At 67.0% G+C, this 57,358-nt stretch carries 54 protein-coding genes and 1 riboswitch (1 of these 55 cut by a window edge); of the genes, 28 read left to right on the top strand and 26 right to left on the bottom strand.

What is annotated here, in order from left to right; all coding sequences use genetic code 11:
* Positions 1–883, bottom strand: partial view of a DesA family fatty acid desaturase gene (locus A0W70_RS11345; RefSeq protein WP_175443109.1) — the 5' portion only. Its footprint begins 314 nt before the window's first position; 883 of the gene's 1,197 nt are visible here — the first part of the coding sequence; it begins with the start codon at positions 881–883; the stop codon falls past the left edge of the window.
* Between the two features lie 209 nt (positions 884–1,092).
* Between A0W70_RS11345 and A0W70_RS11340 the strand changes: the two genes are divergently transcribed.
* From A0W70_RS11340 to mutM, 5 genes are read left to right on the top strand one after another with little or no spacing between them, the layout of a single operon-like run.
* A complete protein-coding gene (locus A0W70_RS11340) occupies positions 1,093–2,040 on the top strand; it encodes an ABC transporter ATP-binding protein (RefSeq protein ID WP_070989379.1) in 948 nt (315 codons plus the stop codon).
* Positions 2,037–2,795: an ABC transporter permease gene (locus tag A0W70_RS11335; RefSeq protein WP_070989260.1), complete on the top strand. Its 759-nt coding sequence runs from the start codon at positions 2,037–2,039 to the stop codon at positions 2,793–2,795. The genes A0W70_RS11340 and A0W70_RS11335 overlap by 4 nt, the downstream gene beginning before the upstream one ends.
* Positions 2,796–2,807: 12 nt before the next feature.
* The gene (locus tag A0W70_RS11330) at positions 2,808–4,175 is read left to right on the top strand and encodes a GldG family protein (protein ID WP_070989259.1); all 1,368 of its coding nucleotides are present in this window, start codon (positions 2,808–2,810) and stop codon (positions 4,173–4,175) included.
* 12 nt (positions 4,176–4,187) lie between these two features.
* Complete coding sequence (locus A0W70_RS11325; RefSeq protein ID WP_070989258.1) at positions 4,188–5,033, top strand: hypothetical protein; 846 nt, start codon at positions 4,188–4,190, stop codon at positions 5,031–5,033.
* Positions 5,034–5,082: 49 nt separating this feature from the next.
* Positions 5,083–5,898 (top strand): bifunctional DNA-formamidopyrimidine glycosylase/DNA-(apurinic or apyrimidinic site) lyase, encoded by an 816-nt coding sequence (gene mutM / locus A0W70_RS11320; protein WP_070989257.1) that lies wholly within the window; start codon positions 5,083–5,085, stop codon positions 5,896–5,898.
* Between the two features lie 373 nt (positions 5,899–6,271).
* Here mutM and A0W70_RS11315 read toward each other — a convergent pair whose 3' ends face one another.
* From A0W70_RS11315 to A0W70_RS11300, 4 genes are all read right to left on the bottom strand, one after another.
* Positions 6,272–6,943 (bottom strand): Lcl C-terminal domain-containing protein, encoded by a 672-nt coding sequence (locus A0W70_RS11315; protein ID WP_070989256.1) that lies wholly within the window; start codon positions 6,941–6,943, stop codon positions 6,272–6,274.
* An 88-nt stretch (positions 6,944–7,031) separates the two neighbouring features.
* Entirely contained in the window at positions 7,032–8,699 is a 1,668-nt protein-coding gene (gene ggt, locus A0W70_RS11310) for a gamma-glutamyltransferase (RefSeq protein ID WP_070989255.1), read from the bottom strand.
* 392 nt (positions 8,700–9,091) lie between these two features.
* Positions 9,092–9,589, bottom strand: a complete 498-nt coding sequence (gene coaD, locus A0W70_RS11305) for a pantetheine-phosphate adenylyltransferase (RefSeq protein ID WP_070989254.1) — start codon at positions 9,587–9,589, stop codon at positions 9,092–9,094.
* Between the two features lie 90 nt (positions 9,590–9,679).
* The gene (locus A0W70_RS11300) at positions 9,680–10,600 is read right to left on the bottom strand and encodes a LysR substrate-binding domain-containing protein (protein WP_083330965.1); all 921 of its coding nucleotides are present in this window, start codon (positions 10,598–10,600) and stop codon (positions 9,680–9,682) included.
* Between the two features lie 125 nt (positions 10,601–10,725).
* Here A0W70_RS11300 and A0W70_RS11295 point away from each other — a divergent pair, with 125 nt between their 5' ends.
* The 3 genes from A0W70_RS11295 to lhpI all read left to right on the top strand — a co-directional run bounded on the left by A0W70_RS11295 (position 10,726) and on the right by lhpI (position 14,462).
* Entirely contained in the window at positions 10,726–11,961 is a 1,236-nt protein-coding gene (locus tag A0W70_RS11295) for an aromatic ring-hydroxylating oxygenase subunit alpha (RefSeq protein ID WP_070989252.1), read from the top strand.
* Positions 11,958–13,409 (top strand): aldehyde dehydrogenase family protein, encoded by a 1,452-nt coding sequence (locus A0W70_RS11290; protein ID WP_139150842.1) that lies wholly within the window; start codon positions 11,958–11,960, stop codon positions 13,407–13,409. The genes A0W70_RS11295 and A0W70_RS11290 overlap by 4 nt, the downstream gene beginning before the upstream one ends.
* A gap of 102 nt (positions 13,410–13,511) precedes the next feature.
* A complete protein-coding gene (lhpI, locus tag A0W70_RS11285) occupies positions 13,512–14,462 on the top strand; it encodes a bifunctional Delta(1)-pyrroline-2-carboxylate/Delta(1)-piperideine-2-carboxylate reductase (RefSeq protein ID WP_070989251.1) in 951 nt (316 codons plus the stop codon).
* A 39-nt stretch (positions 14,463–14,501) separates the two neighbouring features.
* Here the strand turns inward: lhpI and A0W70_RS11280 are convergent, their stop codons facing one another.
* Positions 14,502–15,788 carry a cyclic di-GMP phosphodiesterase gene (locus A0W70_RS11280; protein ID WP_070989250.1) on the bottom strand — a complete coding sequence of 429 codons (1,287 nt, stop codon included), beginning with the start codon at positions 15,786–15,788 and terminating at the stop codon, positions 14,502–14,504.
* A gap of 177 nt (positions 15,789–15,965) precedes the next feature.
* Between A0W70_RS11280 and A0W70_RS11275 the strand changes: the two genes are divergently transcribed.
* On the top strand, positions 15,966–16,673 hold the full coding sequence (locus tag A0W70_RS11275; protein ID WP_070989249.1) for an SDR family NAD(P)-dependent oxidoreductase: 708 nt from the start codon (positions 15,966–15,968) through the stop codon (positions 16,671–16,673).
* A 12-nt stretch (positions 16,674–16,685) separates the two neighbouring features.
* Here A0W70_RS11275 and A0W70_RS11270 read toward each other — a convergent pair whose 3' ends face one another.
* The 7 genes from A0W70_RS11270 to A0W70_RS11240 form a co-directional block, all read right to left on the bottom strand.
* On the bottom strand, positions 16,686–18,035 hold the full coding sequence (locus A0W70_RS11270) for a cyclic di-GMP phosphodiesterase (RefSeq protein WP_070989248.1): 1,350 nt from the start codon (positions 18,033–18,035) through the stop codon (positions 16,686–16,688).
* Between the two features lie 248 nt (positions 18,036–18,283).
* Positions 18,284–20,323 (bottom strand): putative bifunctional diguanylate cyclase/phosphodiesterase, encoded by a 2,040-nt coding sequence (locus tag A0W70_RS11265; protein ID WP_070989247.1) that lies wholly within the window; start codon positions 20,321–20,323, stop codon positions 18,284–18,286.
* A 241-nt stretch (positions 20,324–20,564) separates the two neighbouring features.
* Positions 20,565–21,308 (bottom strand): RES family NAD+ phosphorylase, encoded by a 744-nt coding sequence (locus A0W70_RS11260; protein ID WP_070989246.1) that lies wholly within the window; start codon positions 21,306–21,308, stop codon positions 20,565–20,567.
* The gene (locus tag A0W70_RS11255) at positions 21,280–21,663 is read right to left on the bottom strand and encodes a helix-turn-helix domain-containing protein (RefSeq protein ID WP_070989245.1); all 384 of its coding nucleotides are present in this window, start codon (positions 21,661–21,663) and stop codon (positions 21,280–21,282) included. The genes A0W70_RS11260 and A0W70_RS11255 overlap by 29 nt, the downstream gene beginning before the upstream one ends.
* A gap of 58 nt (positions 21,664–21,721) precedes the next feature.
* Entirely contained in the window at positions 21,722–22,291 is a 570-nt protein-coding gene (gene rsmD / locus A0W70_RS11250) for a 16S rRNA (guanine(966)-N(2))-methyltransferase RsmD (protein ID WP_070989377.1), read from the bottom strand.
* Positions 22,272–23,609 carry a M16 family metallopeptidase gene (locus tag A0W70_RS11245; RefSeq protein WP_070989244.1) on the bottom strand — a complete coding sequence of 446 codons (1,338 nt, stop codon included), beginning with the start codon at positions 23,607–23,609 and terminating at the stop codon, positions 22,272–22,274. Before A0W70_RS11245 ends, rsmD begins: the two co-directional genes overlap by 20 nt.
* Before the next feature lie 10 nt (positions 23,610–23,619).
* Positions 23,620–25,026 carry a M16 family metallopeptidase gene (locus A0W70_RS11240; RefSeq protein ID WP_070989243.1) on the bottom strand — a complete coding sequence of 469 codons (1,407 nt, stop codon included), beginning with the start codon at positions 25,024–25,026 and terminating at the stop codon, positions 23,620–23,622.
* Positions 25,027–25,188: 162 nt separating this feature from the next.
* Between A0W70_RS11240 and ftsY the strand changes: the two genes are divergently transcribed.
* The 4 genes from ftsY to rpoH all read left to right on the top strand — a co-directional run bounded on the left by ftsY (position 25,189) and on the right by rpoH (position 29,293).
* Positions 25,189–26,235, top strand: coding sequence for a signal recognition particle-docking protein FtsY (ftsY, locus tag A0W70_RS11235; protein ID WP_070989376.1), 1,047 nt, complete (start codon positions 25,189–25,191; stop codon positions 26,233–26,235).
* A 312-nt stretch (positions 26,236–26,547) separates the two neighbouring features.
* A complete protein-coding gene (gene ftsE / locus A0W70_RS11230) occupies positions 26,548–27,231 on the top strand; it encodes a cell division ATP-binding protein FtsE (RefSeq protein ID WP_070989242.1) in 684 nt (227 codons plus the stop codon).
* A complete protein-coding gene (ftsX, locus tag A0W70_RS11225) occupies positions 27,221–28,255 on the top strand; it encodes a permease-like cell division protein FtsX (protein WP_075109871.1) in 1,035 nt (344 codons plus the stop codon). The genes ftsE and ftsX overlap by 11 nt, the downstream gene beginning before the upstream one ends.
* A gap of 174 nt (positions 28,256–28,429) precedes the next feature.
* Positions 28,430–29,293: an RNA polymerase sigma factor RpoH gene (gene rpoH / locus A0W70_RS11220; protein WP_070989240.1), complete on the top strand. Its 864-nt coding sequence runs from the start codon at positions 28,430–28,432 to the stop codon at positions 29,291–29,293.
* Between the two features lie 385 nt (positions 29,294–29,678).
* Here rpoH and A0W70_RS11215 read toward each other — a convergent pair whose 3' ends face one another.
* The 4 genes from A0W70_RS11215 to A0W70_RS11200 are packed head-to-tail and all read right to left on the bottom strand — an operon-like array spanning position 29,679 to position 32,918.
* Positions 29,679–30,593, bottom strand: a complete 915-nt coding sequence (locus A0W70_RS11215; protein WP_139150841.1) for a heme o synthase — start codon at positions 30,591–30,593, stop codon at positions 29,679–29,681.
* Positions 30,594–30,600: 7 nt separating this feature from the next.
* Positions 30,601–31,608, bottom strand: a complete 1,008-nt coding sequence (locus tag A0W70_RS11210) for a COX15/CtaA family protein (RefSeq protein ID WP_070989238.1) — start codon at positions 31,606–31,608, stop codon at positions 30,601–30,603.
* Positions 31,609–32,205 (bottom strand): SCO family protein, encoded by a 597-nt coding sequence (locus tag A0W70_RS11205; RefSeq protein ID WP_070989237.1) that lies wholly within the window; start codon positions 32,203–32,205, stop codon positions 31,609–31,611.
* Positions 32,202–32,918, bottom strand: a complete 717-nt coding sequence (locus tag A0W70_RS11200) for an SURF1 family protein (RefSeq protein WP_175443108.1) — start codon at positions 32,916–32,918, stop codon at positions 32,202–32,204. Before A0W70_RS11200 ends, A0W70_RS11205 begins: the two co-directional genes overlap by 4 nt.
* Positions 32,919–33,007: 89 nt before the next feature.
* On the opposite strand from A0W70_RS11200, the gene A0W70_RS11195 reads away from it, so the two are divergent.
* Positions 33,008–33,220 (top strand): twin transmembrane helix small protein, encoded by a 213-nt coding sequence (locus tag A0W70_RS11195; protein ID WP_070989235.1) that lies wholly within the window; start codon positions 33,008–33,010, stop codon positions 33,218–33,220.
* Positions 33,221–33,374: 154 nt separating this feature from the next.
* On the opposite strand, the gene A0W70_RS11190 is transcribed toward A0W70_RS11195, so the two are convergent.
* The 6 genes from A0W70_RS11190 to A0W70_RS11170 form a co-directional block, all read right to left on the bottom strand.
* Positions 33,375–34,250, bottom strand: coding sequence for a cytochrome c oxidase subunit 3 (locus A0W70_RS11190; protein WP_070989234.1), 876 nt, complete (start codon positions 34,248–34,250; stop codon positions 33,375–33,377).
* 45 nt (positions 34,251–34,295) lie between these two features.
* Positions 34,296–34,424 (bottom strand): hypothetical protein, encoded by a 129-nt coding sequence (locus tag A0W70_RS17255; RefSeq protein WP_281182043.1) that lies wholly within the window; start codon positions 34,422–34,424, stop codon positions 34,296–34,298.
* 55 nt (positions 34,425–34,479) lie between these two features.
* Positions 34,480–36,060 carry a cytochrome c oxidase subunit I gene (gene ctaD / locus A0W70_RS11185; RefSeq protein WP_070989233.1) on the bottom strand — a complete coding sequence of 527 codons (1,581 nt, stop codon included), beginning with the start codon at positions 36,058–36,060 and terminating at the stop codon, positions 34,480–34,482.
* A 40-nt stretch (positions 36,061–36,100) separates the two neighbouring features.
* On the bottom strand, positions 36,101–36,934 hold the full coding sequence (gene coxB / locus A0W70_RS11180) for a cytochrome c oxidase subunit II (protein WP_083330982.1): 834 nt from the start codon (positions 36,932–36,934) through the stop codon (positions 36,101–36,103).
* Positions 36,935–37,126: 192 nt separating this feature from the next.
* Entirely contained in the window at positions 37,127–38,032 is a 906-nt protein-coding gene (gene bioC, locus A0W70_RS11175; RefSeq protein WP_070989231.1) for a malonyl-ACP O-methyltransferase BioC, read from the bottom strand.
* Entirely contained in the window at positions 38,029–38,778 is a 750-nt protein-coding gene (locus A0W70_RS11170) for an alpha/beta fold hydrolase (RefSeq protein ID WP_070989230.1), read from the bottom strand. The genes bioC and A0W70_RS11170 overlap by 4 nt, the downstream gene beginning before the upstream one ends.
* 86 nt (positions 38,779–38,864) lie before the next feature.
* Here A0W70_RS11170 and plsY point away from each other — a divergent pair, with 86 nt between their 5' ends.
* Complete coding sequence (gene plsY / locus A0W70_RS11165; protein ID WP_245675871.1) at positions 38,865–39,446, top strand: glycerol-3-phosphate 1-O-acyltransferase PlsY; 582 nt, start codon at positions 38,865–38,867, stop codon at positions 39,444–39,446.
* A 5-nt stretch (positions 39,447–39,451) separates the two neighbouring features.
* Here plsY and tsaD read toward each other — a convergent pair whose 3' ends face one another.
* Complete coding sequence (tsaD, locus tag A0W70_RS11160; RefSeq protein ID WP_070989374.1) at positions 39,452–40,471, bottom strand: tRNA (adenosine(37)-N6)-threonylcarbamoyltransferase complex transferase subunit TsaD; 1,020 nt, start codon at positions 40,469–40,471, stop codon at positions 39,452–39,454.
* A 176-nt stretch (positions 40,472–40,647) separates the two neighbouring features.
* On the opposite strand from tsaD, the gene rpsU reads away from it, so the two are divergent.
* Genes rpsU through hemE form a run of 3 tightly spaced genes read left to right on the top strand, consistent with a single transcriptional unit; the run spans position 40,648 to position 42,447 of the window.
* A complete protein-coding gene (rpsU, locus tag A0W70_RS11155; RefSeq protein WP_070989229.1) occupies positions 40,648–40,863 on the top strand; it encodes a 30S ribosomal protein S21 in 216 nt (71 codons plus the stop codon).
* Positions 40,864–40,874: 11 nt separating this feature from the next.
* On the top strand, positions 40,875–41,327 hold the full coding sequence (locus A0W70_RS11150; protein ID WP_070989228.1) for a GatB/YqeY domain-containing protein: 453 nt from the start codon (positions 40,875–40,877) through the stop codon (positions 41,325–41,327).
* Positions 41,328–41,367: 40 nt separating this feature from the next.
* Positions 41,368–42,447 (top strand): uroporphyrinogen decarboxylase, encoded by a 1,080-nt coding sequence (gene hemE / locus A0W70_RS11145; RefSeq protein ID WP_070989227.1) that lies wholly within the window; start codon positions 41,368–41,370, stop codon positions 42,445–42,447.
* A gap of 288 nt (positions 42,448–42,735) precedes the next feature.
* On the opposite strand, the gene A0W70_RS11140 is transcribed toward hemE, so the two are convergent.
* Together A0W70_RS11140 and A0W70_RS11135 are read right to left on the bottom strand one after the other, a co-directional pair.
* On the bottom strand, positions 42,736–43,425 hold the full coding sequence (locus A0W70_RS11140) for a hypothetical protein (protein ID WP_070989226.1): 690 nt from the start codon (positions 43,423–43,425) through the stop codon (positions 42,736–42,738).
* A 25-nt stretch (positions 43,426–43,450) separates the two neighbouring features.
* A complete protein-coding gene (locus A0W70_RS11135; RefSeq protein ID WP_070989225.1) occupies positions 43,451–46,057 on the bottom strand; it encodes a penicillin-binding protein 1A in 2,607 nt (868 codons plus the stop codon).
* Positions 46,058–46,323: 266 nt separating this feature from the next.
* Here A0W70_RS11135 and A0W70_RS11130 point away from each other — a divergent pair, with 266 nt between their 5' ends.
* The 10 genes from A0W70_RS11130 to metK all read left to right on the top strand — a co-directional run bounded on the left by A0W70_RS11130 (position 46,324) and on the right by metK (position 57,096).
* Complete coding sequence (locus A0W70_RS11130; protein WP_070989224.1) at positions 46,324–47,385, top strand: pilus assembly protein PilM; 1,062 nt, start codon at positions 46,324–46,326, stop codon at positions 47,383–47,385.
* A 1-nt stretch (position 47,386) separates the two neighbouring features.
* Positions 47,387–47,959, top strand: a complete 573-nt coding sequence (locus A0W70_RS11125; protein ID WP_070989223.1) for a PilN domain-containing protein — start codon at positions 47,387–47,389, stop codon at positions 47,957–47,959.
* Positions 47,959–48,597, top strand: a complete 639-nt coding sequence (locus tag A0W70_RS11120; protein WP_070989222.1) for a type IV pilus inner membrane component PilO — start codon at positions 47,959–47,961, stop codon at positions 48,595–48,597. Before A0W70_RS11125 ends, A0W70_RS11120 begins: the two co-directional genes overlap by 1 nt.
* Entirely contained in the window at positions 48,594–49,142 is a 549-nt protein-coding gene (locus A0W70_RS11115) for a pilus assembly protein PilP (RefSeq protein WP_245675870.1), read from the top strand. The genes A0W70_RS11120 and A0W70_RS11115 overlap by 4 nt, the downstream gene beginning before the upstream one ends.
* 16 nt (positions 49,143–49,158) lie before the next feature.
* Complete coding sequence (locus A0W70_RS11110; protein ID WP_245675869.1) at positions 49,159–51,327, top strand: type IV pilus secretin PilQ; 2,169 nt, start codon at positions 49,159–49,161, stop codon at positions 51,325–51,327.
* Positions 51,328–51,334: 7 nt separating this feature from the next.
* The gene (gene aroK, locus A0W70_RS11105; protein WP_425402602.1) at positions 51,335–51,871 is read left to right on the top strand and encodes a shikimate kinase AroK; all 537 of its coding nucleotides are present in this window, start codon (positions 51,335–51,337) and stop codon (positions 51,869–51,871) included.
* 107 nt (positions 51,872–51,978) lie between these two features.
* Positions 51,979–53,079 (top strand): 3-dehydroquinate synthase, encoded by a 1,101-nt coding sequence (gene aroB / locus A0W70_RS11100; protein WP_083330980.1) that lies wholly within the window; start codon positions 51,979–51,981, stop codon positions 53,077–53,079.
* Entirely contained in the window at positions 53,076–53,942 is an 867-nt protein-coding gene (locus A0W70_RS11095; RefSeq protein WP_070989219.1) for an AAA family ATPase, read from the top strand. The genes aroB and A0W70_RS11095 overlap by 4 nt, the downstream gene beginning before the upstream one ends.
* 101 nt (positions 53,943–54,043) lie before the next feature.
* The gene (gene dnaG / locus A0W70_RS11090; RefSeq protein WP_070989218.1) at positions 54,044–55,801 is read left to right on the top strand and encodes a DNA primase; all 1,758 of its coding nucleotides are present in this window, start codon (positions 54,044–54,046) and stop codon (positions 55,799–55,801) included.
* A gap of 116 nt (positions 55,802–55,917) precedes the next feature.
* Positions 55,918–57,096 carry a methionine adenosyltransferase gene (gene metK / locus A0W70_RS11085; protein WP_070989217.1) on the top strand — a complete coding sequence of 393 codons (1,179 nt, stop codon included), beginning with the start codon at positions 55,918–55,920 and terminating at the stop codon, positions 57,094–57,096.
* Between the two features lie 84 nt (positions 57,097–57,180).
* Positions 57,181–57,267, top strand: a riboswitch (S-adenosyl-L-homocysteine riboswitch).
* The last annotated feature ends 91 nt before the right edge of the window (positions 57,268–57,358 follow it).

Below are 57,358 nucleotides of genomic sequence, written 5' to 3'. Positions count from 1 at the left end.
CCTTCAGGACCGGCAGCGTCACGCTCCGGGCGTACGTCCGCATGACGTGCATGCGCGCGATCACGACGGCTTTGACGGTCTCGAAATCGACCGTCGTCTTGGCGGGATCGACCGTGGGGCTGGGCGCGACCCGCTTGATCTTCGCCAAGCCGAGTGCGGACAGGATTCGCAGATAGAACCAGCCGACGTCGAACTCGTACCAGCGCTGCGAGAACTTCGCCGAACTCGGGAACGCGTGGTGGTTGTTGTGCATCTCCTCGCCGCCGATCAGGAGCCCGAGGGGCGAGAGGTTAGTGGAGCCGTCGGCCGATTCGAAGTTGCGGTAACCGAGGTAATGACCCAGCCCGTTGATGACGCCCGCCGCCCAGAGCGGAATCCACATCATCTGGATCGCCCAGACGGTCATGCCGAGCACGCCGAACAGCGTGAGCGCGAGCAGGCCCATCAGTACGATGCCGCCGATCTCGAAACGCGCGTATACGTTGCGCTCCATCCAGTCGTCGGGCGTGCCGTGTCCGTACTTTTCCAGAGTCTCCTGGTCCTTCGCCTCTTCGCGATACAGCTCGGCACCTTCCAGCAGGACTTTCCAGATACCGGCCTGATGGGGGCTGTGCGGATCCGCTTCGGTCTCCGTGTGCGCGTGATGCTTGCGGTGGATCGCCACCCACTCGATGGTCCGCATGCCCGTGGTCAGCCACAGCCAGAAACGGAAGAAATGGGACACGACCGGGTGCAGATCGACCGAGCGATGAGCCTGGCAGCGATGCAGGTAGATCGTCACCGCGACAATGGTGATATGGGTCAAAACCAGCACGACCGCCACGTAGCCCGCGATGGACAGGTCGAGCAGTCCGGACTCCAGAAGGCGCAGTAATTGATTCATCGATACCTCACGGATGAAAGCAGGGTTCCATCGGGCAGCAAGCCATACGGGATTCGGGGCGTGGGCCGCGCAGTCCCCCCCGCGCAGAGCCGGGCGGCATAATACCATGGAGGCGGGAACCGCTCACGATGCCGGCCACCGGCGCTTGCCGCCGCGACCCCGGAACGTCTATCGTCGCGGACCTGCCGCGTGGCGCCGTTGGACCGAGGATGCCGGACACCACACCACTGATTGACGCCACCGGGCTGTGCCGCGACTACGGGGCATTGCGCGCGGTGGATGCCGTCGATCTGCGGCTCGAGCGCGGGGAGATCGTCGGCCTGCTGGGGCAGAACGGTGCCGGCAAGACCTCGACCATGGACATGCTCTGCGGTGTGCTGGCGCCCACCGCCGGTGCCATCGCGATCGATGGCGTCGATCTGCTCGAATCCCCCCGCACCGCCAAACGCGCACTCGGTTATCTGCCGGAACAGCCGCCGTTATACCCGGACATGAGCGTGCGCGGATATCTCGCCTTTGCCGCCGCACTGCATGGCGTGCCGCGCGCGGGACGCGACGATGCGGCCGACCGGGCGATGTCCCTGTGCGGCCTCACGGAGGTCGCCCATCGCCCGATCGGGAATCTGTCCAAGGGCTACCGCCAGCGGGTGGGGATTGCCCAGGCGATCGTCCATGACCCGGCGGCCATCGTGCTGGACGAACCCACGGTCGGACTCGATCCGATCCAGATCCGCGCCATCCGCGGCCTGATCGCCGATCTCGGCCGGGAGCACGGGATCATCCTCTCGACCCACATCCTGCCGGAGGTCCAGGCGCTGTGCTCGCGGGTCGCGATCATGCATCAGGGCCGCATTCTGCATGGTGGTCCCATGAGCGCATTCACTGACGATTCGGCCATCGAACGGATCACGGTTACCCTGCGCCGCGCCCCGAGAGACGGCGACCTGCGCGCGATCGACGGTGTGACCGGCGTCGAGCACCTCGCCCCGGGGCGCCTGCGGCTGACGCTCGATCCGAAGCGCGACGCACCGGAGCGGTTCGCCGAGACCGCCGTCCATGCCGAATGGGGGCTGCTCGAGATGACGGCGGACCGGGCTTCGCTGGAGCAGTTGTTCGTCGAGCTCACGAGCACGGACATGGCGGAGGTGAACGCATGACGATTCTCACCATCGCCGGCCGTGAACTCGCCGGGCTGTTCCGCTCGCCGACCGCGTGGGTCGTCCTGGCGGCCGCGCAGCTGGTCACCGGTTTCATCTTCCTGCTCCACCTCGAGAGCTATCTCCAGGTGCAGCCGAAGCTGATCGAGTCCGGTGCCGGACCGGGCGTGACCGCCTTTCTGGTGCCACGCCTGTACGGGGCGGCGGCGATGATCCACGTGTTCGCCATCCCTCTGCTGACCATGCAGTTGATCGCCGGCGAACGCCGTCAGGGCACACTGCCGCTGCTGTTGGGCGCACCGGTATCGACGCTGGAAATCATCACCGGCAAATTCCTCGGCCTGCTCGGGATGCTGCTGGCCATGGTGGCCCTGACCGCGCTGATGCCCCTCTCGCTGACCCTGTTCACGGATCTGGACGGTGGGGCGCTGGCACTGGCGATCACGGGACATTTCCTCTTTGTCGCCGGCGCCGGCGCCCTCGGGCTGTGGCTCTCGACTCTCACGCGCGAACCGACCATCGCGGCAACCGCGACACTCGGGATCCTGCTGGCCCTGCTGCTGCTCGGCGAATGGGGTCGCACACTCGGCCCCCCGTGGTCCGCACTGCTTGGCTGGCCCGCGCCGGCGACCCATCTGGACCCGTTCCTGACCGGGTTGCTCGACAGCGCCGCGGCCGTCTTCTTCGTCCTCTTCGCCGGGCTGTTCGTGACCCTCGCGGTCCGCCGGCTCGACAACGATCGCCTGCAGCGCTGAGCCGGAGTATCGATGCGCCTGGACCACCGCAACCGCCGCCGCCTGCGTCTGCAGAACCTGCTGTTCGTGGTGCTGGTATTGGCGTTCGTCGGCATCCTCGCCTGGCTGGCGCAGAGTTGGCGCTATACCGCCGACTGGACCCAGACCGCGCGCAATACGCTGACGACGAAGAGCCATGAGGTGATCGAACTGGTCGAAGGCCCGGTCGAGATGACCGTGTATCTCGGGCCACAACCGGTCACGCGGCGCAGCATCCGCGATCTGGTCGAGCGCTATCGCCGCGCCGGCGTCGACGTGAAGCTCGAGTTCGTGAATCCGGAGACCAACCCGGCCCTGGCCCGGGAGCTTGGCATTCGCCAGGGGGGCGAACTGATCGTGCGCCACGGCGGCCGTGAGGAACGGCTGCAGCGTATCAGCGAGCAAAGCATCACCAGCGCCCTGGCCCGCCTCGCGCGCGATGCGGAACGCTGGGTCGTGTTCCTGGAAGGGCATGGCGAGCGCAAGCCGCACGGCGAGGGCAACGCGGATCTCGGGGGCTTCGGCGAGCGCCTGCGCGAGCGCGGTTTCCGGGTCCAGACGCTGCAGCTGGCGCGCATGCCGCATATCCCCGACAACACCGATCTGCTGGTCATCGCCAGTCCACAATCAGACTACCTGCCGGGCGAACTCGCCCGCGTCCGCCAGTACGTCCAGGCAGGCGGCCATCTGCTTTGGCTGACCGAGCCCGAGCACGGCGATCGCCTCAACGGGCTCGCCGAGGATCTGGGTATACGCCGCCACGAAGGGGTGGTCGTCGACGCCGGGGCGCAGCTTTTCGGCACGGACACGCCGGACTTCGCGGTGATCAGCGACTATGGCGACCATCCCGTCGTCGACGGGCTCGATCAGTTGTCCCTGTTCCCGCAGGCGGTCGCGTTGACACCCAACGCCAGCGGCGGCTGGCGCCACAGCGCGCTCCTGCGCACGCGCGAACAGAGCTGGACCGAGACCGGTCCGATCGAGGGGGAGATCGATTTCGATCGCGATGCCGGTGAGACCCGGGGCCCGCTCACGCTCGGATGGGCCGGCCGCCGCGGACCACCGGCCGAAGGCGACGAACCACCCACCGGCGGGCAGCGCTTCGCCGTCATCGGCGATGGCGACTTCCTCTCGAACGCGTACATCGGCAACGGCGTCAATCTCGACCTCGGCATGCGCCTCGTCAACTGGCTCGTCGGCGACCGCGCCCATATCAGCATCCCGCCCGATGTCGCCCCGGATACGCGGGTCGATCTCTCGCGGACGGCCGTCATCGTGCTCGGTTTCGGTTTCCTGCTGATCCTCCCGCTCGCGCTGCTCACGACCGGCCTGGTGATCGGCTGGCGCCGGCGGCGGCGCTGAGGAGAATCGCTCTTGCGTCTGCGCCGGTCCCTGAACCTCGTCCTGGCCGTCGCCATCGTTGCCGGCGCCGGCGCCGCGTGGTTTGCCGGGCAAACCGACAGCGGACCACCGCCACTCACTACACTCACGCCCGCCGATGTCCAGACGCTGACACTGGCATTCCCGCGCGAAGCACGCGCATCGCTGCGGCTGGAGCGGCGGCGCGACGGCTGGCACGTCACCGAACCGATCGAGCGCGCGGCCCGCGACGGACGCGTCGTGACCGCGCTGACGGTGCTCACGGCCCCGGCACGAAGCTGTTATCCAGTGGCCGAACACGACCCCGCCGAATTCGGGCTGAAGCACCCGCACCTGCGCATGCAGGCGGACGCCTTGACGGTCGAGTTTGGCGATCGCGCCGCTGACGGCCGCCGCTACGTGCGCACGGGCGACCGGTTCTGCCTGCTGCCGGATCAGTTCTGGCCCCTGATGAAACGGGGCCTGGACGGACTGGCGGCCCCCGGCGTACTCGGCACCGGGACCTCGCCGCGACGGATCGCCACGCCGCGCGCCGAGGCACGCTTGAGCGCCGACGGGGAAGCCTGGGACCTCATGCGGGGCAGCGGTGACGCCGGCGCCTGGGCGGCGCGCTGGCGGGCTGCGCGCGCCAGTGGTTTCGTGCTCGATCCCCCCGCTGCCGATCTGGGGCGGATCCGGATCGCGACCGACGGCGCGATCATGGAGTGGCGGATCGCCGCCCGCGAGCCGGCGCTGGTCCTCGTACCCACGGGCGCCGACTACGGGCTCGAGATCGGCGCCGGGGACGCGCAGCGCCTGCTGGCCCCGCCGGCCAACGAACCGGACGCTGAATCGTCCTGACGCGGAGCGCGCCGTAGCGCGGCCCCACTGCCAGAAAGACCAAAAGCCCATGCCCGAACTGCCCGAGGTCGAGACCACCCGACGCGGAATCGCGCCACATATCGAGGGCCGCGCGATCCGGGGCGTCACGGTGCGCGAACCGCGGCTGCGCTGGCCGGTACCGGTCGCGGCGCTGGACGCGCTGACGGGCACAACGGTGACGGCGGTGGAGCGCCGCGCCAAATACCTCCTCCTGCGCACGGCCCGCGGGACGTTGATGCTGCACCTGGGGATGTCGGGCAGCCTCCGTGTCGTGCCACCCGACACACCGGCCGCCATTCACGACCATGTGGACATCCTTTTCGATGGGGATGCGTGTCTGCGGCTGCGGGATCCGCGGCGCTTCGGCTCGGTGCTCTGGTTCGACGCCGACGCGCCCGATCCCGCCCTGCTCGCGGGGCTCGGGCCGGAGCCGCTCGATACGGCCTTCGACGGCGATTACCTCTACGAGCGCTCCCGCGGCCGGCGCCGATCGGTCAAGGATTTCATCATGGACGGCCGGATCGTCGTGGGCGTCGGCAACATCTACGCGGCCGAGGCCCTGTTCGATGCGGGAATCCACCCCGCCCGTGCCGCCGGACGGGTCGGCCGGGCGCGCTACCGGGCACTCGCGCAGGCGATCAAACGGGTACTCGCAGAAGCGATCGAGAAGGGCGGGACCACACTGCGCGACTTCACCAGCGCATCGGGCGCACCCGGGTACTTCCGGATCTCACTCGCCGTCTACGGCCGCGCCGGCGCGCCCTGCCGCCGCTGCGGCACCACCCTGCGCACCCGCCGGCTTGGCCAGCGCGCGACCGTGTACTGCCCGCGCTGCCAGACCTGAATGCCGTGTCACTCGGATTCAATCTTGTGACAGTGGAGGCGTTTTACTGAAGGGTTCTCGCCAAGACGCCAAGCGCGCCAAGGGACGGCAAAGGAAAGACAAAGGCGGATTCACGCAGAGCCGCAGAAGGATGGTGTTCCGTGTCCGAAAACCAGCGGAAGCCAACGGCACGCAGCCCTGATACGGGTGTAGGTCGGACTTCCAGTCCGACACGTCGGAGCCTCCACTGCTGTCGGACTGGAAGTCCGACCTACACCTTATTATTTTTTCTTTCTCTGCGAACTCCGCGCCTCTGCGTGAGATCGCATTTTCTTTATGTTCCTTGGCGCGCTTGGCGTCTTGGCGAGAGAAAAACTCCGCCGAAGGGAGTCGGTTACTCGCCGTCATCCACGTCGCGGACGAGGCGGACCGCTTTCGGGCCGGATTTGAAGTAGTAATAGCTCGCGAGACCGAACTTGAAGTCGGTGTGCCAGGCAAAGTTCGGGTAGTTCGCGTTGGGCTCGGAACTCCAGAACGAGGTAGCCACGGTGTTCGGGAAGTAGGCGGTCTGGATCGCGGGGAAACTGGCCTGATAGTCCACGATCGTGCGCAGTTCGGACCGCGTCGGCATGCGCCAGTCGGTTGCGCCGCACAGGCCCTGTTCGTTCACGGCCTGGACGTAGGCATGGGTGCCGCAGGCGGAGCCGCTGCACTCGCCGCCGTCGCCCGGGCCCGGGGCCCCGCCGTTCTCGTCGGAATCGGGGTTATGCCAGGTATAGGTATTGTTCTGGTCGCGCAGCCCGCCATCGGCCGTCTTCACCTCCCACATCAGACCGGTGACGTTATCCCGCACGCAGGACCAGGGGGTGACGGTATATACCGCATCCTGTTCGGCGAGTGGCTGACCCTGACCGTCGAGCTTCGTGAAATCGAAAATCCCGCCCTCACCGGCAATCCGGCGGATGAGTTCGTCGTCGTCCGCGGCGATCGCGTTGCCGACCGGAGCGGTCAGCAATGCGGCACCGAACAGCAGGGAAATCAGTCGATGAGGGTGATTTTTCGGCATTCTTTCGCGTCTCCCCGTGCCAACAGTCCGGGCACCAGCCCGAACCGATAGCGGATCGGCCTGCGCCACGATGACGCCGCCAGTCGTGTTATTCGGATGGTATTGACTTCAATATACGCGAGCCGTTCGCGCCTTCCAAGACGATCCCGCGCGCCACTGCCCCGATGCCACGGGGATCCGCGGCGCCACGCACTTCGCGGCCGTCATCGGTTACCACCTGCAGGTCCCCCCAGGGGTCGTCTTGGGGCGCCAGTTCATGACCGCGCTCGCGCAGGGCCGCGCGGAGCGAATCGTCGAATGCCCCCGGCTCGGACTCGATGACGTCCGGCAGGTACTGGTGGTGAAAACGCGGGCGTTCCGCCATCGCCATCGGTCCGCCGCCAGCGCGGAACTCCAGCGCCGCGAGCAGGACCATCGAGATGATCCGGCTCCCGCCCGGCGTTCCCAGAACCGCGACCCGGTCGCCGTACTCCAGGAAGGTCGGCGACATGCTCGAGAGCATCCGCTTGCCCGGTTCGATGGCATTCGCCTCGCCCTGGACGAGACCGTAGACGTTGGGCTCACCGGGTTTCGCGGCGAAGTCGTCCATTTCGTCGTTCAGTACGACGCCGGTGCCCGGCGGCATGAAGCCCGATCCGAACGGCCAGTTGATCGACAGGGTCGCGGCGACGCGATTGCCGGCGGGTCCGATGACCGAAAAATGCGTCGTATCCCGCCCACCCTGCTCCGCGCCGACGCCGGGCAGGTCTGCGCTCGGCGTGGCGCGATCGCTGCGGATCGAGGCGCGCCGACCGGCCGCGTAATCGGGATCGGTGAGCCGGTCGATCGGCACATCGACGTAATCGGTGTCACCGAGATAGCGCGCACGATCATGATAGGCACGACGCATCGCCTCGGTCACAAGATGCACGCGTTCCGCCGGATCCATCGCCGCAAGATCATAAGGGGCCAGGATATTGAGCGCCTCGACCAGGGCTATGCCGCCGGATGAAGGCGGCGCCGCGGAGACGATTTCCATGCCGCGATATTGCCCCCGGATCGGCGTGCGTTCACGCACGCGGTACTGACGCAGATCGCGCCGGCTCCAGATGCCACCGGCTGCGCGTACCCCCTGGACCAGTTTCTCGGCCACCGGCCCATCGTAAAAACCGGAGCGGCCCTGATCCGCCAGACGCTCCAGCGTCGCCGCCAGCTCGGGCTGCCGCAAGCGATAGCCGGCCGGCGGCACCTCGCCATCCTCGAGAAACGTCTCGGCGGCCGCCGGCGAGCGCTGCAGCACGTCGCGGCGGAAGCGCGCCATCGTGCGATACGGCTCACCGATCTCGTAGCCATCGCGCGCCAGACGAATCGCGGGCGCGAGGCTCCGTGCAAGTGGCAGTTCGCCGTAGTCGCGCGCGATGTGCACCAGTGCCGCCGGCAGACCGGGAATGCCCGCGGCGAGCGGGCCATCGATCGAGGCGCGCTCGATCAGTTCCCCGTCCTCGTCCTGATACATCGTCCGCGTCGCCGCGAGCGGCGCCCGCTCCCGGCCATCGACCATCACGTCCCGATCGCCATCGGCCTCATGCAGCAACCAGAAACCGCCACCCCCGAGGCCGGATCCATACGGCTCCACCACCCCCAGCGCCGCACTGACGGCAACGGCGGCATCGAACGCATTACCGCCCGCTTCCAGCACCTCACGGCCCGCCTCCGTCGCCAACGGATGCGCACTCGCAATCCCCCAGCCCCGCTCGGCTTCCTCGCCCGCAAACACCGGCGCGGCGAGAAGAGACCAGAGCAGAACACTCGAAACGAACGCTTTTACAGGCGGAAGCGGAAGGAATGAGAACCACGAATGAACACGAATGGACACGAATATTTCCCGGGGGTGGGTGTGTTTCTGGAGCTTCGCTGAAAGGTACGGAATCACCGATAACTCTTTACTGAAACCACAGATGGACACAGATCAACACAGATAGAACCCGAAAGAAGTGAAGGGGAGCGGGCAGTTGACGGACGTCCGACACCTGCATGATCGGCTGGAATGTCGGTTTTTTCTATCCGTTTCCATCTGTGGTTCCCGCCTTTTTGCCTACATGCCCCGCGATCTCAGCGAAGCTCCGACACGCTTTCCGAGCCACGGGAACCATTCGTGTCCATTCGTGTTCATTCGTGGTTCTTACTCGCCCTGAACCGCGCATCGAGGGCCTCTTTTACGGCGGGGGAGACGAATTCGGTGATGTCGCCGCCGAGGCAGGCGATTTCGCGGACGAGGCTGGAGGAGACGAAGCCGTATTCCTGGGCGGCGGAGATGAATACGGTCTCGATCTCCGGCGCCAGCCGGCGGTTCATGCCCGAAAGCTGCACCTCGAATTCGAAATCCGAGACCGCCCGCAGGCCGCGCAGGATCGCGCCGGCGCCCTGCTCGCGTGCGTAATCGACCAGCAGCGAGTCGAACGAGCGGACCTCGACATTCGGACTGCCGGCGAACACGGCCTCGGCAAAAGAGACGCGCTCTTCGAGCGAGAAGAATGGCTGCTTGGCCGGGTTCGCGGCGACCGAAATGATCACGCGGTGAAACATGCGGCTCGCGCGGTCCGCCACGTCGGCATGGCCGTGCGTGATCGGATCGAACGTACCGGGGTATACGGCGGTTACGTCCACGAGTGATCTCCCGTCGTTGGCGGTATCAAGATTGCCGCATGGCGCGCATGCCCGCAATGCGGCGCTGAAAGCCGCAGGCCGGACAAGGTATCAGGATGCGACCGGGCCCTGAAGATGCGTGCCCAGAAACCAGTCCCGCAGCCGGCCAGGGGGACTGTCATCGGCGACCGGTCGGGTCGTGCGCAGGTAGAACGCCCCGGGGGCCGTCATCGCCTCGGGCAGCAGCGGCACTAGGGTGCCGGCGGCGAGGAACTCGTCGACCAGATGGCGCCAGCCGAGGGCGATCCCCTCACCGGCCGCCGCGGCCTGGAGCAGGGTCGGATAGCTGTTTATGCGGATCGGGTGGCGCAGCGGCCCGGCCTCGACGCCGGCACGGCGCAGCCATTCGGTCCAGCCCATCCAGTCGGGATGATCGTCGTCCAGCACCAGCAGGGTCTCGAGCGGGAGTTGGTCGGCGCGCTCGGGCGTCGCCCGCCCGCCGAGGTAGTCGGGGCTGCATACGGGAAAGATCTCTTCGTCGAACAGACGCCAGACGCCCTCGCCTTGCTGGGGATCCCGTGCGTATTCGATGACGAGGTCCACTTCGTCGCTGTTGCGCTCGAAATCGCGGTCGGACGCCAGGACCCGGATGTCGAGATCGGCCGCCCGCAGTCGAAATCCGGTCAGACGCGGCATGAGCCACAGCGAGGCGATGGCACTGGTGGTACCGACGGTCACGGTGGTGTCGTCCCCGTCCGCGACGAGATCGGCCGTCGCCCGGGCCACGGCACCCAGCGCATCGGCCACCACGTCGTAATAGCGGCGCCCGGCCGCGGTCAGGCGCACGCCGCGGTCGCCGCGATCGAACAGCGACACCCGCAGACGTTCCTCCAGCGTGCGGATCTGGCGACTGACCGCGCCCTGGGTCAGGCAGAGTTCGCGCGCGGCCGCGGTGAAACTCTCCAGCCGCGCGGCGGCCTCGAAGGCGCGCAGGTTCTGCAGCGGCGGCAATGGTCCGGGACGATCAGGCATGATCTTTTCGCATACCCCTACTGAGAAACTTTCGATTGTACATGGTCTTGTGCGGACCCTACATTAGCTAAAGTCATTAATCACACCGGTTCGCGAACCGGGCCTGAAGCGCATGGAGGTCCGTCATGTCTGATCCGTTCAACACCGCACAGAAAGGCGCCATCCCCGAGGGGATCGAGAACGTACTCCGCGATACCGCACACGCCAACGGATTGCCGAACAGCGTCTATACCGACCCGGAATTCCTGCGCACGGAACGCGAGCAGGTGTTCGCGCGGACCTGGACCGCCCTCGGGTTCGCCAGCGACATCCAGGAGAACGGCGAGGTCCACCCGACCCATCTGCTGGGCATCCCGCTGATCACGCTGCGTGACCGCCAGGGCCAGGTCCGGGTCTTTCACAATGTCTGCAGCCACCGCGGGCGTCAGCTGGTCGATCAGCCCATGAAGGTCGAGGCGGGCCTGCGCTGCCCGTACCACTCCTGGCATTACGGACTCGACGGCACGCTCAAGGGCACGCCGCATATCGGCGGCATGAACTGCCACTCCTGCGAGGGTTTCGACAAGAGCCAGCACGGTCTCAAGGCCGTCCGCTCGGCCGTGTGGTGCGACATCATCTTCGTCAATCTGGACGGGCAGGCGGAATCGTTCGAGGCGTACATCGAGCCGGTCATGAAGCGCTGGGAGAGCTTCTGGGGCCGCACGGGCCCGGAAGAACTGCGCCCGGCCGCGGGGGATGGCCAGCTGACCCTCGACGTGCAGTCGAACTGGAAGCTGGCGGTCGAGAACTACTGCGAGTCCTACCACCTGCCCTGGGTCCATCCGGCGCTCAACAGCTACTCGCGGCTGGAGGACCACTACATCGTGCTGGACGAGGACGGCGAGTCGTTCGCCGGGCAGGGCACGCGCGTCTACAATCTGGCCGAGGTCGCCGGCATCACCATGCCGAAGTTCTCGCAGTGGCCGAAAGAGCGCGAGCAGGAAGCCGAATACCTGTCGCTCTATCCGAACGCGTTGCTCGGCCTGCAGGCGGATCACTTTTTCGTGGTCCTGCTCGAACCGCTCTCCGAGCACCATACGCGCGAGCACCTGCGGATCAGCTACGTCGGCGATGCGGCCGTGGACGACGAGCATGCCGCCGCGCGTGAATCGCAGTTGCAGGCGTGGAAAACGGTGTTCGAAGAGGATGTGACGATGGTTGAGGGGATGCAGCGCGGTCGCGCCTCGCCGGGCTACAAGGGCGGGGTATTCTCGCCGGTGCAGGACATCCCGACCCACCATTTCCACCAGTGGGTCGCCCGCCGGCTGATCGGCGACGGCGCCCACCGGACCGAAACGCCCCGGGAGGCGGCATCCGTATGACGGAACCCGCGGAAAACATCGACCCCGTCTGGCAGAGCTTCATCGGCGGCCACTGGGTGGACGCGGACCGCCGGCTCGGGGTCGAGGATCCCGGGACCGGCGAGACCATCGCCGAGGTCGCCCTGGCAGGCCGGGACGACGTCGACCGCGCCGTGCGCGCCGCGGCCGACTGCCACCGCTCGCGGGCGCTGACCGGACCGCGCCCGGAGAAGCGTCTGGAGATGATGTTCCGTATCGCCGCGGAGATCCGCCAGGTCACCGACCAGGGCGCGGAGATCCTGTGCCGGGAGTCGGGCAAGGCACTGGACGACGCCCGGCACGAGTTCGAGGAGGCCGCGCGCTATTTCGAGTACTACGGCGGCATGGCGGACAAAATCGAGGGCCGCTCGATCCCGCTCGGCGACGGCTATGTCGACTGGACGGTGCGTGAGCCGCTCGGCGTCTCGGCGCAGATCGTGCCCTGGAACTTCCCGGTCGCGCTGGCGTCCCGCTCGCTGGCGGCGGCGCTCGCCACCGGCAATACCGTCGTCATCAAGACCCCGGAACTGACCCCGCTCGCCGCGCTTCTGCTCGGCGTGGCCTGCGAGCGGGGCGGCGCGCCCGAGGGCGCGGTCAACATCATCACCGGCTGGGGCGACGAGGCCGGTGCCGCGCTGGTCCAGCATCCGCTGGTCAACCAGATCGTGTTCACCGGTTCGGTGCCGACCGGGCGCTCGATCCTGCACGCGGCCGCTGATCGCATCGTGCCCTGCGTGATGGAGCTCGGCGGCAAATCGGCGGGCATCGTGCACGCGGATGCCGATCTCGACACGGTGCTGGCGAGTATCCGCAGCGGCATCTTCTTCAACGCCGGCCAGGTCTGCTCCGCGATGTCGCGCCTGCTGGTGCATGAATCCATCCATGACGAACTGGTCGAGCGCGCCGTGCAGCTGGCCGAAGGACTCAGCGTGGGGCATGGGCTGGAGAATCCGGACCTCACGCCGCTGATCTCGTCGGGCCAGCGTGAGCGCGTCGAGCGGCTTTGCCGGTCGGGGATCGATGCCGGCGCCACCGCCGTCACGGGCGGTCGCCGCATCGACCGCGCGGGCTGGTTCATGCAGCCAACGGTGTTTACCGATGTTCACCCCGATATGGACATCGCCCGCGAGGAGGTCTTCGGGCCAGCGCTTTCGCTGATGAAGTTCGGGAGCGACGAAGAGGCGATCGAGATCGCAAACGGGACCGACTACGGGCTGGTCGCCGGCGTATTCACGCGTGACCTCGATCGGGCGATGAAGACCTCGCAGCAACTCGTCGCCGGCCAGGTGTTCGTCAACGAATGGTTCGCCGGCGGCGTCGAGACGCCGTTCGGCGGTACGCGGCAGTCCGGCTACGGCCGCGAGAAAGGCCTGGAGGCGCTGGACAACTACCTGCAGACCAAGAACGTCGCGATCCGCCTCGGCGGGTAACGGGCCTTCGCCCCCGGCATGCAGCCGTCCCGCCGAATCGCGGGGCCGCGCGAGGCCTGCTACCGTAGCGGCCCCGATATTGCAACCCGCCGGGACGGCTCCATGCATGTAATCGACGCGGAAACGGTGCACGAGCGACTGCACTACCCCGGTCTGATCGAGGCCCTGGAACGGGCGCATCGCGACAGCCCGCCATGGATGGACCGGACCCTGATGCAGGCCCCGGACCACGGGGTTCATCAAGGCGAGGCGTTTCTGGTGCTGCCGGCCTGGTTCCCCGGGCGCGTGATGGGCGTGAAGATGGCCACAGTCATCCCGCGCAACGCGGACGCCGGCCGGCCCACGATCCATGCGAGCTACCAGCTGTTTGACGGCGACACCGGCGAGCCAAAGGCGAATATCGACGGCACCGCCCTGACCCTGCGCAAGACGGCAGCCGATTCGGCACTCGGCAGTCGGCTGCTGTCACGTTCGGATTCCGGGACGCTGCTGATGGTGGGCGCCGGGGCGCTCGCCCCGCACCTGATTGCGGCGCACCAGGCGGCGCGCCCGTCGCTGCGCCGCGTGCTGGTCTGGAATCGTACCCCCCACCACCGCGACAGCCTGGTCGAGGCATTGCGGGCGGAGGAAATCGACGCGGAGGCGGTCGATTCGATCGCCGACGCGATCCCGGAGGCGGACATCATCTGCTGCGCTACCGGGACCATGGAGCCCCTGATCAAGGGCCAGCTGCTGCAACCGGGGCAACATCTGGATCTGGTCGGGTCGTTCAACCCGTCCATGCGCGAGAGCGACGACGACTGCGTGCGGCGGGCCCGGCTGTTCGTCGATTTCCGCGCGAGCACCGTCGATGCGGCCGGCGACCTGTTCCACCCGATCACGGACGGCGTGATCGAGGAATCGGACATCATTGCCGACCTGTTCGAACTCTGCGGCGGCCGTCAGTCCGGCCGCGGGGACGATACGGAAATCACCCTGTTCAAGAACGGCGGCGGGGCGCATCTCGACCTGTTCGCGGCCGAACATCTGGTGGAGCAGGTCGACCGCGACTGATTGGCGGGCGGCGCCGGCACCCGGGTATGTACCGCCGTTTCAGCCTGCCGCGTCGAGGCCGAACTCGATCGCCACGATCCCCGCGACGTCGATGTCCTCCTCCGAGGGATTGAGCGCCCGCCGGATATGACGGGCGGGCGCCGGGCCTTCACTCCCGACCTCGGCGGCGAGATTCAGGACCACCCGCTTGCGGTAGTACTCGCCATCCGGCGTACGCACGAGCAGGACCGTCGGCTGGATGCGGGCGTCCGGGCGCGACCCGAGCACCACGCCGGCCGCGCCATTGTCGAGTTCGACGAGGCTGCCGGCCGGATAGATGCCGACACAGCGGATGAATTCCTGCACCAGGCGGTCGCCAAAGGTCCCGCCGGCGCCGTTGTAGAGCTGCTGCAGCGCCTTGTCGGCGGCCATCGCGGCGCGGTAGGGGCGTTCGCTGGTCAGCGAGTCATAGGCATTGGCCAGGGCCACGACCCGCACATGCAGCGGCAATTCCACACCCGCACGCCCGGAGGGGTAACCGCTGCCGTCCAGACGCTCATGATGCAGGCGGACGATATCGAGCACCTCGGAGGGGAATTCGCCCTTCTCGAGCAGGATATCGTACCCATCCTGCGGGTGACGGCGCGCGATGTCCCACTCCGCATCCGTCAGCGCATCGGTCTTGTCCCGGATCGCGGGCGGCATGAAGAGTTTCCCCGTATCATGCAGCAGCGCACCGAGGCCGATGCGTTCAAGCTCCTCACGCTCGAGTCCGAGATGGGCACCGAACGTCAGGGCGAGGATGCAGACGTTGATCGAGTGGACCGAGGTGGGCGCATCCCGTTCGTCGAGGTTGGAAAGCCAGACCGCGGCGCCGGGATTCCCCGCCACCGTCTGCAGCAGATCGGCGACGGCAACCCGGCCCTCGCGGACATCCGGGAAATCGCCACCATCCAGCCCCTGGAACACGGCCTCGACGAAACGACGGGTCTGCGCGCGGCTCTCCCACGCGCGGCGAAGCAGGCGCTCAAAGCGGGCGGTATCCGGATAGCGCTCGTTACCGAAGGCATTGGCGGTATCCGTCTCCGGCCGCGGCGTGGACAGACCGACCTCCTGATCCGCGGCTGGACGGTCGAGCGCCTCGAGTGCGTCCGCGCTGCAGCGATCCGGATCAACATAGACCTGCTCGCAATACGATCGCAGGACCTCCAGTTCCTCATCGGTCGATATCTCGAAACCCTGGAACATCAGCGGGATTTCGGTCCACGGACGGTCCGGCTCGACGACGTAGAGGCCGTAACGGAGTTGCTCTACCGGAATGCCGCGAAGATGTTTGACGTCGACCATATTGCTCTATCCGCCCCTCAAGGGCCTTGTTCAGCCGTGCCGGCTCCACATGACAATAGCGCGGTGCCGGGCACGGGTATAGCACGAGGGCCCGGGCGCCTGAATCCGTAACGCCGGCGGCACCGTATCAGGCAATGCAGCCCCCGACACTTCGCGGACACCCGACGGATACTGCCAATGGATTCACTTGAAAACGGTTACACCGCCGTGGTGATTGGTGCCTCCGGCGGCATCGGTTCGGCGTTTATCGACCACCTGCGGGGGGACCCGCGCTGCGCCCGGGTGCTCGGGCTCCACCGACGCTCCGAACCACCCGTCGACATTACCGACGAGCAGAGTGTCGCCGATGCGGCGACATGGTTGCAGGGGACTGCCCCCACCGTTCATCTGATGATCGATGCCACCGGTGCGCTGAGCCTGGATGGCCGGCGCCCCGAGAAACGCCTGGCGGAACTCGACCCGCAGATTATGGCCCGGCTGTTCGCCGTTAACGCGACCGGGCCGGCGCTGCTGCTCAAGCACCTCGGCCCGCTGCTGCCGCGACGCCAGCGCGGCATTTTCGCAACGCTCTCAGCGCGCGTGGGCTCGATCGAGGACAACCGCCACGGCGGCTGGATCAGCTATCGTGCATCGAAGGCGGCACTGAATCAGATCGTTCGCACGGCGGCACTCGAGATGCGCTGGCGCCAACCGCACGTGGTGTGCGTTGGATTGCAGCCGGGAACGGTCGACACGCGCCTGTCCGCACCATGGTATTCGGGCGACGGCAGCGATCTGCTCACGCCGACTGAATCCACAAGGCGCCTGCTCGAGGTCCTGGATGGTCTCGGCGCCGACGCCAGCGGTGGCCTGTACGACCATGCGGGCGAGCGGATCCCGGGCTGACGGTCTCCGCGCTCAGGCCGCCAGGCCGAACTCGCGCGCGACCAGCCGCGACACATCGATCCCCGAGGCGGACGCGTCGATCGAGCGCGCGATGCGGCGGGGGCCGTCTTCGCGCGAGCGACGTACCTCGGCACCGAGATTGACCAGCAGGCGTTTGCGGTAGGGCTCGCCGTCCGGCGTGCGGACCATGAGGATGGTCGGCCACAGACCGCCGCCCGGGCGTGCCCCGACCACGATCCCGCGCGCGCCGTTGTCGAGCTCGACCACGCTGCCCACCGGGAATATGCCCATGCAGCGGATAAACTCCTGCACCAGATCCACGCTGAATTCCTGCGCGGCGTTGGCGTACAGCTCATGCAGCGCCTTGTCGGGCGCCACGGCCTCCGCCCACGGCCGCCTGGAGGTCATCGTGTCGTAGGCATCGGCGAGGCCGACGATCAGCGCCTTGCGCGGGATCATTTCGCCGCGCAGACCCCGCGGGTAGCCACCGCCGTCCCAGCGTTCGCGGTGCAGGCGGATCACCTCCAGCGACTCGGTGTGAACCTGGCCGCTTTCGGCCACCAGTTCATAACCGGCCTGCGGATACTCGCGCGCGCGCGCCAGTTCCGGTCCAGTCAGCGCGTCGGGCTTCTCGAGCAGCTCACGCGGCAACGTCGTCTTGCCGACGTCGTGCAGGAGCGCGCCGAGCGCAAGCCGGCGCAGTCCACGGCGCTCGATTCCAAGGTGGGCGCCCAGGGTCAGCGCCAGCACCGTGGTGTTCACGGCGTGAACGGCCATCGCCTCGTCCCGTTCGCGCATCCGGGTGAGCCACAGCGAAGCGGTCGGATCCTCGATCACGAGATCGGTCAACTCGTCGACCGTGGTCTCGATCCGCGCGACATCCACCATGCGTCCGTCGCGTGCACGGATCAGGGCATCGCTAGCGGCTGCCTGCGCATCCCCGCGGACCGCGCTGGCGGCCTGCACAAGGGTCGAGAAACGCTTGCGGTCCGGATTCTGGGCCTCGGCGAACAGGACACCCACACTGCGGCGGCGTGCCCGCTCCGACGGGCGCTTCGGGGTTGGTCGCGTGGCTTTCGCGGGCTGCGCCTCGGCCGGCCCGGACTGTTCCTCCGCCAGCGCATGGCCCTGTTTCACGACCTCGCGGCGGACGGCTGCAAGGGCCTTCTCGTCGGAGCGCTCGTCATCGATGATGACGATCCGGCAATACTCGCGGAGCGCCTCCAGTTCCTCCGCCCCCAGGATCCGGAATCCCTGGAACAGGAAGGGCGTTTCCACCCATGGACGGTCGAGTTCGCGTACGTAAAGGCCCGGCCGCAGCAGTTCGACCGGTACACCGGTGGTCCCGTTATCCTGAGCCATGGATCCGCCTCCTGGCATGACACGTCGGTGCGCGCCACCGTGCCGCGGGCACGGCCGGGCCGGCGCCCGTGCAGCGCCGCACCCCGCGCGGGTCGTCGCCTCGCCGGTGGCGGACTGATCGACCCTATGTCGGCGAACCATAGTCGGCCAGCGCCCCTTTTTCCGTGACGTGGTTCACGCCTGAGGAAAACGGCGAAATGCGGGGACGCGCGGAACCGCCCGGACCAGCGGCATGCCTTCCGGGGGGATCAGATGATTTCGGGGCGACCGAAATGATGCCCCTGCGCCGCGAAGCAGCCGATCCCGTGGAGGTATTCCGCCTCCTCCGCGGTCTCGACCGCTACTGCGGACACGGATAGACCATTCTCGGTCGCCAGCGTGACCAATCGATTCGCGAGATCACGCCGGGTCGGGTCGAGATGGACGTCGCGGACCAGCGGGCCGGCGAGCTTGATCCATTCCACTGGCAGCCGGGCAAGCAAGGGGGTTACGTCATCCGGGTGCTGACAGGCATCCAGGGCCAACGTGACGCCGGCGGAATGAAGCCGCCGCAATTCATCGAGCTCGGTGTCGGTGGCGCGGCGCAGCAGGGCCGCGCGCAGATCGAGTTCCACGGCGCTGGGCGGTAGATCTTCTGCCGCCAGGCGATCGAGCAGACCGGCGGCGAATCGACCCGCCACGAGTTCCGCGTAATCGACATTGAGCACGGCCCGTGGGCGCGGCTCCGGGAGGACGGTCCACCATAGCGCGAGCGCCGCGAACGCCAGCGTCTGCACGCGTTCGCTGATCAGGGCCGCACAACCGCGCTCGAACGCGAGCGGGAGGAAATCGGCGGGCGGAATCCAGCCTTCGCGCGGATGATGCCAGCGCGCAAGGGCTTCATGCGCGACGACCTGACCACTGGCGAGCCCCACCACCGGCTGCAGCGCGACCGCGAATTCGTCGCGCCGGATTGCGCCGCGCAGCGTGTCGTCCGAGCACAGCCTTTCCAGGCGCGCGCCCATGCGCGCGGGGCTGTACACCCCGATCGATTCGTCGTCGTAGCGCGCCTGGACCAGCGCCGCATCGGCGCGCTGCAGCAGTTGCTCCGAATCGCCGCCATGATCGGGGTAGATGCTGATCCCGACACTCGCGCCAATGCATTCGCGCCCCGCGCCGAGGCGAATCGGTCGGGCCGCCACGGCGCAAAGCCGTTCGGCGATGTCACGGCTGTCGGCCTCGGTGGCGATATCCTCGGCCACCACCAGGAATTCATCGCCGCCGACGTAGGCGAGCGTATCGGAGTCCCTTGTCGCGTCGGCGAAGCGAGTCGCCAGGCGGCTCAGACAGTCGTTCAGCTCCGGCCGAGAAAAATGCGGGCGCTGCGCGTCGAACCCGTCCAGGTCGATATACAGCAGCGCGACCCTGCCGCGATTGCGGTGCGCGGTGCGAATGGCCCGCTCGATGCGGGCCTGCGCAAGCGCCCGGTTCGGCAGCCCCGTGAGATCGTCGTAATAGGCCGCCTCGTAGCGGCGCTGTTCACGGTCTCGGTCTTCGGTGACATCGTGCGACAGCCCGAGCCAGTAGACGACCTCGCCCGGAGCATTCCGGAACGGCAAAAGATCCATGGCGTTCCAGAACGGACGGCCGGCGCGGGTGTAATTCAGCAGCTCGACACGACAGGGCCAGCCGCCCGCCAATGCGCGTCGCAGGCGTTCGCGTTCCCCCATCGGACCACCGTCGCCCTGGAGGAACCCTGGGCCGAGTCCAGACAATTCGTCAGCGCCGTAGCCGGTCAGCGCGGTGAAGCCGTCGTTGATATGCACGATACGGTCCTCGCCATCCGCGGACGTGGGCGCGGTGGCGACGAAGATCGCCGCGTCCCGGGGCGCGGCATGATCGCCCTCGGCGGCGGCCCGATCGACATCGATTTCGTGCAGGACCCAGATCCAGTGCATGATGCCCAGGGCGTCGATGCGAACGGGGTCGACACGCCAGGCCATGCCGAACGGCGTGCCGTCACGCCGGTACTGAACCGTCGCCCCGGCATCGGGCTGTCCGACCGCCAGTCGCTCGAACGCGTTGCGCAGCCGCGCCTGATCGGTGGCCGGCCCCGCAAGCGCACCAAACGCCACGCCATCCACGGCCTCGGCCGTATACCCCGTCATGCGCGCGAATCCGGCATCGGCCGTCCGTATGCGCGGCCACGCACCCTCGGCAATCCGGCCATCGGTGATCAGTACGGCATACGACGCAGGGCCGTTACGCCCGCTTGCATCGGGGCGCCAGATGGCCTCCGGATCGACCATCCAGCGCGCGCCAGCCCGCCCGTAAGAGGAGCCGCGTGGGCGTACGGGCTCACTCCAGGAGTCAGGACGATCGACGGGGGGTTCGCCGGATGGTGCCATCGGCGCGATGCTCCATTGTCATCCGATGCCGACCAGTGCCCCGCGCGGGATCACCGGCTGTCCGGCGGGCGGCGGATCCCGACCATGGCGCCGGCGCAGGCAATGGTACCGCGTCGACCGGCCGTCGACATCCCGGCCGCGATCAGTCCGCGAGGCGCGGGTCGTGGGCAAAATCCGCGCGCCGGAATACCAGCGCGGGCTCATCACCCACGGCTCTGCGGGTCTCCACACCATTGACGTCGACCCACAGCCGCCAGGTCTGCTGGCGGGCAGGGTCGCGGCGCGCGAAGGCCTCGCACCCGAGAATCGCGATATTCGTGCGCCCTCGCGGATCGCGTACGGACGTGTAACGCAGGACCTCGACGCCCGCCTCTCGGGCACTCTCCGCGAGGGCCTGGGTCGCCGAGTAATCCGTCGGTGCCGTCCACAGTTGCTGATCGTGGTCGAGCGGCGGCCGCGTCAGGTCCAGCCCGGTTCGCGTGTCATACGGCACGGAGAATACGGTAAGGACGGCGGCATTGCGCGGGGTAACACCCGCGGACGAAGCCTCGAAGAACATCAGGCGCCAGAACGCCAGTTCGGCCATGGCCGCCGGGATGTCGACCGAGGCGTAGAACACGCCCCGTCGGTCGCCACGCGCCCGGAAACGGGAGCCGTTCGGTGGCGGCGCACCATACCGGAACGGTGTCTGCAGCAGATAATGCAGACCTGCACAGGGCTCCGGAACCGGCGGCTTGGACTCCTCGAGGATATCCTCCAGCAGTTCCTGTTCCGCGACGGTATCGGTCAGGCGGCGGGTGGTCGCGCTGTGCTGGTCCTCGACTGCACGCCAGCAGTCGCCGCGCAACGGCCGCGCCTCAGATGCGAGCGCGGAAGGCGTCCACATAAGCCAGGGTATCCACCAGCCCCTCCACGCTCGCGACATGCTCGCGCGGAACGGCCTGCAGGTGCTCGTTGTAGTGATCGAACCAGGCGCGGGCGGCCTGCTCATCGTCGGCGGTGATCGTATCCAGACCCCGGACGAGGCGGACCAGCAGTGTGGCCAGTTCCCAGGACTTGTGCTTCGGATCGAGGGTGTAGTCGCCGCGCATCAGCCGCGACACGCTGGCCGGGCTGAGGCCGAGTGCGGCCGCCAGCTCGCGACCGCTGAGACCCAGCCGCTCCGCGCTGCGAACGACGGCCTTGCTCAGCACGTCACGCCGCTCGGGCCGGTCAACGGAACGGGCAGCCGGGCGATTCATGGGGAGATCTCCTGTTTCATGTAGAGAATTATACGCGAATAATTTCTACAGAAACAGCTCATGCAGGCGCCGAATACAGCAATGCGTGCGCGTCTCCGCCGGTCTTCTCACGGTCAACCTCCCAGTCGACGGGAATCACGGGCCGGTCCGCGTGCGCGGCCACTTCCAGGTAGATATGGGCTCCGGGCGCAAGCCATCCACCCTCGGCCAGACGCCGGCACGCATCCTCGGCGAGCCGTGGCTGTGCGAAGGGCGGATCGAGGAACACGACGTCGAACCGCTGCGGTGCCCGGTTGAGGTAACGGGCCATCTGCGCATGCACGACCTGCACGGCGTCGGTGCCGAACTGATCGCGGGTCGCGGCGAGCGCCGCGGCGACCTCGCGCGATGCCTCCACCATCACGACCTCAGCGGCGCCGCGCGACGCGGCCTCGAACCCGAGCGCACCGGAGCCGGCGAACAGATCGAGACAGCGGGCCCCTTCCAGATCGAACGCGAGCCAGTTGAACAGGGTCTCGCGGCGGCGGTCGGCGGTCGGACGCAGCCCGGGCGCGCCGGGGAAATGGATCCGCCGCCCGCGCCAGGCGCCACCGATGATGCGCACCGCGTTACTGCGCTGCCGCGCCATCGCCCGCATCCCCGCCATCGCGCGCGCGGTCACCACCGACGATGACGGTTACGCGGGGGCGCTGCCCGAGCGCGTCGAGGAAGGCCGCATGCGCGCTGTCCGCATCGACGTCCCGGACCTGTTCGGGGAAACGTTCGAGGTAATCGACCGGCAGGCCGTAGAACCCCATCATCGCCAGATAGCCGGTGATATCGTCGTTCGAGTCGACCTGCAGCGGGAAGCCGCCGGTGATATTGAGAATCGAATCCTCGACCTCGTCGGCGGACGGCCCTCTCGAATGGAACTCATTGAAGACGTCACGGACCACGTCGAGGGCCTCATCGACCTGATCGCCACGCGTCTGCAGCTGGATCCGGAACGGGCCAGCCTGTTGCATCGGGCTGAAGTAGCTGTAGACGCCATAAACGAGGCCCCGCTTTGAGCGGACCTCGTCGTAGAGCCGGGAAGTGAAGCCACCGCCCCCGAGGACATGGTTCGCCACGTAGAGCGCGGGCCAGTGCTCATAGCCCCGTGCAACGCCCGGGCGGCCGATCTTCACGTGCGCCTGGGTCGAGGGGAATGGCTCCTCGATCGTCCGGTCTTCCTCGAGCTCCGGCACCGGCGGCAAGGCCGGTGCGCTCTCGCCAGCGGGCAGATCGCCAACCAGCGTACGCGCGAGCGTTTTCGCCCGCGCGCGATCGATATCGCCGACGATCGCGATATTGGCATTGGCCCCCACGTAGTACCGATCATGGAAGTCCCGGACGGCATCGCGATCGATGGCCTTGAGCGACTCCCGGGTCCCGAGCGGATCCTGGCCATAGGGGTGATCCCCGTAAATGGCCTCTCGAAAGAGACTGTCGGCGATCCCGCCCGGCGACTGTTCCTGTTCGCGCAGGCCGGTGAGCTGCTGTTCGACCAGCCGCGCCAGTTCGTCCTGCGGAAACGCCGGGCGCGACAGCAACTCGCCGACGAGCCCGGCGACCGGATCCAGGTGCTCCGCCTCACTGAGCGAGCGCAGCTTGACCCAGGCCATGTCGCGGGCTGAGCCGGTCGAGACCTCGGCGCCTTCGCGCTCCAGTGCGCGGGCGACGGCGTCGGTATCACGCTCGTCGGTTCCGGACATGAGCAGATTGCTGGTCAGGCGGGCCATGCCGGGTTGATCACCGTCACGCGCGCTGCCGGCATCGAAAGTGACGCGGGCATCGACCATCGGGATCTCCGGCGCGCGCACGAACATGACCCGCGCGCCGTTGTCAGTAGTCCACTGCTCGATCTCCGGCGCCGCCAGTGCCGCGGCCGGCGCCAGCATCAGCGCCAGCGCGATGGCAGCGTGCATGCGGGGGAATCTACTGCGCGACTGCATCTTCACCTCCAATCGGGCCCGCGCCACCATCCGCCGGCCGACCGGCCCCATCGACCCCTTCGGGGACGAGTTCGGCGACGGTCAAGCGTTGATCCGTAAGATACTCACGGGCGACCCGGTGGACGTCCTCTGTCGTCACCTGTTCCACGCCCTGCTGGTAGGCGTCCCAGGCGTCCTGACCGACGCCGGTCATCTCGAGCATGCCCATGCGCATCGCCTGGTAGAACATCGAATCACGCTGGAAGACATCGCTCGCGCGCACGTTGGTCTTCACGCGCTCGAGCTCGTCCGCGTCGATCGTCCCGTCCTTGAGACGCTCGATCTCCTCGCGCAGCGCGGATTCCAGTTCCCCGATCTCGCGATCGGATGCGGGCGTTCCGCCAACGCTGAAAAGCGTCTCGTCCATACGGCCAAGCGGCGAATAACTGGCCCCCGCACCCGAGGCCACCTGCTGGCCACGCACGATGTTGCGCTCGATGCGCGCGCTGCGCCCGCCATCGAGGACGCCCGCCAGCACGTCCAGCGCATAAATATCATCGGGGCTGTCCAGACTCCCGAGTGCCGGCACGCGCCAGCCCATGGCCAGATACGGCAGCTTCGCCGGCGCATGGACCTTGAGGCGGGTCTCGCCCCGCGGCTCGATCTCCGAAGGCGCAGGCCGTCGCGGCAGCTCGACCGACTCGCGGTCGCCGAAATGTTTCTCCGCCAGCTCGCGCACCCGCTCGGGCTCGATATCGCCAACGACCACGAGCGCCGCATTGTTCGGCGAATACCACTTGCGGTACCACGTCTCGAGGTCCGAGAGCGTCATCGACTCGAGGTCGGCGCGCCAGCCGATGATGGGCGAGCGTTGGGGCGACGACGGGAAGGCGGCGGCTCGCAGACGCTCCCAGGTCAGCGAGCGCGGCTGGTCCTCGACGCGTTGGCGGCGCTCTTCCTGCACGACCCGGATCTCCTGCTGAAACTCCTCGGCGGGGAGCGTCAGGTTGGTCATCCGATCCGCCTCGAGCTGCAGCATCAGATCGAGATGTTCGGCGGCGATCTGCTGGTAATAAGCGGTGTAATCATGGCTGGTGAAGGCATTCTCGGAGCCGCCATGGCGCGCGATAATGTTGGACATCTCGCCGGGACCGTAGTTTTCGGTCCCCTTGAACATCATGTGCTCGAGCGCATGCGACACCCCGGTGATGCCGCGGTGCTCATCGACACTCCCGACCCGGTACCAGACCTGCGAGACGACGACCGGCGCCCGGCGGTCGGTGCGCACGAGCACCTTCATCCCGTTGTCGAGACGATACTCATGGATTTCCGCCGGACCATCGTCGGCGCCGACGGCCAACGCCGGCACCAGCAACAGCAGTGCGGACAGAAGCTTGAGGATACGACCCATCGGTTTATTCCCCGGTTGGCGGGCGGCTGGTAGCATACCGCTTTCGCCAAGGTTGGCGGCAGCTGCGTGAACGCAGCGTGACCGCATCATGAACACGTTGTCATGCGCACGCGCAGCGGCGCGTCGCCCCCTACCGCACCCTGCGAGTTTCCCGTCATGCGCCTGTTCGGCCTGTTCAAGGGTAAAAAGAAAGAACCCAAATCGCCCGCGGACGAGGCGCCCGTCGACGATACGGCGGCAACGGCGCCGGACGCGGTCGCCGAGCAGGACGAGCAGCCCCGCCTCGAAGCGGGTCTGGAAAAGACGCGCAGTCGCATGGGGGCCGGTCTGCGCGCGCTGTTCGGCGGGCGCGCCCTCGACGACGAACTGCTCGAGCAGATCGAGGAGGAGCTGCTGCTCGCCGATACCGGCATCGACGCGACCCAGTCCATCCTGGACACGCTGCGCCGCGAAGCCAAGCGCGCGAAGACAGCGTCCGAGGTGCGCGACATCCTGCGGCGCACGCTGATCGACATGCTCGTGCCGCGCGAGTCCGAGCCGCCGGAACCGCCGCCCGGGCAGCCGTGGGTGATGCTCGTGGTCGGCGTGAACGGCTCGGGCAAGACGACCACGATCGGCAAACTGGCGCAACGCCTGCAGGCCGCTGGGCATTCGGTCGCGCTCGCCGCCGGCGATACGTTCCGCGCGGCGGCGGTGGAACAGCTCCAGCAGTGGGGCGAGCGCGTCGGTGTCCCAGTAATCGCGCAGAAGACCGGATCGGATTCGGCGGCCGTGATCCATGACGCCCTCGCGCATGCGCGCTCGCGCGGCATCGAGATCGTACTCGCGGACACGGCGGGGCGCCTGCACACGCAATCGAACCTGATGGAGGAACTGCGCAAGGTCCGGCGCGTGATCGCGCGCTTCGACGAAACCGCCCCGCACGAGACGCTGCTGGTGCTGGATGGCGGCTCGGGCCAGAACGCACTCGTCCAGGCGCGCCAGTTCGGCGCTGCGGTCGACGTCACCGGGCTCGCCATCACAAAACTCGACGGCACCGCCAAGGGCGGCATCGCCTTCGCCATCGTCCAGGAGACCGGTCTGCCAATCCGCTTCATCGGCGTCGGCGAAAAACCCGAAGACCTGCGCCCGTTCGAACCCGAGGCCTTCGTCGACGCGCTGCTGGGGCAGGACACGGGCGCAGCGGTGGGTTCGGGGAGTCGCGGGTGAAGAACCACGAATGAACACGAATGAACACGAATGTCGGCGGGTGAATACTTCGGGACGTGGCGTATGTGTGGCACGTCCATTGCCGGATCGCCCCGATGAAGACCCGCAGCGGCCCGCCAATTGCCAGGTGTTTGCGCGCGAAACCGAAGGAGTCGGTTCGCAGGGCGTGTCCACTTCCTCATACGCCCTGCCTTACATTCGTGTTCATTCGTGTTTATTGGCAGGCGCATCCATGCGCCTGCCCCGTTTGGGGCTGGCGCGAAGATTCGCTCCCGGCGAATCTTTCGTGGTTCCCTTCCCCTGGTGTGCTTCATGATCCGGTTCGATAACGTCAGCAAGCGCTACCCTGGCCGGAAGGAGGCGTTGTCGGGTCTTTCGATGGATCTGCCCGACGGGGAAATGGCGTTTCTCACGGGGCATTCCGGGGCCGGCAAGTCGACGCTGCTGAAGCTGATCGCGCGGATCGAGCGTGCGACCCGCGGTACGCTGCTGGTCGGCAACGTCAATCTCTCCACGCTGCCGCGCCGGCGCGTGCCCTGGCTGCGCCGGCAGATGGGCATCGTCTTCCAGGACCACCACCTGCTCTACGATCGCACCGTTTTCGACAACGTCGCGCTGCCGCTGGTGATCGCCGGATACCGCTCGGGTGAACTCGCACGGCGCGTGCACGCCGCGCTGGATAAGGTCGGCCTGCTCGACAAGGAAAAGCAGATGCCGATCACGCTCTCCGGCGGCGAGCAGCAGCGGGTGGGGATTGCACGCGCGGTGGTCCACCGCCCGCGTCTGCTGCTCGCCGACGAGCCGACCGGTAACCTGGACCCCGCGCTCTCTCGCGAGATCATGGACCTGTTCGTTCAATTCAATCACGTGGGCGTGACGGTGCTGGTGGCGACTCATGACATCGCACTGACGGAGGCATTCGGGCTGCCGGTCCTGTCCCTTGAGGGGGGCGCGCTCTCCCGCGACGACTTCCACGGGAGGGCGCATGGCGCGTAACACCCGCCGAGCGGCCCGGCCGGCCCCGCCCAGGAAGACCCCGGCGAAGGGCAAAAGGGACACAAGGGGATCGCGCCCGCGGACACGCGGGCGACAGCTCGCGCGGCCGTCCGCGTGGTTGCAGGAACACGCCCGCGCCGCGCTCGGCAGTCTTGGCCGTATGTGGCGCAACCCCGTCGCCAACGGCATGACGGCGGCCGTGATCGCGATCGCCCTCGCGCTCCCCGCTTCCCTGTGGATGCTCCTGCAGAATGTCGAGCGGGCGACCGCCGGCTGGGATGCGGGCGCCCGCATCTCCGTCTATCTCGAACCCGGGCTCGAGGCGGCCGCGGTCGAACGCGCGACCGAAACGATCGCCGGGCGGGAGTCGGTCCGCGTCCTGGAGCGTATCTCCCCCGATGAAGCGTTGGCGGAATTCCGCTCCCTCGCGGGATTCGAGGATGCGCTTTCGGCACTCGACGGCAATCCGCTGCCGGCGGTCGTCGTGATCGAGCCGGCGGCCGGCACGCCACGCTCGGCCTCGGCGCTCGGAAGCCTCGCCACGACCCTCGACGATATTGACGGCGTCGACCGCATACAGGTCGATCTCGAGTGGGTAGAGCGCCTCTACGCGCTGCTGGACCTTATCGAACGGGGCGTCGGACTGTTCGCGGTATTACTGGCAGCGGGCGTGCTGCTGATCGTGGGGAATACGATCCGGCTCGACATCCTCAACCGGCGCCAGGAGATCGAAGTCACGAAACTGATCGGGGCGAGCGACGCCTTTATCCGGCGGCCGTTCCTCTATGGCGGGCTCTGGTTCGGCCTGCTGGGCGCCGTCGCCGCGTGGCTGCTGCTCGCGCTGACCGGGATGCTGCTCGCGGGACCGACGGCCCGACTGGCCTCCGCCTACGGCAGCGGTTTCCGCCTGAGCGGTCTTGGCGGACTGGAGAGCCTGGGCCTGCTGGGGGCCGGCGTGGCGTTGGGCCTGCTCGGCTCGTGGCTCGCGGTCGGCCGGCATCTGCGCGCCATCGAACCCGGGTGAGGCCGATTTCCGGGCAGGGCAATAGCGCTCACGGGGTTGAAAAAGCGTTTCACCGCCCCCAAAGCTTCCTGTTGGTGCATTGCCCCGTGCTCCGCGCGGGGAACTTCGGCCGCATTTAGCAGTCCCATGACGTGAGTGCTAAAATTACGCAGAGTCGCAGGAGTGGAACAGTACATGAGCACAGCGCTGCTGAAACCGTCGCAACATCTTCCGGCCGTCACCGGGGACCTGAACGCGTATATCCACGCGGTCAACAATCTCCCCGTGCTCGACTTCGAAGAGGAACAGCGGCTCGCACATGAGCTGCGCGACCACGATGACCTGCAGGCGGCACAGCGCCTGATCATGTCGCAGCTCCGCTTCGTGGTTCACATCGCGCGCGGCTATCAGGGGTATGGTCTGCCAATGGCCGACCTGATCCAGGAAGGCAATATCGGCCTCATGAAGGCGGTCAAGCGCTTCGATCCCGACGTGGGCGTGCGCCTGATCTCCTTCGCCGTCCACTGGATCCGCGCGGAGATCCACGAATACGTGATCCGCAACTGGCGGATCGTGAAGGTGGCCTCCACGAAGGCGCAGCGTAAGCTGTTCTTCAAGCTGCGCTCGGCGAAGAACCGCCTCGGCTGGTTCACGCAGGAAGAGGTCGAGAACGTCGCCCATGACCTCGGCGTGGAACCGAAGACCGTGATGGAGATGGAATCCCGGCTGGCCGGCCAGGATACGCCGTTCGACGCCCCGGTCGATGCCGACGAGGACGAACAATTCTCGCCCTCCTCCTGGCTGGAGCAGAACGATTCCGATCCGGCGGCTTCGGCCGAGCGCGCGGATATGGTCGAACACGAGCACGAGCAGCTGCAGGGCGCGCTCGCCGATCTGGATGAGCGCAGCCGGGACATCCTGCGGCAGCGCTGGCTGGACGAGAATCGGACGACCCTGCAGGAACTCGCGGATCACTATGGCGTATCCGCGGAGCGGATCCGTCAGCTCGAATCGAACGCGATGAAGAAGATCCGGCGCTCCATCACGCTGGACGCGTAACCTCGACGCGTTACGACGCTGCGCTGCATCGCCGCCCGGCACCCGCCGGGCGGTGCGTGCCCGCCTACAGGCGCATCCCGCTGACAAAAGAAGACCCGGCGCCTGGCCGGGTCGAATAAGCTCCTGTCGGACACGATTGCGGACGCTGCACAGCCGCCGCTGCCATATCCATCGTCGGGCCGGCGAGTCTGCGTTCCACGCCCACGAGGGGTCGGGGCGGGTCGCACCGGCCGACCACGTGACAGCATACGTGGTCCTCCCCTTGCACGCCCGTGAAACGCATCACAGGATCCCGCGCCCGCTGCGCGATCCACTCCCGACCCTGCAAGCGGCTCTCTACTGCCGGCGACACCGACGCGGGAGCGTCCCGGCACGGAGCCCGGGGTCAATCGAGGAGTTGCAGCACCAGCGGCAGGTAGTGATCGATCATCAAGGCGCCGAACAGCCCCATCAGATAGGTGATCGAGAACAGGAAGGTCCGGATCGCCTGACCCGCCTCATTATGGCGCCATAGCCGCCATGCATGCTGCAGAAACCGGGCGCCGAAGCCGACCGCGCCGGCGAGATAGACGAGCCCGGCCATGCCGACGAGATAGGGCAGCAGTGTCACGACGAACAGCAGGACGGTGTAGAGCCAGATGTGCAGCCGCGTGAGTTCGACCCCATGCGTCACGGGCAGCATCGGGATATCGACCGAGGCGTACTCGTCGCGTTTGTGCAGCGCAAGCGCCCAGAAATGCGGCGGTGTCCAGATGAATACGATCAGGAACAGCAGCAGGGCATGGGCATGGATCTCCCCGGTAATCGCCGTCCAGCCCAGTACGGGCGGCATGGCCCCGGCGGCCCCGCCGATCACGATATTCTGCGGCGTCGCGCGCTTGAGCCAGAGCGTGTAGACCACGGCGTAGCCGATCATCGAGCCGAACGTCAGCACCGCGGTGAGCACGTTGACGCCGGCAGCCAGGATGAACATCGCCAGCGCCGCGAGTACAGCGGCGAACGCGACACTGCGACGGATATCGAGCGCGCCCGACGGCAGCGGCCGCCGGTCGGTGCGCTTCATGCGCGCATCGGCCTCGCGATCGACGACATGGTTGAGCGCCGCGGCGGCGGCCGACGCGAGCCCGATCCCGAGCGTACCGAGCACGAAGGGCTGGATCGGCACCATTCCCGGCACGGCCAGCAGCATGCCCACGATCGCCGTGAAGACCAGCAGCGCGACGACCTTCGGCTTGCAGAGCTCGTAGTATGGACGCCAGTTGCCAGGGATCAGGCCGGTTTTCGGAAGCGCGTTCGCCATCGTGGAATCACCGCGCATCGGGAGACGCTCTCGTGAATGCATGCAGGAGCGCGACCAGCGCCAGCAGCAGAAGGGCAGCGCCGCCATTATGGGCGGTCGCCACGGACAGTGGAAGCAGCCACGCGACGTTCGCGAGGCCGAGCCCGATCTGCAGGGTCAGGAGCAACGCGAGAACACCGCCCGCCCGACGCAGGGCCGTTGGGCGGGCCGGATGCATGCACGCGAGCGCCAGCGCGCCGATCACCAGCGCCGCGACGATAGCCCCCAGCCGATGCGTGAGGTGGATGGCGGTGCGGGCCGGTCCATCCAGGATTCCGCCCTCATAATCGATGCCGAGCCCGTGCCAGGGAACGAATGCGCTGTCGAAATCAGTCTCGGGCCACCACTCGCCCTGGCAGGTCGGCAGGTCCGGACATGCCAGCGCGGCGTAATTGGTGCTCGTCCAGCCCCCGAGCATGATCTGGACGCCGAGCACCAGCAACGCGAAAACGGCAAACCGCCGCAGCCAGCGTGGATGGGGCATCGCGGGCAATCGCGGTGCATGCGCGAGCGTCAGCCAGGCCAGCAGCGCCAGCACGGTCAGCCCCCCGAGCAGGTGGGCCAGCACGATCAGCGGCTTGAGCAGGAGCGTCACCGTCCACATGCCGAGCAGGGCCTGAAAAATCACCAGCCCGACGAGCGCGAGCGGGAGACCGACCGGGACCCCCTGACGCCGGCGCCGAAGCGCCACCGCCGCGATCACGGCGATCAGCAGGCCGAGCGCACCCGCGACATAGCGGTGCACCATCTCTTTCCAGGCCTTGGCCGTATCGACCGGCCTTTCCGGCCACACCTGGTTGGCGGCATCGACCTCCGCCTCGACGCGCGGTACGTCCAGGTGGCCATAACATCCCGGCCAGTCCGGACACCCGAGCCCGGCATCCGACAGACGCACCCAGGCGCCGAGGACGACCACGCAGAGGGTCAGCAGCGTCGCCGCGCAACCAAGGCGGAACATGAGGGTGTCACGCGCCATTCAGCCGATCCGTGAGAGCTTCAGGAGTTTTTCCAGATCCTTGAGCATATCCCCGGGGGGTATGCCGGGCTCAAAGCGCATCATCAGGTTGCCGAGCGGATCGACGACGAAGACGGTGTCGGCGCTGCGCTCGGCCGGGAACTGGCGGCCGAACTCACCGCGGCCGTCGCCCCGCATGACCAGCAGCCGTGGGTGTTCCTCGAGGACATCGGCCAAACCGGGCGTCGCGCGACCCGCTCCGGCCACGACCAGGCGCCGCACACGCGAACGGTCTTCGCCGAGGGCATCGCGGACCTGACGGGTCTCGTACAGACGCTCGCGGCAGGCCGCATCACAGCGGTCCGGCACGAAGTGCACGAGGTACCACTGCCCACGGAGCCCTTCGAGCGTCAGTGTCTCGCCCGCCCCCGACTCCAGCCGGAATGGCTCGAGCGGCTGGGCGGGATCGATCAGCGTTCCGTTCGGCGTGGCCGGTGGCGTATATGCCGGCGCGAACGCATACCACGCCATCGCGAACAGCAATGGCGCAAGGAACAGCGCAAAGAGGCCGATCAGGGTCCTGCGGCCCTTGCGGCGGGATTCCGTTGTCGCATTCATTGCTTGTCCTTTCGTCGTCGGCGCCATTCCAGGATGCAGGCCACCGCCAGAACCGTGAGGGCGAGGGCAAACCACTGGAACGCGTAACCATAATGGCGCATCGGCCCGAACGGCGGCTGCAGATCGCGCGGACGGAACAACCAGTCCGCGTCGCCATCCGCCCGGATCACCGCCGGGACGAGGTCCCGGCCCAGCGCTGCCTCGAGGGCCCCGAAATCGATACGCGTCACAAGCCGCGGCCACCCCTCACCGGGGGTCACGGCATCGCCCAATGCGATCCCGGACTCCGGCAGCCAGAGTCGGCCTTCCACCGTGACCGGGCCATCGACCGCAATCCCGACGCGCTCCACCGGCTCCCGACCGGGGCCGGCCGCCACCCAGCCCCGGTCCACGAGCACGCGGCGGCCGTCTTCGAGCACCAGCGGCGTCAGTACGTCGAAACCGGGCCGCCCCTCGAGGATGCGGTTATCCAGAAGGAACTGCCGCTCGCCCTCGTACCGCCCCTGGATCTGCACTTCGCGCCGGGCCGCTTCACGCAGCGCGCCCGGTGTCCCGGGCAGGCGCTCCAGCGCGGGCTGACCGTCATCCTCCAGTGAGGCGATCACCGCACGTTTCTCCGCCGCCCGCTGCAACTGCCAGACGCCGAGCCCCGAAAACAGGGCGATGGCCAGCCCGGCGGCGATCCACGGCAACCAGGCCGGTCGACCGCTCAACACCGGGGGCTCGATCCGCGCGCGCCATGGGCGCCGCGGCCACGGTACAATAGGCGGTTCATGCGCAATCCACGGCGGGAGCCCCGATCATGGCCACGAAAATCCTGCTGGTGATCCTGCTGCTGCTCATCGTCGGCAGCCTGGCCTCCGGCCTTGTATTCCTGATGCGCGATTCCTCGGATTCGGATCGAACCGCGCGCGCCCTGACATGGCGGATCGGCCTCTCGGTCACGGCGTTCCTGCTGCTGCTTCTCGCCGGCTGGATGGGGCTGATCGAGCCCAATGCCGTACACCGCGGTTGAGGGACGTCTGATTCTCGGAAGGCCCGACCCCCATCGCGCCCCAACGCGCTGGGCCGCTGAGAACGGGCTACCCTGGTCCGCCTCCGATCAACGCACACGAAAAAGGCGCTGACCCGCGGCCAGCGCCTTTAGGTGACCGCGCGCTCCGTCCGGCTCAGAGCCAGTACACGAAGAAGAACAGTCCCAGCCAGACCACGTCGACGAAGTGCCAGTACCATGCGACCGCTTCGAAGCCGAAATGGTGGCGCGGCGTGAAATGTCCCTTCATGCAGCGCAGGGTGATCACGATAAGCATGATCGCGCCGAGCGTGACGTGGAATCCGTGGAAACCGGTCAGCATGTAGAAGGTCGACCCGTAGACGCCGCTGTTGAGCGTCAGGTTTAGATCGTTCCATGCATGCCCGTACTCGTACGCCTGGAAGCCAACGAAGATCGCGCCGAGCACCCAGGTCGCGGTCATCCACAGGATGAGCGACGCGCGTTTCTCCTGTTTCAGCGCCCAATGGGCAAACGTGATCGTAACCCCCGAGGTCAGCAGGATCGCGGTATTGAGCGCGGGGATGCCCCACGCACCCACGGTCTCGAATGCGCCCCCCACCGCTGCCGGCCCATTGGTCGGCCAGGCGGCGGTGAAGGCGTCGTGGAGGACGGTATGGGTGGCTGCGCCGGTGCCCTCGCCGCCGAGCCACGGAATCGAATACACACGGGCGTAGAACAGGGCGCCGAAGAAGGCGGCGAAGAACATGACCTCGGAGAAGATGAACCAGCCCATCCCCATGCGGAACGAGCGATCCTCCCAGTCGTGGTACACGCCCTTCTCGGATTCGCCGATCACCGTCCCGAACCAGCCGTACATCATGTACAGCGTCGCGATGAGGCCAAGGATGGATATGGTCCCACCGAACGGCATGTCGCTGAGATACATCGCAAAGCCGCCCACCAGCGCGAACAGCCCGATCGATCCGATGATCGGCCAGTGGGTCTCGTGCGGTACGTAGTAGTGACCGGGGCCGGAAGCCGCTTCTGTCATTGTCGTTGTCCCCTCATGGCACCGATCAATGGATCGGCGTCTCCGTCAGTTGCTGGCAGCGGTAACCAGGATGAACGCGACATAGAAACCGAGTGCGAGCAACGCCAGCAGCGCGGCAGTGCGAATGATGCCGCGGCGGCGTGCCTGGTCGTCGGTCGGTCCTGTACGTGTCATCCGTCGTGGTCTCCCGCCGGCGCGCGGGCCAATCGGCCCGCGCGGCGACCGCGCGTCATTTTACCTCGGGCTGGGTCTCGAACGAGTGATACGGCGCCGGCGACGGCAGCGTCCACTCGAGCCCCTGGGCGCCCTCCCACACCTGCGAGGTCGCCTTCTCGCCGCCCCGGACACACTTGATTACGAGGTACAGGAACAGCAGCTGTGAGAAGCCGAAACCGAACGCGCCGATGGTCGAGATCTGGTTGAACTCGATGAACTGCAGCGAGTAGTCCGGGATCCGGCGCGGCATGCCCGCGAGGCCGACGAAATGCTGCGGGAAGAACAGCACGTTGACGAAGATCGTCGACAGCCAGAAATGCCACTTGCCGAGTTTCTCGTCATACATGTGGCCGGTCCACTTCGGCATCCAGTAGTAGGCGGCTGCGATGATCGCGAAGACGGCGCCCGGGACCAGTACGTAGTGGAAATGCGCCACCACGAAGTAGGTGTCGTGGTACTGGATATCGGCCGGGGTGATCGCGAGCATCAGCCCGGAGAATCCACCGATCGTGAACAGAATCACGAAGGCGATCGCGAACAGCATCGGCGTCTCGAAGGTGAGCGAGCCGCGCCACATGGTCGCGATCCAGTTGAAGACCTTCACGCCGGTGGGGACCGCGATCAGCATGGTCGAGAACATGAAGAACAGCTGGCCGGCCAGCGGCATGCCCACGGTGAACATGTGGTGCGCCCAGACGATGAACGAAAGGAACGCGATCGAGGCGGTCGCGTAGACCATCGAGCTATAGCCGAACAGCGGCTTGCGCGAGAACGTCGGGATGATCTGCGAGATGATCCCGAACGCCGGCAGGATCATGATGTAGACCTCGGGGTGCCCGAAGAACCAGAAGATGTGCTGGTACATCACCGGGTCGCCGCCGCCGGTCGCGCTGAAGAAGGTCGTGCCGAAGAATTTATCCGTCAGCAGCATCGTCACGGCCCCGGCCAGCACCGGCATCACGGCGATCAGCAGGTAGGCGGTGATCAGCCAGGTCCAGACGAACAGCGGCATCTTCATGAGCGTCATGCCGGGCGCGCGCAGGTTGAAGATGGTGGCGATAATGTTGATCGCGCCCATCACCGAAGAGATGCCCAGCATGTGAATCGCGAAGATCGCGAACGGGAACGCCGCACCGGTCTGCAGCGAGAGCGGCGGGTACAGCGTCCAGCCGGCGGCGGGCGCACCACCCGGCAGGAACAGCGTGAGCAGCAGCAGCGTGAATCCGAACGGCAGGATCCAGAAGGACCAATTGTTCATCCGCGGCAGCGCCATGTCCGGGGCGCCCACCATCATCGGCACCAGCCAGTTCGCCAGGCCGACGAACGCCGGCATGACGGCGCCGAAGATCATCACCAGCGCGTGCATCGACGTCATCTGGTTGAAGAAATGCGGGTCGACGATCTGCAGACCGGGCTGGAACAGCTCGGTGCGGATCACCAGGGCCATCAGCCCGCCCACGAAGAACATGGCCAGGGAGAAGAACAGGTACAGGGTACCGATGTCCTTGTGGTTGGTCGTGAACAGCCAGCGCTTCCAGCCGTAGGCCGGACCGTGGTCGTCGTGGTGGTCGGTGTCGTGGATGACTGCGCTCATGATCGACTCCTGGTGGACCGGCTCGGCCGGCCCGGGATGTTTACTGCCCGCTCACGCTGGCGACGCTGTCGGCGCCTTGACCGGCGGCCGCCTGCTGCCCGGATTTCTTCTCTTCAAGCCACTGCTGGAACTCATCCTGCGGCAGCGCCTCGACCACTACCGGCATAAAGCCGTGACCGCGGCCGCAGAGCTCGGCGCATTTGCCGCGGTAGACGCCGGGTTCATCGATGCGGGCCCAATTCGTGTTGACGTACCCCGGAATCGCGTCCTTTTTCACTGACAGCTCCGGGACCCACCACGAGTGGATCACGTCGTCCGAGGTGTGCTGGAAGCGGATCTTTTTGCCGACCGGCACGACCAGACGGTTGTCCACCGCCAGCAGATAGTCCTCGTCCTTCTCATCGATATTCGCGATCGCGGTCCGCGGCGTCGACAGTTTGCTGTAGAACTCGACGTCCTCGCCGACGTATTCGTAATGCCACATCCACTGATAGCCGGTCACGGTGATCGTCAGATCGGAGCCGGAACTGTCCTCCATATCGACCAGCGTCTTCGCGGCCGGGACGGACATGCCGACGAGGATCAGGAACGGCACGATGGTCCAGGCGATCTCGGCCGTCGTGCTCTCATGGAACTGCGAGGCGACCGCGCCGCGCGACTTGCGGTGGCGCAGGATCGACCAGAAGATCAGACCGAAAACGAACACGCCGATGATCACGCAGATCCAGAAGATCAGCATGTGCAGGTCGTACACATCGCGGCTGATGGGCGTGACGCCCCGGGGCATGTTCACCGCCCAGTCGGCGTGCGCCGTTCCGGTCGCGCCGAACAGGATGCCGATGCAAGCGGCTGCCCTCGTGGTGAATGGCCGCATATCCAGGTTCTCCAGCGTATTCGTCAGATCCGGCACTGCACCGGCCGGCGCGGCGGGATTCCGGCCCCGGCCTTATCGCTCGCGACCCGGAATCCGGTCCCCGGACAGCGTCCGGACAGTCGTCTTGCGGTCGCGATGCGCGGCGGGCCACGCTCGTCCAGCGGGGAATGCTAGCGCATGCCCCTGTCCCGCTCAATCTCCCCGGTTCGTACGGGCACGCCCGATCGATTCGAGCGGGATGTGAAATTCCTGTGCGGTACCCGAGCCGGGACGCGGAATCTGCGCGCCCCACGCATGACCATACACCAGTTCCCACGAGGCCATCGGCCGCCCGTCGCCGGTACGGTCGGGATAGGCGCTCTCGAGGCGGCGCAGCACGCCCGGGCCGGTCAGGCCGCGCGGGCGGCCATGCGCGGCGTTCTGCGCGCCGATCGCCTTGATCGAGCGCATGAGCGTCGGCAGATCTTCGTAGGCCCTTCGCTGGCGATCGACGTCCATGACCGGATCGACCAGACCGGCCCCGAGCATCGCATCGCCGATATCGTGCATATCGGGAAACTGGCTGACATGCACGCGGTCGTCGATTTCCGCCCAGGCGGCGCGCAGCTCGAACAGGGTATCCGGGCCGAAGCTCGCGAACATGAACGCGCCGTCCGGGCGCAGCACACGGCGAACCTCGCCGAACAGCGCGACCGGATCACGGGCCCATTGAAACGCCAGGCTCGAAAACACGACGTCGACGCTCGCGTCCGCCAGCGGCAGGCTCTCCATGTCTGCACAGATCGCCAGCGGACGCCGGCGCAGGCGCGCACTCCCACGGGGCCGGGAGCGCGCACGGGCCGCCATCGCATGCGAGAAATCGACGCCGATCACCTCGGCACCGCGATACAGCTTCTGCAGGCCCTGCAGCGCATGGCCGGTGCCGCAGCCGAGATCGACCACGCGCTCCGGCTCGATCTTCACGGCGGCGAGGCGATCGAGCAATTCGTCAGCGGTCTCGCGCTGCAGATCCGCCGCGTCGTCGTACGTAGCAGCAGCGCGCTCGAAGGCGCGCCGCACCGCCCTCGGGTCGAGCGATTCGGCGTGCGGCTCGGTCAAGACGTTACTCCAGTATCCAGTACAGCGTCGGTCACGACGCTCGGGTGCGAGATGAACGGCGCGTGTCCCGCACCGGGGATGACCCGTGCGGGCACGTCCAGCGCCTCGAGACATGTGGCCACGGCGGGCGGCACCAGCGCGTCGCAGCCCCCGAGGACGGCGTCCACCGGACATGATAACGCGTCGAGATCGGATCGCAGATCGGATTGCAGCAGCCGGTCGAGGCCGGACAGCAGGACCTCCATGGAAGGCAGGCCATCGGTGGCGACAGCGCGGCGCAGCGTTCGCAACACGGACCTCGCCCCCTCGCTTCCGCGGACCTGGAGCGTCAGGAACCGGTCGTGCGTCGCCATGGGCTCGCGCTCGAGTTCGCACCGGAATCGCTCCAGTTCGAGTGGATCGATTCCGGGCCAGCCGGGGGCGGCCGACATGCGCGGGGTCGCCGCGATCAGGGTCACACGACCGACGGCCGCGGGCCTCACCCGGGCGGCGGCGAGGGCGATCAGGCCGCCCAGCGACCAGCCGACCCAGTGCGCGGGACCATCCACGCCATCTGCGACAGACGCGGCGGTCGCGGCAAGGGGCTCACCGGGATGGCTGCTGCCGGATGGCTCAAGGCGCCTGGACCAGGCCGGACAGCGAACCTCGCGACGCGGCTCCAGCCACGGACGCCAATCGGCGAAGACCTCCGGGCCCATACCCCAGCCATGGAGAAGCACCAGCGGCGTATGCCCGTCCGCACTCATCACGAGGCGATGAGCACGGCGACGGGACGGCGCCGACGGTCGACGCTAGAATGGCGCACCACTTCCCGCACCCCGGAGCGCCCGCCTTGCCCGCCGACGCCCTGTCGCTCGCCGTCCTGCTGATCTGTGGCTACCTGCTCGGGTCGCTCTCCTCCGCGATCATCTGCTGCCGGCTGATGGGGCGTACCGATCCACGTACCGGCGGCTCGGGCAACCCCGGAGCAACCAACGTGCTGCGCCTCGCGGGGCGGGATGCCGCCGTGCTCACGCTCGCCGGGGATGTCGCCAAGGGTGCGCTCGCGGTCGCCTTTGCCCGGACCCTGGACGCCGAACCGCTGGTGCAGGCACTGGCCGGGGCGACCGCATTCCTCGGCCATCTGTATCCGGTGTTCTTCGGCTTCCGTGGCGGCAAAGGCGTGGCCACGGCGCTGGGCGCGCTGCTTGTCGCCACTCCGGTTGCCGGGCTGCTGACCGTGGCGACCTGGGGCATTGCCTGGGCGCTCATCCGGATATCGGCGGCCGCCGCCCTCACGGCCTTTGCCCTGGCTCCCGTCTATGTCGGCGTCACCACGCACCAGCCGCCGCTCGTCCTCGTGGCCGCCGCCGTCTCGGTTCTGCTGTTCTGGCGCCACCGCGCCAACATCCGCGACCTGCTCGGGAAACGCTGAAGCCATCAGGCCACCACCCCGGGCGGTTCGAGCTCCGTGAGCGGCCAGCGGGCCCGGGCACCCACACGCTGTGGCGTGCGTTCACCGGCCAGCAGCCGCATCGCACCCGCATAGGCGATCATCGCCCCATTGTCCGTGCAGAAATCGAGGCGCGGGAAAAACCGTTCCACGTCCGCCAGACGCTCGGCCAGCGTCTCCCGCAATCGGCTGTTGGCACCGACGCCCCCCGCGATCACCAGGCGCCGAAGGCCCGTGGCATCGGCCGCGCGCCGACACTTGATCACGAGCGTATCGACGACGGCCTGCTCGAACGCGAGCGCGATATCCGCACGCGCCTCGGCACCCGCGTCGCTGCGCTCGAGGGCGAGCCTGGCCGCGGTCTTGAGGCCACTGAACGAGAAGTCGAGACCCGGCCGGTCGGTCATTGGCCGCGGGAACCGGAACGCGCCTTCGCGGCCATTGCGCGCCGCCTCCGCGACCGCCGGCCCACCGGGATAGCCGAGGCCCAGCAGCTGCGCGGTCTTGTCGAAGGCCTCGCCGGCGGCGTCGTCGACCGTATCACCCAACAGACGGTATGCGCCTGGCCCATCGACTGCGACCAGTTGGGTGTGTCCGCCCGAGACCAGCAGGGCGAGAAACGGCCAGTCCGGCGTCTCGGGCTCGAGCATGGGCGCCAGCAGGTGACCCTCCATGTGATGGACGCCGATCGCGGGCAGGCCCCGCGCCCAGGCATACCCCTGCGCGAAGGCGGCCCCGGTCAGCAGGGCGCCCACCAGACCGGGCCCCGCCGTGTAGGCGACACCGTCGATGGCCGCCTCCTCCAGACCGGCCTCTGCCAGCACCCGGCGCGTCAGCGGCAGCAGACGCTGGATATGGTCGCGCGACGCGAGCTCCGGGACGACGCCGCCGAAATCGGCGTGCACGGAGGCCTGACTGTGGAGCACATGCGCCAGCAGGCCGTGCGCGCTGTCGTACACCGCCAGCCCGGTCTCGTCGCATGAAGTCTCGATACCGAGTACGCGCACCGGATCAGCCCCGCCGCCCAAGCGGCGATGAAGGCCCCGGGACAGCGCGCGCGCATCGATCGCCATTCACCTGCATTGTTTCCGCGCTCCAGCGTGGTATCATTGACAGCTTACGCCCGGACGGGTCTGCCGTCCGATCCATGGGCACCATTTGGTTGAAGGGGTGATCCGGATCCATGCCATCGGTACGTGTACGCGACAACGAACCCTTTGAGGTCGCACTGCGGCGCTTCAAGCGTTCCTGCGAGAAGGCGGGTATTCTGACAGAGACGCGCCGCCGCGAGTATTACGAAAAGCCGACCGCGGAGCGCAAGCGCAAGCGTGCGGCCGCCATCAAACGGCACCAGAAGAAGCTGGCGAAGGAAGCCCAGCGCCGCGTTCGCCTTTACTGAGGGCGGCTGGCGTGTCCGCCACTTCGCTCAAGGAACGGCTGACCGGCGACATCAAGGCGGCGATGAAGGGCGGCGACAAGGCCCGCCTTGGCACGCTGCGCATGATGCACGCGGCCATTCGCCAGCGTGAGATCGACGACCAGACCGAACTCGGCGACGATCAGGTCCTCGAGGTGCTGGACCGGATGGCCAAGCGCCATCGCGAATCGATCGCGCAATACTCGCAAGCCGACCGCACCGACCTCGTCGAGCAGGAAGAGTCCGAGCTGGCGGTGATCGCCGAGTATCTGCCGGAGCCGCTCAGTGACGCTGACCTCGATCACATGATCGACGAGGCGGTGGCGGAAACCGGTGCCGCCTCGATCAAGGACATGGGACGCGTCATGGCGGAGCTCAAACCCCGCGTACAGGGGCGAGCCGACATGAGCGCCGTGAGCGCCCGAGTAAAAGCCCGCCTCGGCTGACCCCGGCCGGGGCGTACCCGCCACCCATCGCGACCACACCATGACCGAGCTGCGGAACGACCGCCTGCTGCGCGCACTCGCGCGCGAACCCGTCGACCGGCCGCCGGTCTGGATCATGCGCCAGGCGGGACGCTACCTGCCGGAATACCGCGCCGTGCGCGAGCGTGCCGGGGACTTCCTGACCCTGTGCCAGAACCCCGACATGGCCTGCGAGGTCACCCTCCAGCCGATCGACCGGTTCGGGCTCGACGCCGCGATCATTTTCTCCGATATCCTCACCATCCCGCACGCGATGGGACTGGGGCTGCATTTCGTTTCCGGCGAAGGGCCGCGCTTCAGCGATCCCGTGCGCAGCGAACGCGATGTCGAACGCCTCGCGGCCCCCGACCCGGAGATCGAGCTCGGCTACGTGATGGCCGCGCTGCGGCAGACCCGCGAGGCGCTGGACGGCCGGGTGCCGTTGATCGGCTTCGCGGGGAGCCCGTGGACGCTGGCGACCTACATGATCGAGGGTGGCAGTTCCAAGGACTTCGCCACCATCAAGGCGATGCTCTACGACCGCCCCGACCTCCTGCACCGTGTGCTCGACGTACTCGCGGACGCCACGACCGCGTATCTGAATGCCCAGATTGCCGCCGGCGCGCAGGCCGTGCAGATCTTCGACACCTGGGGCGGCGCCCTCTCGCCCGAGGCATACCGCAGCTTCTCCCTAGCGTACATGCAGCGAATCGTGTCCGGCCTGACCCGAGCATCCGATGGGCGCCCGGTACCGGTAATCCTGTTCACGAAAAACGGCGGCCAGTGGCTCGAGGACATGGCGGCCACCGGCGCCGACGCCCTCGGCCTCGACTGGACGACCGATATCGGCGATGCGCGCCGGCGCGTGGGCGACCGGGTCGCCCTGCAGGGGAATCTCGACCCCTGCGTGCTGTACGCCTCCCCCGACACCATTGCCCGCGAAACCCACCACGTCCTCACCCGCGCGGGCGACGCCCCCGGCCACGTCTTCAACCTGGGCCACGGCGTCCATCCCGCCATCGACCCCGAGCACGTCGCTGCGATGGTGGAGACGGTCAAGGGCTGGAGTACGGCTGATAGAACCACGAATGAACACGAATGATTCGCCGGGAGCGAATCATCGCGCCAGCCCCGAAGGGGCGAGGCGCATGGATGCGCCGAGCAATAAACACGAATGGCTTGCTGGGGTTGGGTTAGACCTTCGGCAGGTGGTTAACGCCTATACGATCCGCCCCAGGGCGGCTATTGCCCCCAATGGTGGCCGGCGAAACTCAGTCAGGTAGTAATTATTCCCACCTTTGCAGCACTCCGCTCGTAACCCTGCATGCGCGCCGTCGGATGCCAACCCGACGCCAGCGAAGCTCCAGAAGCATCCCATTTCCGGACCGAACTATTCGTGTCCATTCGTGTTCATTCGTGGTTCCTCACGATTTTCCGGGTCTTCCGCAGCGAGCAGCTCGGCCACCCGCGCGCGGTTGGCGCGGGCCATGGGTTTGCCGTCGACGGGGGAACGCGGGGCCTCGCGGGGGCCTTCGATCGGGAAGACGATCAGGCGCACGGGCTGGCCGCCCGGCATGATGCGGTACATCGGCAGTTCCACCTCGCCACGACCGAAGCGACCCACCCAGGCGTCGAGTTCCCAGGGGATACCGCGATCGAGCAGGAAGGTGGCGACCCGTTCCGGGGGCTCCGTGAACAGGTGCAGCGTGACCTCGGCATCCTGTGGCGCCGTTCCGCGCAGCACGGAGCCGGCGAGATGCGGGGTGAAGTCCGTCAGCAGATCCATGGCGTCAAGTGCCGTGCGGCGCATCCGCGCAAGCCAGACTGGCTGCTCGTCCGCCTGGAACAGCGCCTGCCAGGCCCGGATCTCTGACTCTACCTCGTCGTTGCGGGGCAGCGCCTGCCGGCCCTGGATGCCAAGCTGGTCAGCTGCCCGCGCCTTGGCCTCGGAAAAACCATGGACGCCCTCTTCCGCCATCAGGCGGGCAGCCACACGGGCGACCTCCGCGCGCTGCTGCGCCAGGGCCCCACGTGGCGCGCCCTGGGTGCGTCCCTGACCACGCCGCCGCGCTCGCGTCATACCGCACCTCCAGCCCTCAAAGGCTTCAGAACAGCGGGTCCTCGCCGTTGCCGCCGTCGCCAGAGCCGGTACCGTTGCTGGTGGTCCCCTCGGGCGGCGGCTCGGGGGCATTGTCGCTGCGGAAGATCTCGAAAACGGCACCCTGCGAGCCCGCGCCTGCATACTCGCCCGTTTCGGGATCAATACGCACGGTGACCATGTCCGACGGCAACTCGGGCCATGTTTCCGGCGTTCCCTTCAGCGCCGTGCGCATGAAATCGATCCACATCGGCAGCGCGGCACGGGCACCGGTTTCGCGTGCCCCGAGCGACTTCATCTCGTCATAGCCGACCCAGCCGGTCGCGACCAGTGAACTGTTGAACCCGGAGAACCAGGCGTCGAGCTGATCGTCGGTCGTGCCGGTCTTGCCGGCGATATCGTCGCGGCCGAGCACGCGCGTGCCGCGAGCGGTACCACGACGTGCGACGTCGCGCAGGAAACTGCGCACCATGTAGGCGTTCTGCACGGGGATCACACGCTCGGCGAAACGAGGCCCGGGCTCCACGTTGCGGTCGGGCACGCCCACCGCGTCGAGTTCCGTGGGCCGATCCTGCTCATCGAGCGACTTGCCTTCTGGCTCGCCGGCCGCCTCGGTTTCGCGCTCGGCGCGCTCCTCGGCTTCCTCACGCGCTTCACAGGGCTCGAGACAGGCGCGCGCCGGATTCGCCCGGTAGACGACCTCGCCGTCGCTCGTCGCCATGCGCGTCACGAGATAGGGCTCGATGCGGAACCCCATATTCGCGAATACCGCGTAACCGGTCGCCACCTGCAGCGGCGACAGCGCTGCGCTGCCGAGGGCCAGAGTCAGATCCCGCGGCAACTGCTCTTCCGGGAAGCCGAAGCGCTGGACGTAATCGATGGCGTACGGGATTCCGATCGACAGGAGAACCCGGATCGAGACCAGATTGCGCGAATAGACCAGTCCTTCGCGCAGACGGGTCGGCCCGAACACGCGGCCGCTGTAGTTTTCCGGACGCCAGGTATCTTCAAGCGCCGGATCATCGAACACCACGGGCGCGTCGTTGACGAGCGTGGCCGGCGTGAACCCGTCATTGAGTGCCGCCGAGTAGATGAACGGCTTGAAGGCGGAACCCGGCTGCCGGCGACTCTGAGTAACGCGATTAAACTTGCTCCCCTCGAACGAGAAGCCTCCAACCAGCGCGCGGATCCCCCCGTCCTGCGGATCCAGCGCCACCAGCGCGCCCTGGACATCCGGTTTCTCGGCGAGGCGCAAGGTACCGTCACGCTCCATTACGCGCACGATATCCCCGACCGCGAGCACATCCGCCGGCTTCTCCGGGGATGAACCCGTGCCGCCGTTCTCACGGCGCGGCGCGGCCCACTTGAGACCGTCCCACGGGATCCGCCCGAGCCCGCCTTCCCGGCGGTAGACGGTCGCATCCTCCCCGGACACCGCCAACACCACGGCCGGTTCAAGCGGTCCCGCAGCACCCCTGTCCGCCAGTTCCCGGTCGAGTTCGACCGGGCCCATACGACCGTCATCGATCGGCAGGCCCTCGGCAACATCGCCGAGGGCACCGCGTGCGGCGGCGCCCAGGCGCGCCTGCAGTTCCTCCGGCCCCGGCAGCCGGTCATTCTCCAGGGTGCCGATGGGTCCGGTGTAGCCCCGCCGCCGCTCATAATCGAGCAGCGCGGTATGGAGCGCATCCTGCGCCGCTCGCTGACGCGACGCGTCGACGCTGGTGTAGACGCGATAACCGCCGGTGTAGACGTCCTCGCCGAAGCGCTGCACGGCCTCGAGGCGCGCCATCTCGCCCACATAGGGTGCGTCCACCGCCAGCGGGGCGCTGTGGGTCGTCGCCGTCACGGAGGTCCGCAGCGCGCGCTCGTATTCGGCCTCATCGAGCATGTCGTTCGCCCGCATGCGGCCAAGCACATAGTCGCGGCGCTGCCGCGCCCGCTCGGGGTTGGCGATCGGGTTGAAGGTCGACGGCGCCTTGGGCAGACCGGCGATCATCGCCATCTCCGCGACCGTGAGTTCGTCCACGTCCTTGCCGTAATAGACCTGAGCGGCGGCGGCGACCCCATAGGCCCGCTTGCCGAGGTAGATCTTGTTCAGGTACAGCTCAAGGACCTCGTCCTTGGAGATCTCGCGCTCGATCTTGAGGGCGAGGAAGATTTCGTTGATCTTGCGCAGGTATGTCCGCTCACGCGAGAGGAAGAAGTTGCGCGCGACCTGCATGGTGATGGTGCTGCCGCCCTGCGTCTTCTCGCCCGTCAGGACCAGATTCCACGCCGCACGGACGATGCCCATCCAGTCGACGCCCGGGTGCTCGTAGAACCGGTCGTCCTCGGCGGCGATGAACGCGTTGCGCACGGGCTCGGGGATCGCCTCGATCTCCAGCGGGATACGGCGCTGCGTGCCGTATACGGCGAGGAGCTCGGCGTCGCGCGTATAAACGCGCAACGGTTCCTGCAACTGGACATCGCGCAACTGATCGATGTCGGGCAGTCGCGGCGACAGATAGAGGTACAGGCCGCCCAGCAGCAGCGCACCGGCCGTGAAGCCGGCAAATGCCATTGCGGTGAGCCATTTGGCGAGGCGCAAGAAGAATCGGGAACGCGCGGTCATGTAATCTCGGACGTGCTAGAGTCGTCGGCGGCGACGGGGCGGGCCGAGTATAAAGGAACGACACGGTGCATCGCACGGGCCGACCGACGGACCGGGCGGATTCGGGGTGCGGGCGGACGGGGCCGTAAGGCGGGGTGACAAAACCGTGACCGGGTCGCTGGACATTGAATCCCGGATAATGTAGTAATTTGAAAAAGTTGCGATCAAGAATTAAACCGACTTACTATCATTGCCAAATCAATGGACGAGAATAACCGGACAACCCATTGTTCCTTTTCAAATCCAGACAATCACCGATTCTCGGCATCGACATCAGCTCGACCTCGGTCAAGCTGCTTGAACTGAGCCGGACCGGCAGCGGCTTCCGCGTCGATAGTCACGCGGTCGAGCCGCTTCCCTCCGAGGCCGTTGCCGAGAAGGTCATCCAGGACGTCGAGGCGGTCGGCGAGGCGGTCCGCAATGCCGTGAAGAAGGCCGGCACGCGGGTCAAGGACGCGGCGGTCGCCGTTCCGGGCTCGGCGGTCATCACCAAGGTGATCACCATGCCCGCCACGCTCGGCGAGGAGGACATGGAGGCCCAGATCCAGATCGAGGCGGAACAGTATATTCCCTACCCGCTGGAGGAGATCAATCTCGACTTCGAAGTGCTCGGCCCCAGCGAGGACAATACGGAAACGGTCGACGTACTGCTCGCGGCCTCGAAGAGCGAGAACGTCGAGATGCGCTCCTCCGCGGTCGCGCTGGCGGGCCTGACGGCGAAGGCCGTGGACGTCGAGCCGTACACGATCGAGCACGCGTGTCAGGCGCTGCCGGAAATGCTGCCGGATGGCGGCATCGACCGCACGGTCGCGGTGATTGATGTCGGTGCGACGGTCACCAGCCTCAACGTGATCAATGACCGCGAACTCGTGTACACCCGCGAGCAGCCGTTCGGCGGGAAGCAGCTCACCGAAGAGATCATGCGGCGTTACGGGCTCTCTTATGAAGATGCGGGCCGCGTAAAGAAACAGGGCGGCTTGCCCGACAACTACGAGCCGGAAGTCCTGGAGCCGTTCAAGAACACGATGGCCCAGCAGGTCAGTCGGTTTCTGCAGTTTTTCTTCTCATCGAGCGATTTCGAGAATGTCGACCAGATCCTGCTCTGCGGCGGCTGCGCGGCGATCGACGGCATCGACGAATTCATCGAGGCGCATATCGGCACGCCCACCGTGGTCGCGAACCCGTTCCAGCAGGTGGCGCTCGGCTCCCGCATCAATCGCCAGCGACTGATGACCGATGCACCATCACTGATGATCGCCTTCGGCCTGGCCGTGCGGGGGTTCGACTGACATGGCCCGCATCAACCTCCTCCCCTGGCGCGAAGAACGCCGCCGCCAGCTCACCCAGGAGTTCGCCCGCCAGGCGGTTCTGGCCGCCCTCTTCGCGGTCGCGGTCGGCGGTTACGCCTGGTATCACGTCAACGGCATGATCGACTACCAGCGCGAGCGCAACGACTATCTCGAGGAGCAGATCGCGGTCCTGCAGGAAGAGATCGAGCAGATCGAGGAACTCGAATCTACCCGGCGTCAGCTGGTCGCGCGCATGAACGTAATCCAGCGCCTGCAGCAGCGGCGGCCGCAGATCGTTCATCTGTTCTTCGAGATCGCCGACACGCTGCCCGACGGCGTATACCTGACGCAGGTCACGCAGAAAGGCGACAAACTCAGCGTCAATGGCCGCGCCGAATCGAACGCGCGCGTATCGTCCTACATGCGTCGACTGGACGCCTCGCCCTGGCTGACCGATCCGGAACTCCAGATCATCCAGTCCGAAGACGATGACCAGATCAGCCGCTTCACGCTGAATCTCGCGCAGACTGTCCCGGACGCGGAGGATGACAATGGCGACGGGGGTAGTTCCTGATGGACGTCGGTGAGGCGATCCAGAAGCTCAACAACCTGGATGTCCAGGACCTGCGCAAGATCGGCACCGCCCCCAAGCCCGTGCAGATCGCGGTGATCCTGGCCCTGGTAATCGCGATACTGGGCGCGATCGGCTGGTTCGTCGTGCGGCCGCAGTTCGAGACGCTCGAAAAAGCGGAGCGCACGGAGCAGGAACTGCGGGAGACCTTCGAGGAAAAGCAGAGCCGCGCGGCGAATCTCGAGGCCTATAAGAAGCAGCTGGCGCAGATGGAGGAGTCATTCGGCGCCATGCTGCGCCAACTCCCCGACGAGACCGACATGGAAAGCCTGCTGGTCGATCTGTCGCAGACTTCCGTCGCTGCGGGGCTGGAGGTCAAGTACTTCGAACCGGGAAACGAGCGGCAGCAGGAGTTCTACGCGGAGTATCCGATCAAACTGCGCGTCGCCGGCACATACCATGAATTCGGCAACTTCGTGTCGGGCCTCGCCTCGCTGCCACGGATCGTTACGCTGCACGATATCGCGATCAAGCCTTCGGGTAATGCCAACGGTACCGGCGAGAACGTCGACCTCTCGATGGAACTCCAGGCCAAGACCTACCGGTATCTGGAAGAAGGTGGCGGGGGGAACGGAAATTGAATCCGGCACTGCGCTCGACACGGACCCGATGGCTGCCATTGCTGACGCTGCTCGTGCTCGCCGGCTGTTCCGACGACATGTCGGATCTGCGCGAGTATGTCGAAGAAACCAAGCAGCGCCCCGGCGGCCAGATCGAAGAAATCCCCGAGTTCGAGCCCTACGAGAGCTTCACCTACGATCCGACCGAGCTGCGCGATCCGTTCCGGCCGTCGGAAGGGTTCGGGATGACTGCGGAGGAACAGGCCGCGACGGAATCGGACTCCGGTCTCGCGCCGGACACGTCGCGCCCCAAGGAACCACTGGAACAGTTCCCGCTAGACAGTCTCGAAATGGTGGGCACCCTCGGCCAGGGCGATCAGGAGTGGGGCCTCGTCAAATCCCCGGAAGGCGTGATTCATCGCGTCCAGGAGGGCAATTACCTGGGGCAGAATTATGGCCGTATCACGGAACTCTCGGCCGAAAGAATCGAAGTGCTCGAGATCGTACCCGACGGTCAGGGCGACTGGATGGAACGCGAGGCCGCGCTGAGCCTCGGCGAAGAATAGAATCCCGGAGAAGGCCATGATCGAGTTTCGTCGCCGCGCACGCTCTACCCGGCCACGCATGCTGTGGCTTCTGCCACTGGCACTGCTGGCGCTGGCCCCGATCGGCGCCCCGGCCGAAGAGGGAGAGTCCGGAACCGGCAACAGCCTGCGCGCCATCGATTATTCCGTACTCCCCGGCAACCGGCTGGAAATGCGACTCGAACTCGATCAACCGGTCGCGAACCCACGCACGTTCAGCATCCAGGAGCCCGCCCGGATCGCCCTTGATCTGCCGGACACCCGTAACCGGACCGGCAAACGCTCCATCGCGGTCGACACGGGTGTCACCGATTCCATCAATATCGCCGAGTCCAAGGGTCGGACGCGCGTGGTGCTCAACCTCTCCGAGATGCCCCGCTACCAGACGCGCACGGAGGGCAGCAATATCGTGATCACCATTGGTGGCCGCGATCAGGGCGGAACAGCGACCGCCGGCGACGGCGGCGGCACCACGACCACGGCCTCCGCGGACACTGGCGGGACATCAGGCGAGCCGTTCGGTGATACGGGCGCCAGCGGCTCGGCGACCGGCAAAGGCATCGAAGACGTCAATTTCCGCCGCGGCGAAGAAGGTCAGGGCCGGATCGTGGTGGATCTGAGCAACCCCGAGGTGCCGGTGAATATCAACCGTGAGGGCGGCGAGATCGTCGTCGAACTCCCCGGAACCCGGATTCCCGAAAAGCTCCGCAGGCGTCTCGACGTGCTGGACTTCGCCACACCCGTGCAGTACGTCGACATCATGCAGCGCGGCGAAAACGGACGGATCCGCATTATCCCCCGCACCGAAGACTACGAGCAGCTCGCCTATCAATCGGACAAGAGCCTCACGGTCGAACTGAAACCGCTTACCGAGGAAGAGATCGCTGAGCGTGAAGAGGAGAAGCCGGAGTATACGGGTGAACGGCTCTCCCTGAATTTCCAGGACATCGAGGTCCGCTCGGTCCTGCAGCTGCTCGCCGATTTCACCGGCCTGAACGTCGTGGTGAGTGACAGCGTCGGCGGGACCCTGACGCTGCGCCTGAAGAATGTGCCGTGGGACCAGGCCCTGGATATTATCCTGCAGACGGAGGGGCTCGCGCAGCGGCGTAACGGCAATGTGATCTTCATCGCGCCGCAGCAGGAGATTGCCCAGCGCGAACAACAGGAGCTTCAGGCGGAGCAGCAGAAGCAGGAGCTTGCGCCACTGCGGACCGAATATATCCAGGTCAACTACGCGAAGGCCGCGGACCTCGCGTCCATCATGCAGTCCGAAGGCACGAGCCTGCTCTCGGACCGCGCCAGCGTGACCGTGGATCAACGCACCAACACGCTGCTCGTGCGCGACACCTCGCGCAATCTCGAGCAGGCCCGGCAGCTCGTGTCGCGCCTCGACGTACCGGTTCGCCAGGTCCTGATCGAGTCCCGCATCGTGGTGGCGAACGACGATTTCAACCGCGAACTGGGCGTGCGCTTTGGTGTCAGCGGGAGCTCGACCAATGAGCGGGCCGCTGTCTCCGGCACGGTGCCGCCCGCGAGCGGCAACGCGATCAGCAATAATCCGACCCCCGTCACGGGTGACTACAACGTCAATCTCCCGGTGACCAATCCCGCGGGCTCGATCGGGCTGGCATTGGCCGAGCTGCCTTTCGGCAGTCTATTGGAACTGGAACTGTCGGCGATGCAGGCCGAAGGGCGCGGCGAGATCATATCTACGCCGAGGGTGATTACAGCGAACCAGTCGGAAGCGGTCATCGAACAGGGTGTCGAAATCCCCTATCAGGAAGCGAGTTCGAGTGGCGCTACCAGCGTGTCCTTCAAAAAGGCCGTGCTGTCACTGACGGTAACCCCGCAGATTACGCCGGATGATCGGGTAATCATGGACCTGGCGATCACGCGCGACTCGGTCGGCCAGATCTTCGCCAACGTGCCGTCGGTCGATACCCGGGAGCTGCAGACGCAGGTGCTGGTCGACAATGGCGAGACGGTCGTCCTGGGCGGGATTTATGAGCAGGACAAGAACAACAGCGTCAATCGGGTTCCGTTCTTCAGCGATCTCCCGGTGGTCGGCCGACTGTTCAAGTCGACCATACGCGAGAACGACAAGAGCGAACTGCTGGTGTTCGTTACGCCTAAGATCGTAAAGGGTCAGGCCGACCTCGATTACTGATTACGGCGTGACGGATTCCGCTTCCTCTCCCGGGCGCGTATTCCTCGTCGGCCCGATGGGGGCCGGCAAGAGCACGATCGGCCGCCTGCTGGCACGGCGCATGGGCCTCGATTTCCTGGACTCCGACCGGGAGATCGAGGTGCGCTCAGGCGTTGATATCCCGACGATTTTCGATTTCGAGGGCGAGGCCGGATTCCGCCAACGGGAACGGGCCATGATCGATGAGCTGACCCAGCGCGACGGCATCGTGCTCGCGACCGGCGGCGGCGCGGTGCTCGACCCCGAGAACCGGGAACACCTTTCGACGCGCGGGTTCACGGTCTACCTGGCCACGACGGTCGATGAACAGCTGCGACGCACCCGCAACGACCAGCGCCGCCCCCTGCTGCAGGCCGGCGATCGGCGCGCTACACTGGAACGCCTTCAACGGGAGCGGGATCCGCTGTACCGGGCGGCCGCCGCGCTCGTGATCGATACCGACGGTCGCCGCAGTGCAGTGACAGCCGATCGACTGCTGCAGCGGATCCAAACGCACGAAGACTGAACCGACCCGGGCTCACCACTGCGATCCCGGTGATGGCGTCATTGCCGGCCGGACGCAGCCCAGCGGGCGATGCGGCGGATTCGGTCACTCTCTGAGCGGACATGCGCATGAACCTTACCACCGTCGACGTCGAGCTCGGATCGAGGCGTTATCCGATCCGGATCGGCCGCGATATCCTGACGGAAGATTCACTCGCCGACCGGATCGAAGGCGAGAGCGTGATCGTCGTCACCAACGAGACGGTTGCGCCGCTGTGGCTGGCCCGTCTGCGCAAGGCTCTGGGCCGGGAAACACGGATCCATGAGTGTGTACTGCCCGATGGTGAGCGTTTCAAGAATCTCGAGGTACTCCAGCGCGTGCTCGACACCGCAGTGGACAACCGGTGTGACCGCCAGTCCACGGTCGTCGCCCTCGGCGGCGGCGTAGTCGGCGATATGGCCGGTTTCGCCGCCGCGATTTACCAGCGTGGTATCCCGTTCATACAGGTGCCGACCACCCTGCTCGCCCAGGTGGACTCTTCGGTCGGCGGCAAGACCGGCGTAAACCACCCGCGCGGCAAGAACATGATCGGCGCCTTCCACCAGCCCCGCTGCGTGATCGCCGACACGGCCACCCTGGATACGCTTGACGACCGCCAGCTGCGCGCCGGACTTGCGGAGGTGATCAAGTACGGACTGATCGCGGACCGCCCCTTTTTCGAGTGGCTCGAGCAGGCGATCGCGTCACTGCTGACCCGCGATCCCGCTGCACTCCGGCATGCGATCGAGCAGTCCTGCCGCAACAAGGCGGCGATCGTTGCGGCGGACGAATACGAACAGGATCGACGCGCGCTGCTGAACCTCGGCCATACATTCGGCCACGCGATCGAGACCGCCACGGGCTACGACTCGTGGCTCCACGGCGAAGCGATCGCCGCCGGCATGTGCATGGCCGCCCGGGTATCGGAACGCCTGGGGATGCTGGCGACGGACGCACGCCAGCGGACCGAGTCGATCTTTCGCGCCGCGGGCCTGCCGACGGAGCCACCACCGATCGAAGGTCCGCGTATGCTTGAACTGATGGCTGGCGACAAGAAGGCGCGTCACGGGAAGATCCGCCTGGTTCTTATGGACGCGATCGGCGCCGCCCGCGTTGTCGACGACTATGCCCCGGAGGCGCTCGCGGTCGAGCTCGGCACGCCCACGGACGCGGGGGCACCAGAAGCATGACCGCGGGTACCGGCCGTTCCCTGCGCGACCTCGTGGCGCGCCTGCTCCCGGGAGAGGGTGACACCCTCGACCTCGCGGAGGCCGCAGCCGACGGCGACCGGACACTCGACGCGGGTGCCCGGTTCGCCCTCGGCCTCGATCGCCAGCCGTTCCCCGAACAGACCGCGCCCGACGCGCTGTTCGTCGATCATGCGGTAGAGATGCAGGTCAACGCGCTGGCGGATCAGCTTCGCAGCGGCGAAATGGTGCCCCTGCTCAAGGGGGAGGCCGGATCCGGCAAGACCTCGCTCCTGATCCAGTTGATGACCCAGCATGCCGCCGATTACCACTTCTTCGTCGTTCGCGGTGCGTCTTCCCTGACGGCGGAGCGCACGATCATCGATATGCTCCGGGTACTGGTGCGGCCGGTCCCGGAGGACCTCAGCGAGTGCTTCCGCGAACTCGCCCGACAACTGCGCTCGGTGGTCGCGGACGGGTGTCCGGCCGTGCTCGTTATCGATGATGCCGACGCCCTGGGCGACGAGGAACTGAATCACCTGCTGGCCGCGCACGACAGCCTCAAGACGGCCCTCGGCGGTCGTTTCCGGATCCTGCTCGCCGCCTCCTCCCGTTTCGAGCTGCGTGTCGCCAACCTGCAGTCGCGCCAGCTCGACGCGGGACGGATCGTGGCCACCGCCGTTCGGCCCATGCAACGCCAGCGGATCGGCCCCTATATCGAACAGCGACTGCGCGCTGCCGGGCTGGAGAGTGAACTGCCCCTCGATGACGACGATCTCGATCGGATCGCGGAAGCCGGTGAAGGCCTGCCCCGCGCGATCGAAGCGGCCGCCGCGGGCCTGCTGAACCAGCGGTTCGGCGACTGACCCGAACCCCGTGACCGCGCGGCGCCTGCCTGTGGCCTGTTGGGTACGCGCGGCAGTACACTGCGGCACGGCCTTCTCCTTTCTCCAGAACCGGGGTCACCATGGCGGGTCGCATCCCGCAGTCGTTCATCGATGACCTGCTTGCCCGCGTCGATATCGTCGACGTGGTGGACGCTCGCGTCCCCCTGAAGAAACAGGGCAGCAATCATGTCGCCTGCTGCCCCTTCCACGAGGAGAAGACGCCCTCGTTCACGGTCAGCCCGACGAAGCAGTTCTACTACTGTTTCGGCTGCGGGGCGGGCGGTTCAGCGCTCGGGTTCGTCATGGAGTACGACCGGGTGGAGTTCGTCGAGGCCGTGGAAACCCTCGCCTCCGAACTCGGTATCGAGGTGCCGCGCAGCGGCGGCGGACGCGCCGGCGAGGACGAAGGGCTCGAGCGGCTCTATGCGGCACTCGCCGCCGCCGACCGGTTCTACCAGGGCCAACTCCGCCAGGCCAACGAGGCCATCGAGTACCTGCGCCAGCGCGGTATCTCCGGTGCCACGGCGAAACGCTTCGGCCTCGGCTACGCCCCACCGGGCTGGAGTCACCTGATCGACGAGGCCAACGCGGGCTCGCTGGACGATCTGCTGCGCGCGGGGCTGGTCAACCGCAACGATGCCAACCGCACCTATGACCGCTTTCGCGGCCGGGTCATGTATCCGATCCGGGACCGCCGCGGGCGTACGATCGCCTTCGGTGGCCGGGTCCTCGACGACGGCACGCCCAAGTACCTGAATTCTCCCGAAACGCCGGTATTCCACAAGGGGCGGGAGCTGTACGGCCTTTACGAGGCGCGCCGCGCGCGCCGCGACCCCGAACGGCTGGTCGTCGTCGAGGGCTACATGGATGTCATCGTGCTCGCCGAGCACGGCATCGATTACGCGGTCGCCACCCTCGGTACGTCGACGGGCCAGGCCCATGCCGAGCGCCTGTTCTCCGTCACGCGCGAGATCGTGTTCTGTTTCGACGGCGATGAAGCGGGACGGCAGGCGGCCTGGCGCGCCATGACCCACACGCTGCCCGTGCTGACCGACGGCCGCGAGGCGCGATTCCTGTTCCTGCCCGAAGGGGAAGACCCGGACAGCATGGTCCGGGCCGAGGGCCGCGCGGCCTTCGAGGACCGCCTCGCGCAGGCCAAACCGCTGGCCGATTTCCTGATCGAACGGCTACGCGCCGGGATCGACACCACCAGCGTCGGCGGCCGCGCCCAGTTGGCATCCGAAGCGGCCCCCCTGCTGAAGACCATGCCCGCGGGCGTGTATCACGACCTCCTCATCGACCGCCTGGCGGCACAGGTCGGTCTGTCGCCGGAACGGCTGCGGGCCGACATGACCGGCGACGCCGGATCGAAGCGCGCCCCGGAACGAAGCGAAGGACCCCGGCGACGCGCGGCCAGCGGCATCCGCATGACCCCGATGCGTACCGCGATCGGTCTGCTCATTCAGAACCCGCGACTCGCCGAACGCCTGCCGGATGACCATCCAGCGCTCGCTGCCGATCAACCCGGCAGCCGACTGCTGGCCGATCTGCGCGAACGCATCCGGGCCACGCCCGATGTCACCACCGCCCGCCTCATCGAGGCGTATCGCGACACCTCGGAGCAGAAGCACCTGGAGCGACTGGCGTCCTGGCCCTTCGCCACCGACGCCGAGAGCGACCGCGATCAGGCCCTGGCGCGCGAGTTCGACGATACGCTCGAGCGCCTGGGCGAACAGGTTCGTCGCGCCCGCCGCGGCGCCCTGCTCGAAGCGGCCCGGGAACGCACACTGAGCGCCGACGAGAAGCGGGAACTGCAGACGCTGATGAGCGCGCGTTGAGGCCGCCGGCTGGACACAACCCGCCGGACACTTGACAATGCGCGGCTGATCTTTGCGTTTGACAGCAACTCCCGCACCGGTCCACGCGCCGGCCCGACCAGGAAGAGTTTGAGACCATGAGCAGCGACTACCTGTTTACCTCGGAATCGGTTTCGGAAGGCCATCCGGACAAGATCGCGGACCAGATCTCGGACCGCGTACTCGATGAGATCATCCGCCAGGATCCGCACGGCAAGGTCGCCTGCGAGACCCTGATCAAGACCGGGATGGTACTGGTCGCCGGTGAGGTGACGACCACCGCCTGGGTCGACCTGGAAGAGGTCGTGCGCCAGACCGTGCGCGATGTCGGCTACACGAGTTCCGACATGGGCTTCGACGGCAACACCTGCGCGGTCCTCAACGCCATCGGCAAGCAGTCGCCCGACATCGCCCAGGGCGTCAACCGCGCCAAGCCCGAGGACCAGGGCGCGGGCGACCAGGGCCTGATGTTCGGCTACGCCTCGAACGAGACGGACGTCCTGATGCCGGCGCCGATCACCTACGCCCATCGGCTCGTGCGGCGCCAGTCCGAGGTGCGCAAATCGGGCGAGCTCGACTGGCTGCGCCCGGACGCCAAGAGCCAGATCACGTTCCGCTACCGCGAGGGGCGCCCGGTGGGCATCGACGCGGTGGTCCTCTCGACGCAGCACAGTGAAGACATCTCGCAGAAGGACCTGCACGAGGCGGTGATGGAGCACATCATCAAGCCCACCCTGCCCGCGGAGTGGCTGGCCTCGACGCCGGCGGAGAAGATTCACATCAACCCGACCGGCAGCTTCGTCATCGGCGGTCCGGTGGGCGACTGCGGCCTCACGGGCCGCAAGATCATCGTCGACACGTACGGCGGCATGGCACGCCACGGCGGCGGCGCGATGTCGGGCAAGGACCCGTCCAAGGTGGACCGCTCGGCAACCTACGCCGGGCGCTACGTGGCCAAGAACATCGTGGCGGCGGGTCTCGCCGAGCGCTGCGAGATCCAGGTCTCGTATGCCATCGGCGTGGCCGAGCCGACCTCGGTCAGTGTCGATACCTTTGGCACGGGCGCCATCGACGACCGGCGCATCGAGGCGCTGGTGCGCGAGCACTTCGATCTGCGCCCGTACGGCCTGATCAAGATGCTGGATCTGCGTCACCCGATCTACGCGCAGACGGCGACCTACGGGCATTTCGGCCGCGAGGACGTGGATCTGCCCTGGGAGCACACGGACAAGGCGGCCGTCCTGCGCGAGGCCGCCGACATCCCGGCCACGGCCTGAACCGAACAGGCGACAGGGGACGTCTGAACGTCGCCGTCGCCACAAAGGATCCGGACGGCAATGCCCGTCCGGATCGCAGCAACCGGACCCGAGGAGCGCTGCAACGGCCTTCGCCCCGCGCGAACCGCCAGGCTCGGGTACCGGCCCATGTTCCAACGGCGCTCGTCGAAATACGGAGAAAGACCCACGATGAACGCTGCTGTTCCAGAAGCCATTATCAACGAATCCATTATCGCCGACCCGACGCAGGCCCCCTGGGGCC

This window comes from Halofilum ochraceum, assembly GCF_001614315.2.
GTDB classification, from domain to species: Bacteria; Pseudomonadota; Gammaproteobacteria; order XJ16; family Halofilaceae; genus Halofilum; species Halofilum ochraceum.
The sequence above is the reverse complement of the archived record's forward strand: the minus strand, read 5'-3'. Positions and strand labels throughout refer to the sequence as shown.

Bases quoted from the DNA above. Each gene is read 5' to 3' on its own strand.
- A0W70_RS11120 (WP_070989222.1), top strand. From the start codon at position 47,959: ATGGACGTCGGTGAGGCGATCCAGAAGCTCAACAACCTGGATGTCCAG.
- A0W70_RS11340 (WP_070989379.1), top strand. From the start codon at position 1,093: ATGCCGGACACCACACCACTGATTGACGCCACCGGGCTGTGCCGCGAC.
- rpoH (WP_070989240.1), top strand. From the start codon at position 28,430: ATGAGCACAGCGCTGCTGAAACCGTCGCAACATCTTCCGGCCGTCACC.
- A0W70_RS11280 (WP_070989250.1), bottom strand. From the start codon at position 15,788: ATGGTCGACGTCAAACATCTTCGCGGCATTCCGGTAGAGCAACTCCGT.
- A0W70_RS17255 (WP_281182043.1), bottom strand. From the start codon at position 34,424: ATGACACGTACAGGACCGACCGACGACCAGGCACGCCGCCGCGGCATC.
- A0W70_RS11270 (WP_070989248.1), bottom strand. From the start codon at position 18,035: ATGGCTCAGGATAACGGGACCACCGGTGTACCGGTCGAACTGCTGCGG.
- aroB (WP_083330980.1), top strand. From the start codon at position 51,979: ATGAACCTTACCACCGTCGACGTCGAGCTCGGATCGAGGCGTTATCCG.
- A0W70_RS11240 (WP_070989243.1), bottom strand. From the start codon at position 25,026: ATGGGTCGTATCCTCAAGCTTCTGTCCGCACTGCTGTTGCTGGTGCCG.
- A0W70_RS11275 (WP_070989249.1), top strand. From the start codon at position 15,966: ATGGATTCACTTGAAAACGGTTACACCGCCGTGGTGATTGGTGCCTCC.
- lhpI (WP_070989251.1), top strand. From the start codon at position 13,512: ATGCATGTAATCGACGCGGAAACGGTGCACGAGCGACTGCACTACCCC.
- A0W70_RS11260 (WP_070989246.1), bottom strand. From the start codon at position 21,308: ATGTGGACGCCTTCCGCGCTCGCATCTGAGGCGCGGCCGTTGCGCGGC.
- ftsX (WP_075109871.1), top strand. From the start codon at position 27,221: ATGGCGCGTAACACCCGCCGAGCGGCCCGGCCGGCCCCGCCCAGGAAG.
- A0W70_RS11335 (WP_070989260.1), top strand. From the start codon at position 2,037: ATGACGATTCTCACCATCGCCGGCCGTGAACTCGCCGGGCTGTTCCGC.
- A0W70_RS11205 (WP_070989237.1), bottom strand. From the start codon at position 32,205: ATGAATGCGACAACGGAATCCCGCCGCAAGGGCCGCAGGACCCTGATC.
- A0W70_RS11210 (WP_070989238.1), bottom strand. From the start codon at position 31,608: ATGGCGCGTGACACCCTCATGTTCCGCCTTGGTTGCGCGGCGACGCTG.
- A0W70_RS11215 (WP_139150841.1), bottom strand. From the start codon at position 30,593: ATGGCGAACGCGCTTCCGAAAACCGGCCTGATCCCTGGCAACTGGCGT.
- A0W70_RS11095 (WP_070989219.1), top strand. From the start codon at position 53,076: ATGACCGCGGGTACCGGCCGTTCCCTGCGCGACCTCGTGGCGCGCCTG.
- ftsE (WP_070989242.1), top strand. From the start codon at position 26,548: ATGATCCGGTTCGATAACGTCAGCAAGCGCTACCCTGGCCGGAAGGAG.
- A0W70_RS11195 (WP_070989235.1), top strand. From the start codon at position 33,008: ATGGCCACGAAAATCCTGCTGGTGATCCTGCTGCTGCTCATCGTCGGC.
- A0W70_RS11135 (WP_070989225.1), bottom strand. From the start codon at position 46,057: ATGACCGCGCGTTCCCGATTCTTCTTGCGCCTCGCCAAATGGCTCACC.
- A0W70_RS11330 (WP_070989259.1), top strand. From the start codon at position 2,808: ATGCGCCTGGACCACCGCAACCGCCGCCGCCTGCGTCTGCAGAACCTG.
- A0W70_RS11315 (WP_070989256.1), bottom strand. From the start codon at position 6,943: ATGCCGAAAAATCACCCTCATCGACTGATTTCCCTGCTGTTCGGTGCC.
- A0W70_RS11290 (WP_139150842.1), top strand. From the start codon at position 11,958: ATGACGGAACCCGCGGAAAACATCGACCCCGTCTGGCAGAGCTTCATC.
- rsmD (WP_070989377.1), bottom strand. From the start codon at position 22,291: ATGGCGCGGCAGCGCAGTAACGCGGTGCGCATCATCGGTGGCGCCTGG.
- A0W70_RS11170 (WP_070989230.1), bottom strand. From the start codon at position 38,778: ATGAGTGCGGACGGGCATACGCCGCTGGTGCTTCTCCATGGCTGGGGT.
- mutM (WP_070989257.1), top strand. From the start codon at position 5,083: ATGCCCGAACTGCCCGAGGTCGAGACCACCCGACGCGGAATCGCGCCA.
- A0W70_RS11255 (WP_070989245.1), bottom strand. From the start codon at position 21,663: ATGAATCGCCCGGCTGCCCGTTCCGTTGACCGGCCCGAGCGGCGTGAC.
- metK (WP_070989217.1), top strand. From the start codon at position 55,918: ATGAGCAGCGACTACCTGTTTACCTCGGAATCGGTTTCGGAAGGCCAT.
- A0W70_RS11190 (WP_070989234.1), bottom strand. From the start codon at position 34,250: ATGACAGAAGCGGCTTCCGGCCCCGGTCACTACTACGTACCGCACGAG.
- coxB (WP_083330982.1), bottom strand. From the start codon at position 36,934: ATGCGGCCATTCACCACGAGGGCAGCCGCTTGCATCGGCATCCTGTTC.
- A0W70_RS11265 (WP_070989247.1), bottom strand. From the start codon at position 20,323: ATGGTCGATCCGGAGGCCATCTGGCGCCCCGATGCAAGCGGGCGTAAC.
- A0W70_RS11125 (WP_070989223.1), top strand. From the start codon at position 47,387: ATGGCCCGCATCAACCTCCTCCCCTGGCGCGAAGAACGCCGCCGCCAG.
- A0W70_RS11245 (WP_070989244.1), bottom strand. From the start codon at position 23,609: ATGCACGCTGCCATCGCGCTGGCGCTGATGCTGGCGCCGGCCGCGGCA.
- hemE (WP_070989227.1), top strand. From the start codon at position 41,368: ATGACCGAGCTGCGGAACGACCGCCTGCTGCGCGCACTCGCGCGCGAA.
- A0W70_RS11295 (WP_070989252.1), top strand. From the start codon at position 10,726: ATGTCTGATCCGTTCAACACCGCACAGAAAGGCGCCATCCCCGAGGGG.
- ctaD (WP_070989233.1), bottom strand. From the start codon at position 36,060: ATGAGCGCAGTCATCCACGACACCGACCACCACGACGACCACGGTCCG.
- A0W70_RS11110 (WP_245675869.1), top strand. From the start codon at position 49,159: ATGATCGAGTTTCGTCGCCGCGCACGCTCTACCCGGCCACGCATGCTG.
- dnaG (WP_070989218.1), top strand. From the start codon at position 54,044: ATGGCGGGTCGCATCCCGCAGTCGTTCATCGATGACCTGCTTGCCCGC.
- A0W70_RS11300 (WP_083330965.1), bottom strand. From the start codon at position 10,600: ATGCCTGATCGTCCCGGACCATTGCCGCCGCTGCAGAACCTGCGCGCC.
- rpsU (WP_070989229.1), top strand. From the start codon at position 40,648: ATGCCATCGGTACGTGTACGCGACAACGAACCCTTTGAGGTCGCACTG.
- A0W70_RS11140 (WP_070989226.1), bottom strand. From the start codon at position 43,425: ATGACGCGAGCGCGGCGGCGTGGTCAGGGACGCACCCAGGGCGCGCCA.